The organism is Methylophilus rhizosphaerae (assembly GCF_900100975.1).
Taxonomy (GTDB): Bacteria; Pseudomonadota; Gammaproteobacteria; order Burkholderiales; family Methylophilaceae; genus Methylophilus; species Methylophilus rhizosphaerae.
Map to the genome: position 1 here is coordinate 1 of NZ_FNFX01000001.1, position 57,671 is coordinate 57,671.

Genomic DNA, 57,671 nt, shown 5'->3' on the forward strand with positions numbered 1-57,671 from the left:
GTTGGGCAGGGATTTTGATACGGTCATTTCTACTCCAAAAGTACGTGCGCAGTTTCCTGCAAAATGACCGTTTACACAAAATTATTTATACCCTCTTCATTGATGACTCTTTGAAAAATGTTAAAGCCGCTAATGATCACGGAATCAAAGGAATTCATTTTCAGGGTGCTGATAACTTACGCCTTCAGGTGCAGGCTATTGGCATTCATTTGCAGTAATTTCTAACTTTAACCAACGTACTAATAAACATTGTTTTATCAGTGTCTGCATAGGTTTTCGATTAACAGGTCAAAATATAGTCACCGTACCAATCATCTTGGAAATCATGAAGTTATATATACTACCAAGGTTGAATCCACCGATTTATCCACAGAATATGTGGGAAATACGTGCTTTTTTAGACTATATGGTTTTGAAATATCACAAATGAGCAGTAAAAGATTTCGGGGCAAGCCGTGTGCATACTGCTTTAAAAATCCTGCGACTACTGGTGATCATATCTTTGCGCGTGAATTCTTTCTGCCTAGTGTGCGCGCCAATCTACCGCAAGTTCCCGCTTGCGAGGCCTGTAACAACCTGAAAAGTCAGCTTGAGCATTACTTAACTGCCTTGCTGCCTTTCGGTGGCAGGCATGCAGATGCCAGCGTAAATCTGAACGATCACGTACCACGCAGGCTTCAGCGGAATCAAAAGTTATATAAAGAGCTGGATGCAGGCAGAGGAAATGCGTGGACGTTTGAGAAAGATACCTGGCAGAAAACCATGTCTTTACCCTTCGATGCTAAACGTGCAGCTCAATTCTTTGCCATGGTCGGTCGTGGTCTCGCATTACATCATTTTGACCTTTATCTGAATGAGGGCCAGGCTAGTGGGACTATTTTTCCATCCGCTAAGCTATCAGCAATGTACGACCATCTTTTCCAGCATCCTGAAAGCAATCCTATCCACCATGCCCTGGGAAACGACACAGTAACCTATACCGGCTTGATGAGGGAGCACCCAAGGTTGGAAACTATATGGCGACTTCGTGTTTATGGTGGGTTGATGCTCGCAGATAGCACTGATAAAGACTCAGCCAGCTCATCTGAAATTATTGTTGTCACTGGAAACCAAGATTTGGTGAAGATGCTGGTTGAGATGTAGTATGGATTCTTAAATATTCATTAAACATTGCAAGGGATTGAATAATGGAATCTGCAATTTTTGGCTTTCTAGGTGTCATCATCGGGGCATTAATTGCTGTATTCAAAGATTATTATTTCCAAAAGAAAAAAGACGAAAAAAATGCTAAATATTTAGCCACTGTTGTTTTGTTTGAACTTGAGCGATATGCTTCAGCGTGTGCAGATGTAGTCGGAGATAATGGACTATGTGAGGGGCAGCCTGATCCAAATGGATACTACACAGTCCAAGTCCCTATCCCGAAAGATGCAATCTATAAGATGAGTTGGACAAAAGCCGTCGATGAGAAATTAAAGAACGATCTCGAACTTACTGCGCATGCAGCCTATGATCATGGCTGCGAGCTGATTAAAGATGCCCGTATGCTTTTTGAATCTCACCGTTACTCCACTGCATTGGCGTTAGCCATACTCGCTGAAGAAGAATTCTCTAAAGCCTTTACATTAAAACAGAGCGCTGAGAATCTGCGTTGGGACTCAACTGTATACAACTCGCTACGTGATCACGCATCCAAACAGGGTCTTGCACAAGCCGTAGTTAACTATATTGCATGGGAGAAAGCCAGAGCACGGGCATCGGGAGGCTTTAAGTCAGCATATCCAGATGCGAATAAAGTGAGAGAGATAGTGGCTGCGGAAAAGGCGCAGCTAAACCAGAAATTAAAAGATCGTCGTAAACAAGATGCCTTGTACGTTTCCATTACGAAAGATGGAAAAATTCAAAGTCTTCCTAAAAAGTTTATACGGGAGGATGCTGAAAAGGGTCTGCTGGATACTGAGAATTTTCAGGACAATGTTGCTCTATTGCTCGGTGACCAGGATGCACTAGAGCGATTTTTCAAACTTTAAAGCGGATTACTCATTTTTCGAATTGCACTCTTAATTGAAACTTGCTGTCAACTTCGAGTTTTACCATTGTCTTACAAGCAAGAAATTGTGTTGAAAAAAGCACTTATATGAGGCATGCTGATGCTTCAGTTTTTGCGTGAGTTTGGATTTTTAACTCATGAACTAATGGTCTAACAGAACGTAATTCACGAAGTGAAATTTACTTCGTGCGATTCAACTAATTGTTTTAAAATGAAATATATTCACGAACTTACTCAGAGTCCAGAGAAGTTAACTATAGGAAAACAAAAAGAAAGCTGCATTTCGGGAATCGCTAGCACCTCTCGCAATGTATCAGAGTTTTTGAAGTTCGACAGGTAGCGGCAGACAGCCGCTATTTTCTTTTGGCCTATCCCCATTTCAGCCAGGCGCAATTTTTCTTTTTGAACCTTCCTGTAATACCGCATACGTTTTGCTTTATTTCGCCCTCAACACGAATCACCCAATAAAGATGACGCAGATCCTCAGACCAGTCAGGTAACTCTACAGAATCAGCATACGACCACATACGAGCTCGTGCGGCAACGTTAATGCTTCGATAGTTTAAAGACCATAATACTGTCGCCCTGTTTGAAACCGAACAAGGAGTTACCGCCGCTGACCACGGCGATGTATTGCTCACCATTCACCTGGTAAGTGATCGGTGGCGCATTGACACCATATTCAGACTGGTAATGCCATAATGCCTGGCCAGTCTGGCTGTCATAGGCATTAAATTGGCCATTACCCTCTCCGCAAAACAACAATCCACCCGCAGTGGATAACACACCGCCAACTAATGGCTGGGCTGTTTTTTGCTGCCAGGCAATTTTTCCTGAATGCAGGTCGATAGCACTTAACAATCCCCAGCGGGCATCCTCAGTGGGTTCACTGGCGGTATAACGCATGGGCTGCTGCCCATTGCCTGTTTCCGTTTCATGTACTGTATATTTAATCGGACTATGCATGGCAGCCACAAATACTTTTTGCCGGGTTTCATCTACACTCGTAGGAGACCAGTTTGCGCCTCCCAGAATGCCGGGATAAACGATTACGCCATCCATATTGGGCTTTTTGAACAGATTATGCTGTGGTACAAAGGCTTCAGATTTCGCCAAAAACGCACCCGTGGCGCGGTCATGGATATAAAACCAGCCTGTTTTGCCAGCCTGGCCAACCACAGGAATATTCCTGCCGTGCTGCTGATACTGGAACAGGACCGGCGGGCTGGCCAAGTCATATCCCCACAGATCGTGAGGCACTTGCTGATAATGCCATTTGTACTGACCAGTTTCAGTATCCAGCGCTACCAGTGAAACGGTATATAAGTTGTCTCCCGGCCTGCTGACATCATTCATTTGCGGAGAGGGGTTGCCTGTGCCGAAATACAAGGTATCGGTCTCAGTGTCGATCGCTGGCGTGCTCCATGCCGAACCGCCACCGAATATGGCGGCATCCGGGTAATCTTTCAGGGCTGCTTTTTCAGTGGCAATATCCCGCTCGAAATGGCTGCCATCTGCCGTTGCCGTGGCAAAATGCCCCTCCCAGCCTTTCACCGGGATGGTATCAAACTGCCAAACCTGGTGACCGGTATCCACATCAAATGCCGCCAGAAAGCCGGGACGACCGTAGCGTCCTGTCACCCCAATCACTGCCCCTAATGGCGCATCGCTGCGCGGATTATCAATATGCAGGCCATACCCTACCCCGGTGATGCCAATGATCACTTTGTGCTTATACACCACAGGTGCCATGGCAATCCCCACACCGGTTCCACCGGTCACTTTGCGTGTTTTATTGGGATCGCTGCCATTCAAGGTATCCTGCTGCTCCCTGTCCACCGGCTGGCCGGCAACATCGATATCCCACAGTTTCCGGCCATTTCTGGCATCCAGCGCGATTAACCTGGCATCAACGGTTCCAATAAACACTTTACCGTCCGACACAGCCACGCCACGATTAGCCGGCCCACAGCACATGGACCAGCCAGCTTTGCGCTCATGGGTGTATTTCCATAACTGTTTCCCGGTAGCCGCATCCAGTGCCAACACATGATTAAACGGCAGACTGACATACATAACGCCATTCCCCACAATGGGTGTGGCCTGGAATGTCGCTTTGACGCCAGTACTGACTGTCCATGCAGAAGCTAGTTGCTTGACATTACCCGTATTGATTTGCGTAAGCTCCGAGTGGCGCTGGCCGTTCAGGTTTAGGCCATAACTGCCCCAGTCAACGTTACCGGCATTGGCTGTAGATGATTTGGAAGCATGCATGCAGCCGGCTAACAGTAGCGAAAATCCGGCTATGCCGATGCAAAATGATTGAGTCAATGTGCGCGTCATAACGTTTGTGCCTTATAGGGTATACAGATTAGTATACACTTAAAACTTCCCGCACGGCAATTAGCCAGCCTCTCCACTCCATTCACCCATATAAACTATTAAATTAGTACATTCAATTTATTAAATAACTGATTGTTATATATGTTAATTAGTTTATAAAAACTAGCATTTTCTTCCCCATCGTCGCTTGCCGATTCCAGTCACCCGGCTGAGCGGATACCCAGGCATGATAAACTTGCCGACATGATGAATACCCATGCCGTGCTGGAGTGGCGTGAGGGCCTCCCCTACTCCACCCAGTTTGATGATGTTTACTTTTCCATGAGTCCGGACCATCCCCAGCATGGCCTGGCGGAAACGCGCCATGTATTTTTGCAACATAACCAGCTGCAGCAGCGCTGGCAGTCGCTCCCGGTAGATAATCCCAGCCACTTCGTGATTGTGGAAACTGGATTTGGCAGTGGCCTGAACTTCCTGGCTGCATTGCAATTGTGGCGTGAACAGGCGCCCCCTCAAGCTCATTTACATTTTGTCAGTGTGGAAATCGCGCCATTCAGCTTGCAAGATCTGCAACAGGCACATGCCCACTTTCCTGAGCTAGCCACGGTGAGCCAGGCTTTATGCCAGCAATACCGCTTATTGCAACCAGGGATTAATCAATTGGAGCTTCCCGGGTTTTCCACCAGCTTGACTTTGCATATTGGTGACAGCGCCCAAGTATTGCCGGCGTTAAACCTGAAGGCAGACGCCTGGTTTCTGGACGGGTTCGCGCCAGCCAAGAATCCTGGCATGTGGCAGCCATTCTTGTTTGAATGTATGGCCAGATGCTCACGCGCAGGAACGACGTTTGCCACGTTCACCAGCGCCGGCTTTGTTCGCCGTGGCCTGTTAGCCGCTGGTTTCCAGGTACAGAAAACAGCCGGCTTCGGTACAAAACGTGAAATGTTGTGTGGTGCATGGCCATCCCTTGAGCAACCGTTACCAGCCGCCATGCCAAAAGTCGCTGTGATTGGCGCAGGCATTGCCGGTTGCAGCAGCGCCTGGTTCCTAGCTTCACTGGGCTGCGAGGTGCATGTCTTTGAACGTTCCACGGTTGCCAGCGGTGCGTCCGGCAATCCACGTGGCATGCTTTACCCGCGACTGAATGCAGAGAAGCCCTTGAATGACCAACTGGCATTGCGCAGCTACAGCTTCAGCTTACGCCATTACGCGAATCTTGGTTTGGCAGAAGAGGCTTTTAAGCAATGTGGCTTATTACAGCTAGGTGCCAGCCCACGTGAATATAAACGTGTCCATAAAGTGGCTGCCCGCTATGCGCATCTTGGTCTGATGCGGCAAGTGGATGCAACACAAGCCAGCGCACTGGCAGGTGTGACATTGGTATCAGACTGCTTGTATTTTGCCGAAGGAGCCTGGGTCGATCCGGTGGCAGCCTGTACCGCCATGCTGAGGCATGCGAATATTCATCTGCATATACAGCAGGAAATCAGGACATTATCCAGGCAGGATCAACGCTGGCAATTGCAATCTACGACCACACAGATAGAGGAAACATTCGATGCGGTGATTGTTGCCAATGCTGCCGATGCAGCCAGCCTACTGCCTGACAGTGGCATGTGGTTAAATCCAGTGCGTGGCCAGATGAGCATGCTGGAGACACAGCCTGTATTGCAAAACCTGAAAACAATTCTGTGCGGAGATGGCTATCTCACGCCCCTGTATCAGGGCATGCATGCGATGGGTGCCACCTTTGCACCAGGCGACCCAGATACCAGAGTGCGAGAAGAAGACAATCACAGTAATCTTAATATGATCAGCCGCTTAAGCCCTGAATTTAAACAATTACATTCAGTAAAAATTCCCTATGCTCGTGCATCCAGCCGTTGTGGTTCGCCGGATTATTTACCCTATGTAGGGCCGCTACTTTCAATATCGTTGCAATCCAGCACACAGGAAGTTACCCAGTTCAGCGACCTGCCGGCCCCGCAAGGTATCTATGTCCATGTCGCACATGGCAGCAAAGGCCTGCTGACTGCACCCTACTGTGCCGCCATGCTGGCCAGGCGGGTATTAAGTGATGCCGGGATACCTTTACCGCAACTGACCGAAGATAACTTCTGGACGGGCTTGCATCCACAACGGCTGGTTTTCAAGCAACGGGGCTGGAAAAAACTGCTGAACCCGTTTGATGACGAGGGTGCAGCATGAATCCGGCCATACAACAACTGCAACAGCAATTGGCACGCGAGCCGTATGACCCGGCCTTGCATTACGAACTGGGGCGCTGTTACCTGGCACTTAACCAGGCAACATTTGCCGAGGCTGCATTCAGCACAGCGTTGGCACTGGCACCAGATCACCCCCAGATACTGATGCAGTTGGGAAATGTCGCCAGCAAACTTGGCAACGAGGTGCTGGCGGCAGATTATTTCAAGCAGTCACTGCAACAGGATGCACAACAGGCAGATGTCCATTTCAACCTGGCCAATAGCTTGCGCAAACTTGGCCAGCAGGTCACAGCGATTCATCACTACCAGCAGGCGCTCCGGTTTAACCCGCAAGATGCCGACGTACACAACAACCTGGGAAATGCCTATCGTGAGGCTGGTCAACTGGATCTCGCTGTTGCCGCCTATGAGCAAGCGTTAAAGCTAAATCCACAATTGATACATGCCAAAGTGCACTGGATACACCAGAAGCAGCATATGGCAGACTGGTCAGGGCTGAAGCAGGCCATTCAGGAAGTACGTCAAGCTTTAACACAGCAGCCGCATGCACAAATCCCGCCATTTGCTTTTTTAGCGATGCCAGACACGATGCATGTGGAACAGCAACAATGTGCCAGCCTGTGGGCGCAGCAGCATTACGGCCACATTCAACCATTACCAGCACCACTGGCACGTGCAAAAGATCGCAAGATTAAACTGGCTTACCTTTCGTCTGATTTCCGTAAGCATCCACTGGCCTATCTGGTCACCGATGTGATTGCCGCGCATGACCGTCAACAGTTTGAAGTCAGCTTATATAGCCAGGCGAAAGACGATGATTCCATAGAACGCAAGCGGTTTGTCGCGGCAGCGGACCAGTGGATAGATATTGATACGCTTACGGATGCCGAAGTCGCGACGCACATGCGAGCCGCCGATATTGATTACCTTATTGATTTGAGCGGTTTTACGCAAAACAGCCGCAGTGGTATTGCGGCCTATAGGCCGACACGCTGCCATATCAACTGGCTGGGTTACCCTGGCAGCATGGGCCAATTGCATGACCGGCCTTTATTTGATGTGATACTGGTCGATGGCACCTTGAATCAAGGACAGCTTGCAGAAAAACCTGTTTCCCTCCCCTGCTACCAGCCGAATAATAGTCAGCGACCGATGGCCGAAGCTGGCAACAGGTCGCAACATGGTTTACCCGAACATGGATTTGTATTTTGCAGCTTCAATCAGAGCTTCAAGATCACGGAACAAGTCTTTGCCAGCTGGATGCGTATCCTGCAACAAGTGCCTGATAGCGTACTGTGGTTGCTGGCATGTAACCCCTGGGCCACAAAGAATCTGCAACAGGCAGCACAACAGTCAGGGATAGATCCTGACCGGTTGGTTTTTGCGCCGCGTACCGACATTGCCAGCCATATCGCCAGGCAAGCCCATGCCGACCTGATGCTGGATACGACACCTTATAACGCACATACCACCGCCAGTGATGCCTTATGGCAAGGCGTTCCGTTGCTCACGGTAAAAGGCGATACTTTTCCTGCCCGTGTCAGCGCCAGCCTGCTGAAATATATAGATGTGCCAGAAGGTATTTGCCCGGACTGGGCCAGCCTGGAAAAACAGGCGGTATTGCTGGCAACGCAACCCGATATGTTGCAGGCGCTTAAGGCAAAAGTGCAACAACAGGCAATGCGGCTATTTGATGCACAGGCATTTTGCCGACAGCTAGAGCAAGTGTATCAAACACTGATTTAATACTACCCAACTTAGCCTTTACCATCATAGACAGATAGCAATCCTGCGGCGACGATGCACACACCACCTATCATCTCTATTGCCGAGATACTTTCGTGCGCCAGGAAATAAGCAGCGACAGCGGCTACAATCAGCTCGAACATAAACAAAACCGATGCCTGGATAGCGGGGATTTTCGTCACGCCATACTGCACCAGCAAGGTGGCAGAAGTCAGCATGAATGCAATCACCAGCAACAGCCCATATGAGGACAACGTCACATGGGTAATCCATGCGAAACCGGAAAAACTGTGCTGCCAGACTAACAAGCCTAACGACAGGCCAAAGACACCGAACCAGACCAGCATGCCCTTGGCGGCAATGCTGAGATGTGTGGAAAAACGGGTCATGACATTCATGATTGAAAAGCCGATACCGGCAGACAAAGCCAGCCAGTCGGAAGTTGATTGTGGCAGCGGCCAATCCCACTGACCATGGGTCAGCATTAAATGAGCGCCGAATAATGACAGCACAATGGCGAGTAGCTGCGCACGCTTCCAGGGCTCATGCAACCAGACCCTGGCCAGCAGCAAGGTCCATAGCGGCGACAAATAGAACAACAGCATGACGCGCATTACCTCGCCATCAATCACGGCCAGTATGTAGGCCAGGTTGGTCCAGCCGGCAACCAGGCTCAGCCAGTAAGCGGATGCGGGGATCTGTACAATACGTGCATAGCGGCGCCAGAATAATATCCCGCCGATCAGTAAGGCCAGGCAATAGCCGAGAAAACTGGACTGCATGCCGGAAAGACCGCTTTCATTCAGCAGGCGGTAGGGATACCAGATCAGACCCCATGAAATGGCACCATAAATTAATGCAGCCGTGGCAAAATAATTTTGCCGGACGTGTTTTTGTTTATGCGCAAGGCTCACTTATAATACAACCCTATGAATCCACATCTGAATTTACTCCAGCCCTATCCTTTTCAACGTTTACGCGATTTGTTTCAGGGGCTTACGCCTAATCCGGACTTTCGCCATGTCAACCTGTCCATCGGTGAACCCAAGCATGAAACGCCATCCATCATCAGTGAAGCGCTGGCAAACAACCTGGGCGGGCTGGCCAGCTATCCTACCACAGTTGGCATTCCGGCCTTGCGTGAAGCCATCAACCAGTGGTTGCAACGTCGCTACAGCATTCCGGCACTGGACATCGACAAAGCGATTCTGCCCGTCAATGGCAGCCGTGAAGCGCTGTTCGCATTTGCCCAGGCGGTGGTGGATACCAGTGGTTCACAGCAGCCAGTAGTGATTTCACCCAATCCGTTTTACCAGATTTATGAAGGGGCGGCCTTCCTGGCGGGTGCCATGCCCTACTTTATCAACACCACACCGGAAAATGATTTTGTCATGGACCTGGCACAAGTCCCGCCAGAGATCCTGCGCCGTACGCAACTGGTATATGTCTGCAGCCCGGGCAATCCCTCCGGCAAAGTCATGGATATACAGGCATGGAAAACCCTGTTTGAACTGTCGGATCAGTACGGGTTTGTGATTGCATCAGATGAATGCTACTCAGAAATCTATTTTGATGAAGCAAATCCACCAGTGGGCGCTCTGCAAGCCGCGCACCAGCTAGGCCGTGATTTCAGCCGCGTGGTCATGTTCAGCTCATTGTCCAAGCGCTCCAATGTGCCTGGCATGCGTTCGGGCTTTGTTACCGGTGATGCAGCGCTGATCGAGAAATTTGCCTTGTACCGCACCTATCACGGCTGCGCCATGAATCCTGCAGTACAGGCTGCCAGTATCGTCGCCTGGAATGATGAGGCGCATGTCATCCACAATCGCACCTTATACAGCGAAAAATTCCATGCCGTCACGCCGGTTCTGCAACAGATCTGGCCACAGACGCAATTACCCGATGCCGCATTTTATCTCTGGATCAATACGCAACAGGACGATACTTTGGTCGCCAGACAGCTTTACCAGGACCTGCATATCACTGTACTACCCGGTTCATTCCTGGCACGTGAGGCACATGGATTCAATCCGGGGAAAAACTTTATCCGCATGGCGCTGGTAGCCTCCCCAGTAGAAACCATAGAGGCCGCACACAGGATTAGGGATTATTTAAAATAATCAGCCAGTACCAGCAAAAAGCCGGTCTGCATAGCTTGCATGGCTCAAACACGGGAGTTTAATTGCTTAAGCTCCCATTGCCAGGCATGCAAAACGATGGTTTCCAGCTCTGTAAACAACGGAGTCCAGTTCAAGATGCTTCGCGCACGTGTGGCGTCAGCCACCAGTCTTGCCGGATCTCCCTCCCGCTTTGGTGCATTCACGACCGTCACTGGCTGGCCGGACACTTGTTGTACCGCATCAATAACTTGCTGCACGGAAAATCCGGCACCGTTGCCCAGGTTGAACCGGTCACTTATACCGCCAGCATTCAAATACTGCAATGCAGCCAAATGTGCAGTACATAAATCCGTGATATGGATATAGTCGCGGATACAAGTACCATCAGGCGTATCATAATCCCGGCCATACACCTGGATGTCTTTACGTCTTCCCGAGGCAGCTTGCAGCACCAAAGGAATCAAATGGGTTTCAGGATCATGGCGTTCTCCCAGCTTGCCGTCTGGATCTGCACCCGCTGCATTAAAATAGCGCAAGCATACCGAACGCAAGCCGAAAGCCTGCTCATAATCAGAAAGTATTTGCTCTATCATCCATTTTGAGCGTCCGTAAGGATTCACTGGAACACATGGATGCGCCTCATCTATGGGCACATAAAGCGGCTCCCCAAATACCGCGGCAGTCGATGAAAAAATCAGTTTCTTTACATCGAACTTCAGCATGGCATTAAGCAGATTCAGCGTATTGCCGACGTTATTCTGGTAATAAATATCCGGTTTGCGTACAGACTCGCCTACCTGGATAAAAGAGGCAAAATGCATGGCAGCTTCTGGCTGATATTTGTCAAATACCTGGTCCAGGCACGCGATGTCAGCCAGGTCACCTTCAACAAAAACGCCGCCTAGCACTGCATCAGCATGACCGCTGGATAAATTATCCAGCGTGATGACTTCATGCTCGGACTCCAGCAACATTTTCACCATGTGGGAGCCGATATAGCCTGCGCCACCCACGACTAAAATTTTCATTTCTTATCCATCTATATTAAAGGCTTGGTTACTGCAATCTCGCATGCTTAGAACATGGCAACAAACAATTGCAGATAATATCAGCTGTATTTGTCAGCTTCCAAAAAGCTTAACCCCTGCGTATCTTTGGCAGACAAAGAGGGCTGCTCCTCAATAGGCCACTGAATGTTAAGTGTGCTGTCATTCCAGCGGATGCAACGCTCATGTTGGGGGGCATAAAAATCCGTTGTTTTATACAAAAACTCGGCAGTGTCACTCAATACCAGGAAGCCATGCGCAAAGCCGGCTGGCACCCATAACATGCGTTTGTTTTCGGCGCTCAACCTTTCGCCTACCCACTGGCCAAAAGTGGGAGAACTCTCACGCAAATCCACCGCGACATCAAACACTTCGCCTTGCGTGACACGAACCAGTTTCCCCTGTGGCTGCTGGATCTGGTAATGCAGGCCACGCAATACGTTCTTGGCAGATTTGGAATGGTTATCCTGTACAAAGCTGGGACGGAGCCCAGTGGCCTCAGCAAATACATTTTCGTTAAAGCTTTCATAAAAAAAGCCCCGGTCATCGCCAAATACTTTCGGTTCAAAGACCAACACATCCGGAATACTTGTCGCGTGTGCAATCACTAAAATACCTGCTCATTCACAATCTGCATTAAATATTGGCCATAGCCATTCTTCTTGTAAATCTCGGCCTGCTGCAGCAATGCTTCTGCCGAGATATAACCCATGCGGTAGGCAATTTCTTCCGGGCAGGCGATTTTCAGGCCCTGGCGGTTTTCAATGGTCTGGATAAACAGCGAAGCTTCGAGCAAAGATTCATGCGTGCCGGTATCCAGCCAGGCATGCCCCCGCCCCATAACTTCGACATTGAGTTGTTGCTGGGCCAGGTAGTATTTGTTGACATCGGTGATTTCCAGTTCGCCTCTGGGAGACGGTTTCAGGTTTTTCGCAATATCACACACCTGCTGATCATAGAAATACAGACCGGTCACCGCATAACGCGATTTCGGCTGAGCCGGTTTTTCTTCCAGGCTGACGGCCCGCCCCTGCTGGTCGAACTCCACCACGCCATAACGCTCGGGATCATTGACCGGATAGGCGAACACAGTGGCCCCTGTTGTCGCCTGATCTGCCTGTTGTAACGCGGTGGCCAGATCATGGCCATAGAAAATATTGTCACCCAGTACCAATGCGCTGGGGGCGTTGCCAATAAAGGATTCGCCAATGATAAATGCCTGTGCCAATCCGTCGGGGGATGGCTGCACCGCATATTGAATATTGATGCCCCACTGCGAACCGTCACCTAATAATTGCTCAAAACGTGGCGTGTCCTGTGGCGTGGAAATGAGCAGAATATCCTGGATACCCGATAACATCAGCGTTGTCAGCGGGTAGTACACCATCGGCTTGTCATATACCGGGATCAACTGCTTGGACACGGCTTGCGTCGCCGGGTACAGGCGCGTGCCAGAACCACCGGCTAAAATAATGCCTTTTCTATTTTTTGCCATGATGCCCCCTATAGAATCTGTTGTAATACATGCGCCACCCCCTGTTGCCAGTCCGGCAGGCGCAAATTAAAGGTATGCTGGAAAAGTGTGGTATCCAGCCTGGAGTTTGCAGGTCTTTTGGCGGGCAGCGGATATTCTGCGGTGGAAATCGGCTGCACTTTTTCCGGTAATGTTTTCATAGACTTGCCAGCGCGCATGGCTTGCGCAATCACAAACCGGGCATACGCATGCCAATTGGTCACGCCAGACGCAGCGACATGATACAAGCCGTACGGAAATGCCTGGTCACCCTGTTGCAGGATGCGCCCCACCAGTTGTGCCGTGATATCCGCCAGTAAGGCAGCGGAGGTCGGTGCGCCATACTGGTCAGCCACCACATTGAGCGACTCACGCTCACTGGCGAGCTTGAGCATGGTTTTGGCGAAATTGCCACCATGCGCGCCGACCACCCAGCTCGTCCGCATCACCAGGCTGCGTGTACATGCGGCGCGCAATGCCTGTTCACCGTCATATTTGGATTGGCCGTACACATTTTGCGGATGCGGGATATCGGTTTCCCTGTAGAAACTTGTCCCTGTGCCTTCAAATACGTAATCCGTTGAATAATGAAATACGAATGCACCGCACCGGGCGGCTTCCTCCCCCATCACACGCGGCGCATCTGTATTGATTTTGCGCGCCAGTTTAATTTCCGATTCCGCCTTATCCACAGCAGTATAAGCTGCCGGGTTAATAATGCCATCCGGCCGGATGGTTTGAATCAAGGCACGCAGTGCCGGTGCATCGGATAAATCGCACTCTTCCCGTCCAATGGCAATCACTTCTGCCAATGGTGCCAGGCTACGCTGTAGTTCAAAGCCGAGCTGGCCGTGACAACCTGTCAGCAATAGCTTCATTGATACTGCTTCTCCACCCACTGGCGGTACTGGCCGCTGGTGATGTTTTCGACCCAGGGCTGGTTATCCAGGTACCACTGGACGGTTTTGTGGATACCGGTTTCAAATGTTTCCGCCGGTTTCCAGCCCAGCTCTTTTTCCAGCCTGGTGGCATCAATGGCATAACGGCGGTCATGACCAGGCCGGTCTTTTACAAATGTGATTTGCGAGTTATAGGATTGGCCATCTGCACGGGGCTTTAATTCATCCAGGATTGCGCAAATCGTGTGCACTACTTCCAGGTTAGGTTTTTCATTCCAGCCGCCCACATTGTAGGTTTCGCCGACCTTTCCGGCTGACAGCACGCGACGAATGGCAGTGCAATGATCTTTGACAAATAGCCAGTCACGGATCTGCTGACCATCTCCATAAATTGGTAACGGCTTGCCATTCAGGGCGTTATGAATCACCAATGGAATCAGTTTTTCCGGGAAGTGGTAAGGGCCATAATTATTGGAGCAGTTCGTGGTCAATACCGGCAGGCCATAAGTATGGTGGTACGCGCGCACCAGATGATCTGAAGCCGCCTTGGAAGCAGAATACGGGCTGTTGGGCTCATAACGGTTCTGTTCGTTAAACGGCGGATCGCTGTTCTCCAGGGTGCCATATACCTCATCAGTGGAGACATGCAATAACCTGAATGCCGACTTGTCACTTCCCTGCAAGCCATTCCAATATGCACGTACAGCTTCCAGCAAATGAAATGTCCCGACCACATTGGTCTGGATAAAGTCTTCCGGGCCATGGATGGAGCGGTCCACGTGCGATTCTGCGGCGAAATTCAACACCGCCCTGGGTTTGTACTCAGTCAGCAGGCGATTGACCAGCGCCACATCCCCGATATCCCCCTGCACGAAAATATGACGCGGATCGCTGGACAGCGATGCCAGGTTATCCAGATTGCCGGCATACGTCAGCTTATCCAGATTCACCACCGGTTCGTCTGACTGCGCCAGCCAGTCCAGGACAAAATTACTGCCGATAAAACCGGCGCCCCCCGTCACTAAAATCATGTGAAAACTACCTTTTTAATTATTTAACTTCCAAAGCCGCATATTAAAGTTTTTTTGCCAGCCTCACAATTTTGAACAGGCAAAAACAGGAAGAAACTATGCAAACCTGCCTTTCCTGCTAAAAAACAGCATAGCAAAAAACACATATCTGCCTAGCCGTAAACAGAAGAGATTTTAGTGCTTAATTGTGTGGCAAAAAGAAAAACAACATTATGCGAAAGCTTTGAGTTGTTGCATGACGTGCGATAACAAGGATTGTGCCGCTGCCTGGCTCACATCCTCCACATAGCACCTGAACTCGGGCGCATTGCCAGACGGGCGCAGATGTACGACCTGGGCCGAGGCCAGCTCTGCTCTCAGGCCATCGGTGGTATCCATCTGCACAATATGTGCTGGCAATTGTAAGGCCTGCTGCAAACCGGCAGGGTCAGCCGTCCAGCGGGTAAGCAATGCCTGGCTGCTTTCAGTCGGGAAACTCTGCAGGCGGTCACTGGCAGTAAAACGTTGCGGCAACGCTGCGACAAGTTGCGAGAGCGGCTTATCCTGCGTCTTGACCTGTGATAGCAAGATCACTATCGGTAACACGGCATCCCGGGTAGGCAGCGGTGCGAGGCCAGCCGTTTGTGGTACATGGCTGCCCAACAAGAATCCGCCATTGGCTTCGAATCCGGCCACACTGGAGGCGCCGCTTTGTTGCAATGCCTGCATGCCAGCAATCACAAAAGGCGAGCCGATGCGTGTGCGCATCACTTGCCGGAAAAAGCCGCTGGCCTCGATGGCAGTATTACAACTTACCGGTACCGCTAAATGCGTAACCTGTAATGCCTTTGCCGTGAGCAGGCCTACAATATCCCCACGTAACCACTGGCCCTTTTCATCACTGATAAGCGGGCGGTCGCCATCTCCATCGGTGGAAATAATGGCATCCACTTGATACTTTGCCGCCCAATCCAGCCCGCGCTGCCGGTCTTCCATTGATACGGCCTCGGTATCAATCGGCACAAAAGTATCAGAACGCGCCAGGCACACGACTTCCGCGCCTAATTCGGTGAGCAAACGATGCATCAGATCGCGCCCTACACTAGAGTGCTGGTAAATCGCCAGCTTCAGGCCGGCCAGTGCCTGCTCACCCAGTAATGAGGTATAGCGTTGTATATAGGCCTCCCTGGCTTGCATATCTTCCGCAGGCAGGCTGATAGCCGTTTCCGCGAGCGGCTGTAACGCGCAGGCCAGCATGTCAGTTTCATCAGATTTAGTGATTTCACCATCCGGACGGTAAAATTTAAGCCCATTGCGGTCAAACGGAATGTGGCTACCGGTGACCATAATGCCGGGTATCCGGCGTGTTTGTGCGAATAGCGCCAGTGCCGGGGTGGGGATCGCGCCGCAAAAAATGACTTCCAAGCCCAACTGGCACAGCATTTTTGCACAGGCTTCCGCAATGGCAGGGCTGCTGGGGCGCAAATCCATGGCAATCGCTACCTGGCTGAATGTAAATGCGGTTTTCACCGTACATACAAATGCCTGGATATAGGCTGCGCAGACTTCGTCGCTCATGGCTGAAACCAGGCCACGCGCACCACTGGTGCCGAAAGCCACCCCGCTCTGCTGCATTACCGTTCGTAATACCCTCATGCCTGCCAGCCTTTAATGACGGCCATAAGTGTCTTCGAAGCGCACGATATCGTCTTCGCCGAGATAACTGCCTGATTGCACTTCAATCAGGTGTAATGGCACTTTACCTGGGTTTTCCAGCCTATGTGTAGAGCCGATCGGGATATAGGTCGATTCATTTTCGGTATACAACTTGGTCACATCATCAATGGTAATCATGGCGGAGCCGCTGACCACTACCCAGTGCTCGGCGCGATGGTGGTGCATTTGCAGGGATAATCGCTCACCAGGCTTGACCATGATGCGCTTGACCTGGAAGCGCTCGCCGATATCTATGCCTTCATACCAGCCCCAGGGGCGATATACGCGCGGGTGCATCTTGTGCTCGGAGCGGCCATTGGCTTTCAGGTGGTCCACGATATTTTTCACATCCTGCGCACAATCGCGATGTGCTACCAGCACGGCATCGCTGGTTTCTACAATCAGCAGGTCTTCCACCCCTACCGCAGAGACAAAACGGCTCTCGGCCCGTATCAGCGTATTTTGCACATCTTTCAGGTACACATCCCCACGGACGGCATTACCGGCAGCATCATTAGGCTGCACTTCTTTCAAGGCCGTCCAGGAGCCCACATCATTCCAGCCCATGCTGGCGGGCACGACGGCTGCCAGTGTTGTTTTTTCCATGACTGCATAATCAATCGAGTCCGCCGGGGATTCGGCAAATGAAGCTTCATGCAAGCGCACAAAATCCAGGTCTTTATAGCTTTGTGCAACTGCGTTTGAAACAGCCGTCACCATCTCTGGGGCATATCGCTGCAACTCGGTGAGGAATACGGATGGTTTAAACAGGAACATGCCGCTGTTCCAGTAAAAGTTGCCGGCATCCAGGTACTGCTGCGCCGTGACCGCATCCGGTTTTTCCACGAAACGTGCCACATTAAAGCATCCCTCGGCTGTTACTAGCGCATCGCCGGACTGGATGTAGCCATAGCCTGTTTCAGGCTGGGTAGGCTCAATGCCAAACGTAACCAGCCTGCCCTGCTCTGCCGCCACACTGGCATGCCTGACTGCCGCTTCGAACGCAGCCACATCGGTAATCACATGGTCAGCTGGCAACACCAGCATCAGGATATCTTTGTCTTTCAAGGCAATCGCCGCCGCCGCAATAGCGGGTGCAGTATTACGCGCCACCGGCTCCAGCACAATAGCTTCAGGCGTTAAATTGACCTGGCGTAATTGCTCGGCCACCAGGAAGCGATGGTCATTGCCACAAACCACCAGCGGATCACCCACGTCAGCCCAGTTGGATAGACGTGTTAATGTTTCCTGCAGCATGGTCTGGTCAGTGACCAGGGGCAACAACTGTTTGGGCAATACGGCCCGGGAAAGCGGCCATAAACGTGTGCCGGAACCACCTGACAGAACAACCGGGATGATTTTCATTTAAATTCACCTACTTATAAACAATAAAATTTTTTAATACCCAGTGTTTAACGCATTATCATTACCCACATAGGCCTAGAACTCATCTTGTTAATTAATGCTTATGCCTGCCAAAGATCCCACGGAAAGGCTGATAGCAGGTTTTTTTTCACTGCTGTGAAATCAGGCACTTCCGGCTCGTACTTCCGGGCTGCAGCTATATCATCAAATACTTTGAAAGTATGCCTGCCTGTCCCGTGGTAATAATCTTCGTACTTGAAAGCAGTTTCATTTGTACTCTGGAATAGACAGGCCGGGATGCCGTAAGATTCAGCAATAATAACCCCATGCAGTGAGCTCGAGATGACTTTTTCCGCAGTTTGAATTTCTGCAATAAACTTCTCGAAGGAAGCTAACGGCGACAAGGTTTGCAGGCCTTTGCGATGAAATTCCCTTTCACGCATATGAGGAATATACAATACCTTGCCTGTTTCCGTGGCTTGTGAACGAGGCCAGAAATCAGCAACCAGCACGCCAGGGTCACCGTAAACGTCTGGCACATGGATAGATTTGCGCTTCAAGTATTCTGCCGTTAACGGCCCTCTCACAGCCCTGACATCCAGGTTCTCATAATGGTGTTCTGCATCGGCCACTTTCCCGTTCACGCCAGTGCCCCACAGCGTATCGCCGGTATCGGCAAAGTGGATGACCGAGCCTATGGTCAGGAGTTTCCTTTTTTTGATAGCGTGAATATGCAAGCTTTTGGTATCCAGGATTTCCTGCACCAGCAAGGGCCCGAGCAAGTCACCGACATTTTCCTTCTGGAAAATTTTCAGCCCCAGAAAAGGAATGGGGCTCCACCAGAACACCTGCGTTTTATCTACCTTCATTTAATTTCTCTTTGATAGTTTGATGCGATTAATCAAATTAAGCCGTAATACGCACAGCCATGTTTCCCTGAAAGTGGAAGACATTAAAAATACCAACCCGGCAAGCAGGCAAAAAACGGCGTTCCTGATGAGCAGATTGATGAATCCTGCACTCAGCACAGATGACAGGAAAATCACCAGGAATGTAATGGCCAGGTATGAAAAACAGACCACCAGTGAGTTCTTTAACAGCAGCGAAATATCAATCTGGTGCTTTTTCAGGAAATACATGCAGTACAGCCATAAAAATGCCAGGCCGGCCACATAGCCTATCGCTACCGTATAAATATTGTAAAAAGAGCCCAGGAAAATCATGGCAATCATCACCGGGCGGCTGAACAAGGTAAATGCCAGCTGTTGCCGCGTCAGCCCCTTGGAAACGAATATCCAGTAACTGGAATAATTGGCCACCTGGAAAATAGCACCCGCCGATAATATCTGTACCAGCGGTACCGTTGCCCGCCATTGATCGCCCAGCACAATGGCGATCACCATATCGGCATTAATCGCCAGTAGCGAAAAAAACAGCCCCACGGCATGCAGTAAAACCGACTGGCCAAAATTCAAAAAACGGTAATACTCAGCAGTATCGTGCTTCAATTTGGAAAGCACGGGAATAGCCAATGTCGACGAAGGCGCATTAATCTGGTTAAGTGCCATAAACACAATCTGCTGCGCACGGTTATAAAACCCCAGCAACTCCGCACTGAACTTATTCCCAATAATCAGGGTATCCACCGAGCGGCTTAACTGACCAATGATCTGCGACCCCATGAGATGCAAACCAAAGCTGACAAATCGCCGCATATCGGTTCTGAAATTGGGCAGTTCAGGCAGCCAGGGATGTGCGCACATATAAAACAGCAGGATAAACGCATTTAATAACACCTGCTGCACCACAATCGCCCAGTAACCCAGGCCATGTATGGCACAAGCTACGCCAATCGCAGTACTTAGCAGCGCAGCGGCCGACTCACTGACCGCGAGCGCCTTGAATTGCATATGTCTGCTGAGGCCGGCTTTATATTGTGTTGCCAGTCCGTTAATCAGGAAAATAGCACTCATGATCTGGGCAATATCCTCGATGCGGGCATCGTGGTAAAACACGGCCAGCGGCCCGGCCAGCAAAAACAATCCTGCCGCCAGCAATGCTCCGATCAGGGTATTTATCCAGAACAAATTGGACTTTTCGCTCGCAGACAGTGCGTCAGCCTGGATCGCCGAACTGGACAAGCCAAAATCCCTGACCACTTCCCCGACACTGACAATCGCAATGACCACTGCCGTCAATCCATAGTCCTGCGGCGACAGGAACCTGGCCATCACCACCAGGCTGATCACTTGTGCAGCCAGTCTCGCCACCTGGCCGGACAACAATGACAGCACACCGGCCCTGGATTGTTTTTTTAACTCGGAACTCATAAAGACGGGAATGCTACATCGGCTAAAATTAACGCGGTTTGGAAGCCGTTATTTTTCGGGCGTACCGGATCATGGGCTGCTCAACCGTACGGTTCAACAATGCAGATAAAACAAGGGAGAACACCAGGCTCAGGCTAATCAGCAACACGGCATATAACACCCTGGAATCGAGTTTCAACACCACAATCAGCACATAACCCGTCAGGAAAATTGAAATCATGTGCACGCAATAAAAGCCATAGGAAATTTTACCGAGAAACAGGGAAACCCTGTTCTCAAAGAAATGTTTCAACCGCCCGTCATGAAATGAAGAATAGACAATCAGGCCAAACAGCAGAATGGCAAGTGCTTTTGGCCCCATGGCCAGGGAAATGACAAAATAAACCGGATACCGCCACAACTCATGCTGGTCAAAGTGTTTCCAGAATAAATGCCCGATATAAAACAGCCATAAGTACGAAGCGATAAAAGAAGGTTGCGTGAATACCTTCGCCATCATCAATAACACGATGAGTACCGCCAGTTCAAAACCAAGATGCTTACTTTTGAACGACAGTTTCATTAACAGGCCGGCAATCAGATAATATTGCCACTCCAGCGTCAGGCTCCACGCCTGGCCCATAAAGGCATAAGAAGTGGAGCTTAAAACCGAATCCGGCACCAGGCCATGCAAAAGCAGGACATGCAAGCCTAAATGTGGCCAGAAATGTTCCAGGCTGTCATGCAGGTATTTCAGCCGGTCATCGATACGCATCATGGGCCAGGGTGTGGCTTCGATTAATTCTATCGACAACCCGACAATGGCCACACTGATCGCCAAGCAGATCAGGTAGGCCGGAAACAGCCTGAACGCCCGCCGGATAATAAAATCGCCCCAGGAATGCGTAGTCGCCGAATTACTGATGACAAAACCACTGAGCAGGATAAAGACGCAGACGGCATACTGGCCATTGGCCAGGACCATGCCGATGCCATGTGTTTTAACCAGCGGCAAGGTGGCCATGGTCACCACATGCGTCACCCACACCCAGAGCGCCATCCACCCTCTCAGCCCATCCAGTGCCAGTAGTTTTTCCTTATTGACCACAGCAATACCTGGCTGTTTCATGTTGTAAATCAATGCGCTCATCGAAATACTAATCGCTTCCGAACAAATCCCGGGTATAGACCTTTTCTGCAACATCCCCAAGCTCGCTGGTCTGGCGGTTGGCAATAATCACATCCGAGATTTTTTTGAATTCGTTCAGGTCCGTCATGACTTTAGACTTGAAAAACTCTTTTTCCTGCAGCACCGGTTCATACACCACCACTTCGATCCCGCGGGCTTTAATCCGTTTCATAATGCCCTGGATGGAAGAAGCCCTGAAATTATCCGACCCCGCTTTCATAATCAGGCGGTAAATACCGACCACTTTGGGGTTTTTCCTGATCACGCTCATGGCAACAAAATCCTTGCGCGTGGTATTCGCCTCCACAATGGCATTAATCAGGTTTTGTGGCACTTTGGAATAGTTGGCCAGCAATTGCTTGGTATCTTTAGGCAGGCAATAGCCACCATAGCCGAACGAAGGGTTGTTGTAGTGATTGCCGATACGCGGGTCCATGCAGACACCGTTGATAATCTGCCGCGTATCCAGGCCATGGGTTTCAGCATACGTGTCCAGTTCATTAAAATAAGCCACGCGCATGGCCAGGAAAGTGTTGGCGAACAGCTTGATCGCTTCCGCCTCCGAGCTGTTGGTCAGCAACACCGGCACATCCGGTTTCAGGCAACACTCCTTGAGCAGGCTGGCAAACTTTTCTCCGCGTTCAGAGACTTCGCCCACCACAATGCGTGAAGGATACAAATTATCGTAAAGCGCTTTGCCTTCACGTAAGAACTCGGGAGAGAAAATCAGGTTGGGACAATGCAGTTCTGCGCGGATTTTCTCGGTATAGCCGACCGGGATGGTAGATTTGATCACCATCACTGCATCCGGGTTGACGGCCATCACATCTTTAATCACCGCTTCTACCGATCGGGTATTAAAGTAGTTGGTATCCGGGTCATAATCGGTGGGCGTGGCGATGATTACAAACTCGGCATGCTGGTAGGCCTCCTGTTTGTCTGTAGTCGCCTTGAAGTTCAGTTGCTTGTGCGCAAAAAAATCCTCGATTTCATGATCAACGATAGGCGATCTCCGTTGATTGAGCATGGCAACTTTCTCCGGCACGATATCCAGTGCCACCACTTCATTTTTTTGTGCCAATAAAACGGCCAGCGAGAGGCCGACATAACCGGTTCCAGCGATTGCGATCTTCATATTTATTTTCAACTCAGTTTTATTAAAAAGTTACGCCAGGCTGCGCTCACAACATCTTGCCCGAACAGCGAGCGGGCGGCTGTTTTTAACGCAGCCCTGTCAATTTCCTGATGGGTGTTCAAGCCGGTGATTAACGCCGGAATATCATCATAAATAAACAAGCCCGGATAATTGTAAGTGTTTTCCAGCCATTCAAAGAATGGTGTTGTTACGGCGTATACCGGCACGCCCAGGCTGACGGCAAAAAAGAAACTGCCACTCACGATCATGTCTTCATCACTGTGCGTGAGAATCAGGCCGTGGGAGGCGGAGACTGCCATGGCTGCTTCCTGGTCACTGATGAACCTGGCTTCCAGGGAAACCTGCCCACCCAGCTTTCTGCGCTCAATGATCTCTTGCAAGCGATCCAGATAAGCTGCCGAGTCCACTTTCCCTGCAATCAGCAAACGCTCGCCTTCCCAGCTCTCAAGCAAGCGGTCAATGGCTTTGTATTCCACAATGCGGCCAAAAACAATGTACGGTCCGGTAGCTTGAGCCAGCGTCACTTCACGCTCGCTATCAAACTGATAGAGCGGGTGCGGAATATAACTGGTATTGCCGCCCGCCAGATGGCCGGAATGCACCACACACCGGTCACTGACGCGACAGGCCATATCGATTAAGCGGCGTGCGATCTTGGCGGCTGCGCCATGCAGCGCATGCGGATACAGATTATGGCGAACATAAATAATCCTTCTTGCCACCCATTTAAGTATGCATAATTTAATGAAGAATTTGGTCACCGAAATGACGGAAATTGTTTTTGCTTTGGTAACCAGTGTGTTATCCAGCCAGTGCACAACAGCCACATCATAATGATGAAAACCGCTTTTTAACACGCTGAAATTAATGGGTTCTACCGCCTGGATGTCAGTAGAAAATGTTTGCAGGCATTCATAGGTATTTTCAGTATATTGGTTCTCACCGAAGCGAGGATAGAATAATATTTTTTTATCAGGCACTTGTATTGTCGTCGCTATCAATTGAGAAAGATGCCGGCATCATAAAAGCACCGTAATAGAATCAAAGACTCAGGTTCGCGGCATCATTTGGTTCATCCTGTTTAAAGTTGACCACAACTTCCGCCAACAATTCCTCATATTTTGCAGCAATGGCACTTTTTTCGAAATAACCGGATGACTGGATCGCGCGACAGGAAAGCTCAGTGTAATGCGCACTACCCTGCAAGGCCTTGGTACAAGCCTCTTTTAAACTATGTGGTAGCGATGGTTCAAACAGGTAACCATTTTCACCCTCCTGGATAAGCTCCGGGATGCCGCCACGCATGGCACCAATGACAGGCACGCCATAAGAAAAAGCTTCCACTACCACCCGGCCAAACGGTTCATGCCATTGCGCAGGCAGGATCAGGTAATGAATGTTTTCATACACCTCTTTGGCATTGACCCAGCCCAGGAAACGGATATTCGGTTGAGGATATTTGTCCTTTAAATAAGCCACATAATCATCATTGCCTGTTCCCCCGATATGCAGGATGCAGCTTTCCGGCAACTGGATAAAGGTTTCCAGCAATGGCTCAATGCCTTTTTCAGGCTCCAGGCGGCCCAGATAACCAAAATGAAGGCCAGTATCATGCATGATTTTGGGTGTGGCAGGCCGGGTCTGCACCGGGTTGTAAATCACCCGCGCATGCGCGTTGGGAAAGGCAGGGATGTGTTTATCCAGGATATATTCGCTAATACCGATCAGGCCATTTACCTCTTTGGCGGCATGCCTGCGCCCTAGCGTCAATACCTGGCATTCGGTGCATGGTACTGTGCAGTTCTGCCCGTTCTTGAAGCAGGTTCCCCGGTAGCACAGCACGTAATAACTGCGCAAGACATGCACAACCGGTACGTTAAAAGCACGGCAGGCACGCCATGCCTCAGCGCCAAAATTTTCAATGGTACTGGTCAACACTACATCCGGATCAAATTGCTGCAGGTATTTTTTTACCAGCCAATAAGCCCTGGGATTCACATTATCCAGCAAATGCCAGGCGATTTTTTTGGCGGACGATGGCTGAGGATTGAAGTTCCAGTACAAGTTGGGAGAAAGTACCCGGTGCACGTTCACCCCATTGATGATTTCACTGACCGCATGACTGGAAAGCGTGAGCACATTCACTTCATGCCCTCTGGCAGCAAGCTCTTCCGAAATGATTTTTGTAGAGTGCTCCCCTCCTCCTTTGACATCGGGAGGATAACCGGACGAGATAACAAGAATCTTCATGTATATACAATTTCCAGAGAATTAAACTTTAAAGCGGCTTCAGCTGACCGTAAATCAAATCCGGTCGTTTTTAATGCCGAACCTGAAAGAGGTCTCGCTAAACGCTGCAGGATTTTCTGGCACAGGCTGGCTTTTCTTTCACCAGTTGTGTGCCCAGAATAAACCACATGATGGCAACCCATTTGAAGGCAAACACAGAGTCACCGCTGATGGCCAGATTGGCGCTGATAATGACTGCAATCAGGTATTTGAAAATCACGGCAGACTCGCGGACTTTTAATTTGCAGAAGCCGACCCACATCACTACCAGGATAATCAGCCCATGGAAATGCAGAATGCGGGCATAGCCTTGATCCATAAATAAACGGGTATGCACGCCATACATGCCAAAAAACTCGGAAGGATGAAACTCTAACAAGTCGTGGCCGGTAGAGCCTATCCTGGTTTCAAAGTCATCGCGGAAACCGTGGTAATCCCAGCCGACAATCACGCATGCCAGTATCACGATCAAGGGCATAAAGTAGGCAATGTATTTGAACAGGTATGGGTTTAGCCCATAGCGCATCAGCATCATTAACAAGATCAGCGTCGTACCAAAGCGGGAATCCGCCAGCACGGCAATCACCACGCCGATCAGGATAAACAGCCAGCCATCCAGTTTTTTCTTGGATAAGCCCCAGGCCACCAGCAAGGTGGAAAAATTGGAAACGTTCACGGTTTCCAGAAAGACAGACGACACCCGGTGATCGCCCAGGAAACTCAGAAAATTACGCCCGCCATACCGGGTGCCATTCAGCGAAAAGCTGGACGCTGCATACTCCAGTGCTTTCTCGGTGGAGCGGCCCAGGCTGATTTGAAAATTAATGATATTGAAAAGCTGCTGGAAAATATCCGGCAGGAATAACTCGAACAAACCGACAGCCAGCACAATCCAGGCCATGATCTTGACCAGCTTATCTACCGCGATATGGTGATCGTACTGGCTGCCCAGCCAGATCATTAACACCGGGATGACCAGGTTACGTACGAATTTCGGGTCAAAACCATGCTGGAACAGAGCCAGGACAAACGAACTGGCCAGGATCGCCAGCAGCATTACGACATAGCCGGAGGATGCATTGGTCACAAAAAACAAGGCTGTCAATGCCAGTAGCACCAGTTCGGTGAGCATCAATACGCTTGAACTGATATGCGCAAAATGGCTATCCACAAAGCAGAAAAACATATGGTGCAGCAATGCAATAAAAATGAGGGCCACACCAAACCTGGAGACAAGATTGGGTTTTATGATAGGGCCTGGGCAGGAAAGTTTGGACATAAAACGACTCTAAACGCTTGGGAGGATGTGCTATTTTTCCAGGCTATCTTGCAGGATCTTCAGCCGCGCATCATCGGGATCATCTGTGAATGGGTTAAACATATAGGCCTTCATCCAGTCGCTGGTGGCCCAGTATGTCCAGCCTATCCACAGATCCTTGTTTTTATTCAAAATATCCATGGTCGTTTTCAAGTCTTCCAGGCATGCTGGCGAAAGCGATGCCCCAAATTCGCCCAGAAACGCCTGTTTACCATGACTGCGCAACCAGGCGTTTACTTTTTCAAATTGGCCGGCAAAGCGCTGGCTATCTACGCATTCAGCATGTGTACCACTGTAATCGCTATCAAAATACTGATGCATTTCATAAGCATAATGGTTAGCAGGGTCATTAATCGGTAACAGCACATCCGCATTCGATCCGGCACTCCCTGCCGCCAGCCATTTATGCATGCCGGTCCAGGCGGTACCAGGAACCAGGATTAGCTGGTTGGCGCCATTGTCCCGAATGGCGGTAACAGCAGCCTGCGCCAGGTCAAACCATACATTGGCCGGTTGCCGGTTAGGTTCGTTCATCAGGCCGAAGACCACATTCGGATAGTCTTTGTATCTTGCTGACAACCTGCTCCAGAGATCACGGAACGTAGCGATATCTTCAGCAGAGTTAGTCAGGTAATGGCTGTCATAAGCCGCGTAGTTATGAATATCCAGCACAATATTTAGCTGCAGTTGTGCGGTCTGCTGCACTACCCTGTCCAGCTGCCTGATTTCCGTTGCCGAAAACTCGCCCAATGGGGCCGGCTGCAACCTGCCCCACAAAAACGGCACCCTGACCGTATTGAATCCGGCCGCTTTCATCTGCTGGAAATTTTTAAGCGTCGGCCAGTGGTAATCCTTCTCAGGCGTACCGGGTAATCGTTTATTATTGAACTCCGCCCCGGGAAGATTGATGCCCTGGTAAACTTTCTGCGGCTGGGCTGCATAAGCATGCAGTGAGCAAAAAATCACACAAATCATCAATAATTTAGCCATCATTCAATATCCGCCTATATTCATTTAAATATTGCGTCCCGACGGCATGCCAGGAATACCTTTTTACTGACTCCTGCAAAGCGAATTGATTCCAATTTTTTTCCTGGTGCAAGCGCATGACGCTATCCGCCGCCGCCACTGAATCTTCGCTGAGCAATGCGCCATGTCCTGTGGTTGTGGCCAGTTTCTTAAAGGGAGGAATCTGGCTCAGTAAGGGAAACAGGCCTGCGCTCATGGCTTCAATAGGCGCAATACCAAAACCTTCATGCTTGGAAAGGCATAAAAAATAACTGGCCGCATGAGCCAGCTGTTTCAACTGGCTATCTGACGGGCTGGCATACACCTGCACACGGTCATTGATTCCATACTCTGTGGCAGTTTTGCGGATTTCATCTTCATCAATATCATACGGGCGCCCTGCGATCACAAATTGCCAGTGATTACCGCGATCGCTTTTCACAAGTGTGCTGAACAGGCGCAATGCCTCGACGAGGCCTTTATTAATCGACCAGCGGCCGAAGTAAATAATATTCGGCTTTGGCGGTAACTCTGAGGCGGGCGCAGATAACTTGTCTATATCGACGCCATTTTCAATCACCACCAGTTTTTCCGGCGGAATAATCTGGCTGAAGATTTCCCCGTCATTGTCACTGCACCCGATAACTTTGTCATAAAAGAGTGAACAAAAACGGGTCACCGTCTTGAAGTAGATTTTTTTCAAGCGGCTGGCATAGGTGGTATGAAAAAAGCCGCCATGCGTGGAGACCACCAGTTTCTTTCCATGAATGATTTTTGTCAGCGCCAGAAAGTCGTAGAAAAAATCAATGGCATGCACATGTACCAGATCGGCTTCCTTCAAATGGCGCAATACCGAAAAAGCCAGCGGATAGCGGCTGGATCCGCCATACGGAATACGGATAACTTTGACGCCATCCATCCATTCAATCGCAGCTAATTTTTCCTCTGGATTTTTAAACACGCGGTCCAGGGTAATGATGTAAGGCGTTAGCCCGGCCTCCAGCTGGCACTTGGCCAGGTTTTTGACCACTTCTTCCAGTCCACCCACAGAAGGTGCATATTGTCTTACCACATGCGCAACAATCATTGTGTATTCTCTAAAGCATCCAATTATTAAAGCGTTATTTCCTGATTAGCCGCCGTTTCAGGGCCGCTTGCGTGGGGATTTCGATCAGTGCATACATCAGCCAGCTTAAGGTGAGTGCCAGCATCACCGTGCCAACCGCCATCAATGGCCTGGGCAAACCATGCACATAATGCGTCATGCAATACATCACCGCTTCGTGCGACAGGTAGAGGGAAAATGACCATTGGCCAATCGCCATCAGTAATCTATTGGCCAGCACGCATTGGGTGAACCCTGTCTGGTAACTCAGGATGAATACCGTGATGGCGGTCAGTAACGCATAATGAAAAATGGCATACGGGTATCGGTAATCATGCACGCTGACCAGGTAAGTACCGTAAATGATCAGCCCCAGGAAAGCGGCGGCTTGTACAACATTCAGCCACCAGCTGGGGTTGATTGAAACTCGTTTCCTCAACACTCCAGCAGCGCACCCCAGGGCAAAGAAATGGATTTTGGATGGCAAGGTCGTGCCTGGCACGTGGTTCCTGACCAGCAGCATGAAAAATATAGCAACGGCCACCAGCATGACCATGTTGAAGCTGCCTTGTTTGTATTGAAAAAAGGCCAGCCAGATAAAGATGAAGAACATATAGAACTGTACTTCTGGCGGAATACTCCAGAACACCGATACATTGCCGCTGAATAACAGGTGCCGCACGATATTATGCTGGTCTATGTTGTAAATAAACTGGTGATCAACATAGTTATAAATTATGAACGCTATGATAATCGTGAACAGGTAAGCAGGCGCGATACGCGAAAAGCGGCTGATCAGGTAATTTTTGACAGCCTGGGCATCCGGTTTTTTCTCCAGGTATAAATACCCCATCAAAAAACCGCTCAGACTGAAAAAGACGGCCACGCCGATGCTGCTGACGTTATAGCCTGTCCATAAATGGGCGGAAAGGCCATGTGTGAACAACACCAGCAAGGCGGCAATGGCCCGTAATCCATCCAGTGAATTCAGGTGAGTCACAGGCGAATTGACGGCCGGTTTCATGGACGATAACTTCAATGGATTCGAGGCGCTTGATTGCATTTTCTTAATCAATAGAATTGTTTTTCAGGATGTGTGACATAACCGTGCCGGTTATTATTTCCGTTTATATTGAAAACAGATCAGCAGGAATTTCACGAAATCAATGGTATAGCGCCTGAATAACCTTCTTGGCTCCAGCAATAACCTGAACAACCATTCCACGCGCAGCTTCCTCATCCATTCGGGTGCCCGCGCTTTATTCTTAGCCAGGAAGACATATAGTGCACCCACTCCTGCGATCAGCTTCACATTAGGCAGTTCAGGACTATGGTCGAGTATCCATCGCTCCTGAAGGGGATTTCCCATGCCAACCAGCACAATGTCGGGGTCGAGATGATTCAACTGCTGGATAAAAGATGGCTGTTTGATATCATCAAATCCGTCAAATACCCCGACCACGTGGTGGCCCAGCTTTTCCAACACTGTTTTTGCCGGTTGCAGGTCGCGATGCGTACTGCCGATTAAGACAATTTTTTGCGCAGGCAGGGAGGATAAAAGCCTGGGAGTAAAATCGGTGCCATTCAGGTTTTCCTTAAACCTGGCTTTATTGATCAGCTGATTTGCAATATCCAAGCCAATGCCGTCATTCACCAGCAATACCTCTTCACTGGCATTAATGGCAGGAATCAGCGGCTGGCATTGCACAACAAAATTGGTGTTCACAAAAAACAGCAGTGTTTTTTGCCCGGCAGCCAGCCTGGCAGATAAATGCCGGATAAGCTGGGCGCTGGTGTAACTGTTAATTTTCAGGTTGGAAATCAAGAACATATCAGGAGTGGTGTCATTAATGTGTTTAATTCAGCTGGTCTTTACCCAGAATCTGCTTGTATTGTTCAGGTGTTAAACTGGCCGCCAGCGCCTGGATAAATGATTCCTGGATCTCATACTGTCGCTGGAGATCACTGCCAATAGACGACACGCGGAACAGCAAGCCGTCCGGAATCGAGCCGCTCAACCCGTATTTGATTCTCTCAATGCGCCAGGCGACGCCATTCACCGCAATGGCATCACCGATCTTGATCCAGTAGGTAATCGGTTCTATGCGCTCTGCCTGCTTGGCAAGTAATAGCTTTGCTTTCACCTTGCCATGCACCGTGGAGATTTCTCTGGTGCCCAGGTCCTGCATGGAAAACCCTTGCGCGACATAACAAACTTCCGGCCTGTGCACCTGCATCATGTCCTCCTGATCCCCACCATAGGCCACCGAAAGCATGACTTCATGCCCGCTGGCGTCCCGGTAAGTCCTGCTGATTGTCTGGCTGTATGCACTTTCTACCTTGCTTCTCAACTCTGGGTCCACCACGCCGTTATTCGCACCCGCCATTAAAGACCATGACCCGAACTGCTGCGGCACAATCCGGTTGATATCAAACTGGTGCCGCTGTGTGGACATTCTCGCGACAGGGGTCAGTATTTCCGCGATGATCATGGCGCACAGAAATGCAATGGCGATAGCGACCACACGTTTATCAAATGCCAGTTTCCTGGAAACCTGTAACTCAGCCATTGGCTACCTCCCTGCCCTTTTCACCGCCCATTGGATCAGGCTGTCGCACGTAATGATGAGAAATAGCGCTATCGTAAATAATACGAAACCGGCAAACTCGTGCAGGTAACTTTGTGCCACCTCGTCACCCAGGTAATAAGTGATAAAAATCAGGATCACCACGCGGATGACATTGGCGCTGAACGAGATAGGCACAATCAAAATAGCCAGCAGACTATTCCTTATGAGGGATTTGCTGTGCACAAGGTTCAAATATAACAAGCCCAGCGCCTCCAGCGAGATCAGCGTGTGCATGCCGGCGCAGGCATCGGCCACGAATAACCGGTACTGCCCCACAAACAGCAGGACGCCTTCCCTGGCGACAGGAATTTGCGAGGTGTAATATGTGATCCATTCAGCGGCGGTGGAAACGGCTATTTTCATCGGCAAGGTTACAGTCGAAAGCACCACTTGTGGAATAGGCAGCATGAACAGGATAAAAAAGGCAGGAAACAGGAAAGGCCGGCTTTGTTTAAAGCCGAACAATATCCACAAAGCCCCCAGCAATACCGGCACCTGGGAGCCCAGCTCAATTAACAGGATATGTTGCGAGCGCCCGATAATATAGGCGAGCAATCCGGCGAGCAGGAAAAAGCCGCCCACCCCTTTTTCGGCCAGTGAAAGCCTGGGTTTAATGGTTTGCAAGGCGGGCAGTTTTGTGGCGATCAGGTAACAGACAATGATAAATACGATCATTGCATGCCCCTGGCCTTCCTGCTGCCAGCTTACCCGGTAGGAATAGATATAACTGGGTAAATACAGGGCGAAAAATGATAAGAAAAAGAGAAGTGAGTTACGATGAACCTTCACTCCATACCTTTCTTAATATTCATTCACGACCACGCCCAGGATTTTGGCACCGGTATTGGCAATGAGTTTTTTTGCTTCCGCCAGTTTTTCATGTTGTGAATGGTTGATACGCGTCACCATTAAGGCGGCCCCGGTGCGTGCACATACGGTTTGGGCATCCAGGCAAGTTTCTGTCGCTGCGGTATCAACCAGCACCACATCATATTCGGTAGAAAAAATATTCATCAGCTTGCTGAACAGGGGGCGGGAAAGCATTTCCTGCGGGTTGGGGGGAATGGTACCGGCCGGCAAGACAGATAAATCAATGAAATTGGGAATGGGCTGGATCACATCCAGGTTGGCCCTTTGCGCCAGGATATCTGACAGCCCCTGTTTATTTTTCAGATTAAACAGGTCGGCTTGCGCAGGTGCGCGCAAATTGGCATCGATCAGCAGTGTTTTGGCACCCAGTTGGGAAAACACGATCGCCAGATTGGCGCAGACAAAACTGCATCCATCTCCTTTGGTGGAGCCGACCACTGTCAATGTTTTCTTGTTTTGCGCAAACCATTGCACAATTAACTGGCTGCGCAAATTCCTTAATTTTTCCGTGGCATCCGTGAATGGCTCGAACGCAGCAATCAGGTCCCGACTGAAACCGGAAAAATCAGTATTGAACGTCGGGAAGTCGAATTGCTGTGACAGCGCTTCATTGATATCCTCGGCAGTCACAAACCCGAGCTTGATCGCAGCCTCACCAAACCTGAGATGATGCTCTGCCTGGTATTGAATAATCCTGTCCAGTTCGCTGCGGGTAATTTTCCCGAACTCAACCAGCAAAGTGCCGATTTGACTGAAAGGTTGCAGCGGGAACTTTAAATCATCATCCGTTAAATTGTGGTTAGCCATATCTCTTTTGTCTGAATATCTTATTTGTCTAGGTACGAGATGGGTGACGGCATACCGTCACCCCTGTTTTGGGACTAATGCTTGAAGGCCAGCAACCCAGCGTTTTTCTTCTTGTCTGCCAGCCCTGGTTTGCCGGATGGTAGCGTGACCAGTACCGGGATATCCAGTAACGCTTCCAAGTCATCAACACAACGTACTCTTCTGTCCAGGAACTCTTTTGTATAAGCAGCCAGCAACCCCAGGAATCCACCAGCGAGCACACCAAAAAACAGGTTGAACAAGATGTTGGGTTTGGAGGGGCTGGTGGGCGCCACGGCCGCCGACAGCAGCAAGACATCACCTTCGGTAGACGTGCCTTGCAGGCTGGATTCAGAGACCCGCAGATTAATGTTGTTATAGGCCAGTTGCGCGTTCTCGACTTCACGTTGCAGCACAGATAACTTATCCCGGCTGCGGTTAAGCGTTAGCAGTTTTTTCTTCTGCGCATCCACCGCCGCCCTCAATTCGCTTTCCCGCTTGGTATAAATATCCGCCGAGCTGCCCAGGCTGGCTTGCACCTGGTTGACCTGGCGGTTGTAATCCGCATTCAACTGGTCAAGTTCGGCTTTGGCCGACTGCATCAACGGATGGTTATTGGCATATTTCCTGGATAAATCAGCCAGTTTTGCCTGGGCATTGGTAATTTGTATTTTCAAGTTCTGAATCAGGGGGTTGGAAAGGATATCCGGGGAGACCTCCTTGTTCACGGCCGCTTTATTTCTATTGCTAGCCTCCAGGGATTGCGACTCGGCCACGGAGAGTTGCGCAGTCAGGTCATTGAGTTTTGCATTTTCAATATCCGCATTTTCCACAGAGCTGGTAATACCCTGGTCCTGTAAATACGCAGCGACAGCGGATTGCGCTTTCAGTAATTCCTCACGCAATTCTTGTTTCTTTTTACCCAGGAAAGTCATGGCCTTACGGGAAGGCTCACTGGACATTTCCACGTTGGTTTCCAGATAAGACTCGGCAAACGCATTGGCCACCAGTTTGGAAAACTCGGGGTCTGACGAGGTATAACTGAGCGTCAGCACTCCGCTGTCGCGAGATGGCGTAATACTTAAATTTCCCACCAGTAAATCAGCAATCCAGTAACGGATATCACCCACGCCACCGGTTTTCTCCTGGAATTTCTCCTGCATGCTGGCATTCTGGTCAATATGCAACTTATCGACGACCTTGAGCGAGACCCGGTAGCTATTGATAACATCAATCTGGGTGCTGATATAGTTGCCCAGCATGGATAATGGCTGAGACACCCCAGTGACCGGATCCGGGCCTTTCATTTTGAAAATCAGGGAAGCATTGGCCGTATACGCCTTGCTCATGGCAAACGTGATGATGACCACCAGCAGGAAAGTGCCCAGAAACGTGTAAATAAACAGGCGAAACCTGGACTTGAAGATCAGGTAAAGTTGCTTGATATTCATTAGAATAAACTCTCTTCGACATACAACACATCATTGGGGCGCACCATTTCGGTCAACGCTGGCGTGATTTTACTGACCGAACCCTTGTCATCTGTCCTGTAGACTTTGATACCGCGCTGCGTGCCCCTCACTGAAGGGCCGCCACCTTGCGCCAGGGCCTGCATCAGGGTCATGTTCTTCTCGATGCGGTAGGAGCCCGGACGCTGTACTTCACCGTAGATATAGACCATGGGGGCTTTTGGCACGTAAATCTTGTCGCCGGGTTTGACGATCATGGCATTTTGACCGGCTTGCGGGTTATTGGACATTAACGCCGCAATATCGATGCTTTTAGTCACTTCAGCCCCGCCGGAAGAAGTGGTATACAGGATAGTGTCCGCCGCATTGGCATTCGTCCCACCTGCCGATACGATAAAGTCGGCAATAGAGCGGATATTGTCTGAAATACTGTATTTGCCTGGCTGGTTGACCTCGCCGCCAACTACCACTTCATTGGTAGGCACATACACGGTTTCCCCGCCATTGAGCAACGGAATCTGCTGGTTGGAGTTTTCATTGACCAACCTGGATAAATCAAAGGTTTTCTTGTCGCTACCGCTAATGACAGTCACCAGTGAGGAGCCTCCGGCTGCCACGCCACCGGCCTCTGCAATCATGTCCAGCAAGGTGGTTTTATGCGTGACGGGATAGCGGCCTGGCTTGTTCACTTTACCGATAATCGACGTTAGCTTGCTGCGGGATTCCAGCAGGAATACATTGACATTCGGCTGCTTGATAAATCCGCCCTGACGTAAAGCGGTTGTTATTTTTGACTCTGCGTCCTTGGCTGTATGGCCGCCAATTTCCACCTGGCCAATCAAGGGATAACTGATGTAACCACTGGCATCAATGCGCGTTTCCAACGTCAGGTCCGGATTGCCATACACCAGGATGCGAACCAGATCGCCAGCACCTAAATTTTCATCTGCCAAGGCAATCGCGCTGCTCAATAATAGTCCGGTAAAAAAAGTCAGCCATTTAAAATATTTATTCACAAGAAAACCTCTCACCAGGATGCAAACCCTATCCTGAAAACACCCGCGCTCTTACAGCTGATGCTTTCACTGGAAAAGGGTTCCATGCTATGAATTGCCATAGCGCACAAAAAATTAAATGTATTGATGGCAGGTCGAATGCCATTGCAGTGAACGGCATGCAACCCAAGACAAGCGCGATTCAACCACCGCGCCTTAGAGAAACCGGCTTAGAATAACAAGCCGACAGTCATAAACGCTGAAGTATCATCGTAGTCAAAAAAGTTATCCGTAGAATTTCTTCTTGACTTGCTTACAGACAAACTGGCATTCACAAAGTTTCTTGGTGACCAGTAAACGCCTGCCAGTGCAGAGGCTTCATGGTCATCCCGGTGGCCATTACCCGCAGGGCCTCTGCCAAGATAATTGCGTGTCAGATAGGAGGTGTTGGCCATGAAGGCCAGTTTGGGAGAGAACTCATAACGCAACCCAAGTTTGAAGGAATCAATCTCGGCATACGAGCTATCTTCACGGATAAAAGATCGCAGCGTTCTTCCTGCATAGCCATTTAACGAGATTTTAGAGGTCAGTGCGTAGGTGGCTGAAACATCGCCCACCCAGCCGGAATAATTGCGCATGGTAAACACCGGGGTTTCCTTGTTCACATAGCCCAGGTGCGCTTTGTAGTTGAGCCGCTTGTCGGATGTCGTCTCGTAAACCAGTTCATAGCTGTCAGAATTGGATTCTTTATCAATCCAGCGGGCAAAGCGGGAAGGATCAGCAATATTGTTGGCCTGCTCACTGTGCCCTTTGTGGTACATGGCTTTCAGATACGAGCTCGCAAAGTCGTAGCGCCCGCCCAGGTTCAGGCGCCTGGTCCGGTTGGAGATTTCTTCCTGCTGGTCAAAATTAAAGGCGTTATCATTTTCCGTTTCAATGACAGTGACCCCTGCCAGGAAGTGAAAAATCTTGTGCGGTGAAAAATCTGCTTCAAAGTTATGCGTTTTAATGGTGACCACGTTTTTGACCGGCGCCGTCACAAACCTGAAATCGTTTAAGCGTTCATCACGGCTGGTTTCCAGCGTCCCGGTCAGATTAGGCGTCACCGCCCAGTCCCATCCCAGCGAATATTGTTTGGCGGTAAAGTCCAGGAAGTCCGATTTGTTGTATTTGTTATCGGTGACATTCAGGTTGGCGTGAAACTTCTGCAGACTGTATGCCTTGTCAACATTAATGCCTAGCCGGTTCACCGTCACCTGGTCGGAGACTTCCCCGTCGGGGCGTCGGAATAAATTATCGTCAAATAACTTTGTGGTTGAAGCAGAAAAATTTAATGTATCTGCCTGATCAGCCAGCGCCTGATGGGAAACCATGTCTAACAAACAGCATCCCCAGAGGAATTGATGCGCGAGGAATCGTAATTTCTGATAGTTATGTTTTAACGGCATGCACCCACCCTGAATTAATAAAATCTTTACCTTAGTCCTGTTTATTAAAAAATAAATCGCACCTTACAGAAAAATACCTGTCTGACGTAAAGATTTAGCCTGATAAAAAGAGCTCCAATGGCGTACATCCGCCAGTCACTTTTACAGGTTATCACGTAAATAATACTCCTGCACCTGTCTGCTACCTTACCTGTCCAATCAGGCAGGATGGTAATGATGGCAGGTGCTTGATTCAGTTATCAGCCACTTAACTACCATCATGACTACAACAAAACCTCCAATCAGAACACTTGCAGGCCTTTCCTTCAGCGCCAACAACTCACTGTACCTCCTGGAATCCCTCATCGAACCGCTGGTGATGGTATTCGTGCTGTGGGGCTTATCCATCTATGCGGAAAACCGCATTTCCATGTCGATCTTCATTACGTCAATTGTGCTGTTCTTAATTACTTTCCCCAGCGGGGCCAAAATCCGCAAAGGTTTTTTCAGGATGTGCCGTGACGTTATCGCACAGTGGATTTTAATTGCTGCGTCAGTATTGTTTTTTGCCTATACCACACATTACATCTCCCTCTATAGTGAGCAGATGATCCTTATGTGGCTGATTGCCACGCCAGTGGCGCAAATTATGGCATTGCAGTTATTGAAATGGACCAGCCCGGGCCTGGTCCAGTGGCAGGCACCCATACAAAACGCGCTGATTATTGGCCTGAATGAGCAAGGGATGATGCTGGCTGACAACCTGAAAGAGGATTACTACCAGCGTACGCATGTGCTGGGTTTCTTTGAAAACCGCTCTACCGAGCGTTTAAACCTTACGCCAGATTATCCGATACTGGGTGACCTGAATCAGCTAAGCAGCTATCTGCACTCACATACCGTACACAAGCTATATATCGCCTTGCCCATGTCCAGTCACCCGCGTATTTTGAAAATACTGGACGACCTGAAAGATTCCACCGCTTCCATTTATTTTGTGCCGGATATGTTTGTGACAGACCTGATCCAGGGTTGCGTTTCAAACGTGAACGGGATTCCGGTTGTTTCTGTCTGCGATACGCCTTTTACCGGCATGGATGGTTTTATCAAGCGCACGGCCGATATCCTGTTCTCGCTCGCGGTCCTGATATTGATTTCCCCCCTTCTGCTGGCCATTGCCATTGGCATCAAGCTCAGCTCCCCTGGCCCCATCATTTTCAAACAGCGGCGTTATGGCCTGGATGGGCAGGAAATCATGGTGTATAAATTCCGCTCCATGACGGTATGCGAAGATGGTGGCAAGGTCACGCAGGCCACGAAAAATGATCAGAGGATTACCCCACTGGGCGCATTTCTGCGCAAAACCTCGCTGGATGAATTGCCCCAGTTTATCAATGTGTTACAGGGCCGCATGAGTGTGGTCGGGCCACGCCCGCATGCGGTGGCACACAACGAGGAATATCGCAAACTGATTAAAGGTTATATGGTGCGCCATAAGGTCAAGCCTGGCATTACGGGCTGGGCGCAAGTCAACGGTTTTCGCGGGGAAACCGATACACTGGATAAAATGGAGCAGCGCGTGCGTTACGACCTGGAATACCTGCGTAACTGGAGTCCGCGCCTGGATATGCTGATTGTGGCCAAGACCGTCTGGTTAACAGCCGTTGGCCAGGACAGCGCTTATTAGTTCTGTCGAAAGATGCGGAGCCGGAACAGGCCTGCTTTTGCTATTGCCGGGTATGCTGGCTGATGAGTCTCAACGCAGTATTAATCCAGTCGTGGCTCAGGCAATCCAGCACGTGCACATCCTGCATGCCGCGCAGCCAGGTCAGTTGCCGCTTGGCGAGTTGCCGGGTGGCGTACACGCCATGCTCACCCAATGTCGGCAAGTCAATTTCACCATTCAGATACTGCATGGTCTGCCGGTAACCGACACAACGCATACTGGGATCATTCGCTGTCAGTTGGGGATAAGCGCTTAACAGGGCTTGTACTTCCTCAACCAGGCCTTGTTTCAGCATGAGTTGAAAGCGCTCGGCGATACGCTGGTGCAGAACACTGCGATCACTGGGCACCAGGGCGATTTTCAGGATATCAAAAGGCAGTACATTTTTTGCCGACTGCGCCCGCAACGCACTCATGGACTGACCGCTAATTCTGTATACCTCCAGCGCGCGTTCGATGCGTTGCGTATCGGTCGCATGTATTTTTGCTGCGACTTCAGGGTCAATACCGGCCAGTTGTGCATGCAACGCAGCCCAGCCCAGCTGGCTGGCTTCAGCCTCAATTTCAGCGCGCACAGCCACATCGGCAGGTGGCAAATCGCTTAACCCATGCTGTAAGGCGTTGAAATACAGCATCGTTCCGCCCACCAGTACGGGCATACGCCCTTTTGCCGCAGCCGCATGCATCAGCGCCAGTGCATCTGCAGAAAACTGTGCTGCGGAATATTGCTCCAGCGGGGAAAGCAAATCAATCAAGTGGTGCGGCGCCTGGCGCAAAACATCTGCATCCGGTTTCGCCGTCCCAATATCCATGCCCCGGTAAACCAGGGCGGAATCCACACTGATGATTTCTATCGGTAACTGCTGGTATAAGGCAATGGTGGCTGCCGTTTTACCGCTGGCAGTCGGCCCCATCAGAAAAATGGCCGGGGGCAGACCGGGATTAACGGGTGAAGACATACAACATCAAGTAGCAATCAATCAGTAACAAAAAAACAGCGAGGTAATTGTGGTTTATTTGTCGTACTTCACGTAACTGAATCGCAGGTCATCCTGTGGCGTGCCTTCCAGTGCGGAACCTGCCTGTAATTGTGGCTGCCATTGAATCACTTCTTCAATTTTCCGTGCCAGTTCAATATCTTTCATGGTGATGCCCTTGGCGGTATGTGTGCACAGTTTCACAATGACAAAAGCATAAGAAACGGTTAAATCGGGATGGTGCCAGGCCGCTTCCGCCAAATGCCCTACCGTATTGACCACCATCAGCGTCCCTTTCCAGCTATTGGTTTTATATTTGCGGCGTATCCAGCCATCCTCATAAATCCAGTGCGGCAGGGATTCGGCAAAATGTTGTTGAATTTCCTGTTCGGTCAAGACTTGTTCAGTCATTGCACTCTCCTTATAAACAATTTAATGGGCATCACTTTAAAGAAACAGTATACCAGCCCTGTTCACGGGCTGGCTCAAGATGGACAACATCGCTGTGATCACGGTCAGATCAGCACTGGTGCCGGGATTGATGCCCGCCTGCTTGAGTGACTGATCCCATTGCAAAAGTACCGGCATATAGTTCTTCGGATTATCCAGTGCCATCAATGCCTGGGCATGATGAGCGGCGGTTTGCTGCACATTCAGCGCGATAGCTTCACCGTATTTGCGCGCAATATGACTGTCTGGCACCGAAGACAACCAGTACAGGTAAACCGCGGTCAAGGCCCAGGCCGGGCGTTGCCAGCGCTCAATGCAACTGGCATAGAGTGGTAAGGCCTGCTTCCATACCTGCGCATATCCTTCCACATACTGGCATGCCACCATGTCATGTCTGGCGGCCAGTTGCATCGCAGCCAGCAGCGTGATCTGCGGTGACTGAGACACATCGTGCTCCTCCCGTTGCCCCATGCCCGCAGGCTTGACCAGGCGGATACCAGCATACACGTGGGCGGCATCAGCGACCGTAGTTTCCTGTAACACTTGCTGCAATGCCGTTTGCAGCGACAACTGCGGGTATTGCAAAGCTGCCTGCACGACGGGAGCCACTAGCAAAATAATCCCCAGATTGGTATTACAGCCGACTTGGGCATAAGTCGCTTCCAGTGCAGCCAGTATGCGCTGCCCCAAGGTACGGGAACCAAATTGGTCATCGTCGCACAATACGGGTGCCGAGGCTTCTGCGCTCTTGATAAAGTCCTGCACCTGCATGCCATGACCATCAGCGAATATATGTACATTGCCAGGCTTTAGAGCTTCCAGCTCAGCCAGGCAGGCGGTTAAATAAGCTTTTTCCAAAGTGTTGGGTGACATGCGGTTAATTATCTGCGGTTTTGCCAGCAAAACGTAATAAATCCGCTACCAGGATATCGGCGATATTGAGGTCGGTGATAGTCTGCAAGCCGCGCCAGGCAGGAATACTATTAACTTCTATCACCCATAACTGGCTATGCTGATCGCGCATGATGTCGACACCGGCGTAATAGATTCCGATTGCTGCAGCTGCACGTACACCCAATTCAGCCACATCCAGCTCATCACAGGCACTGCACCGTGCACCACGCGCAACATTATGCAACCAGCCATCCCCCTGGCGGCGCATGACCGCAATCGGTTCGCCATTCACCACGAATACGCGGTAATCATGCTGGTAAGACCCACACTCGATTTTTTCCTGCAGGTAGTAAACGCCATCTACAAACATATCCTGCGGTAACGCAAATTGTTGCGGGTGTTCGATTAAGCGTACGCCTTTACCTTGCGACCCGAACAAGGGCTTGATCACCAGCGTTCTGCCGCTATCCAGCACCTGCTGCATAATGCGGTGCGCGGTATGCCGGTATTCGCATACCCAGGTTTCAGGCGTTGCCACGCCATGCTCAACCAGCAACTGGCTGGTCAGGCTTTTATCCACCGTGGTTTCAATCGCCCGTGCATGGTTATAGATGGCCATGCCCTGGCGCTGCAAGGTATGCAGAATATTCATGCGGGTAATGATTTGCTGCGTAGTCCCGGCGGCGACACCGCGTACAAACGCGATAGGTGAAGCCTGTTGCAGACCGGGAATATGCACTGTGACCACTTGATTGGCGACACTGACATGGCAGCTATCCAGGCATACCATCAGCGCCTGCCAGCCCCGGCGGGCAAACGCCTGTGCCAGCGCCTGCCCGTGCCAGCCGCCTTGCTGGGCGACTTCGTCAGTGAAGATTGGAACGACTTTCATGATTAAAAATGGTCGAGCCTGCGCGTTTTTTTATTGATGGCCTAGAAAGCTAGGATTTGTGTTGGAACTGCTTTTCCAGCCTGCTATGCTGCTTTAATTCGCCTTGCACATCATACTGCCTGATAATTTAATATATCACTTAAAATTTAACTGCCAAATGACTGATTTAATAATGTTTCATTGAATTGTCCGGCAAAGAAAGTACGGCCAGACTTCAGGTTGGTGACACTGACCTTGGCTGGTGAGAATAACATCGGGTCAATCTGGTAAAAATCCATGTTCACGGCTTTAAACACTTCGGCGAATGGACGTCCGTAATCTTTGGAAGCCGAAGAAGGTAATTGTTGTGCCAGTTGCTCTGCGGCGGCATCTTCGGTGTTCACAAACAACTGCACAAAGCCGCCAAATAAAATGGCATCATTGGTGCGGCCCATGCCGGTAATAAAATCCGGTGATGGTGCAGGTACAGGTGCCACGCCATAGCCATCAACAATGGCATTCAAATCAAAATGCAAGGCATGACATTTATGCAGAGCGACTTCCAGCACGCGTGCCGTGACTTGTAACGAACCCGCGATACTGCGTGTGGGTGTCAGAATAAAAGTCAGTTTATTGGCCGGCAGGCCGGTATCCCTGGCTACTTTTTCGATAACTTGTACCGGTGGTATTTTATCCGTTTCCAGCACCAGCACCGATTGCTCACCTTTATCGCTGTAGTGGATATCTTTAAATACCTCTTCACGCTGTGCGATAGCACGGGCCGGACCGCTACCAAGTGAGAAAAATTTTTCATGAGACAAGGCCCAGCCAGCGTATTGACTGCCCAGGCAGGCAATCACCGGTTGCTTAGCCGTCACGACGACACTTAATGGCCAGTGGGCAAACTGCGGTACTTGCTGTAACGCGACACTCCCCAGCCCTCCCATGCAGATTTCGGCAATGATGCGCCCGGCTTCGAGGCCGCCAGGTGTTTGAATCCCGGCGTCGACAATGGTGGCGCCGCTTTCATGAGTGCTCACAAGGCAGCCTAATGCGGGTGCATTGGCGACCAGGTGAGCCACCAGAGGCGCACTGTATTGTTGCACGCTAATGGATGTTGAATTCGATGTGTTCACAGACATACGTTCCCCATAGTTTCTCTAATTGTGTTTTTTTGTGCTGCAATGCCTGCCGCACCTCACTGTCCGAGTGCCCTTCAGCATACAGACTGCATACCGGTTGTCCGGCGGCAATGGCGGCATGACCGTTTGGCCTGTCCTCTACCCAATCGGGAAAGTCCAGTTGCGCATCTTTTATAGCCTGGCGCGCATAGGCAATGCAGTGGCTGGCATGCTTACTGTTGAGCTGAAATGCGGGCATCGTATTATGCTGACAGCTGGCAATATGCGCCTGGATCAATGGCAAATCTGCATATAGTCGCATGCTGGCACTCAACCTCGGATTGATTTCCAGCACATGCAACTGCCCGTTGTGCCAAATCGCATCCAGGCTATTAATTCCCACCAATCCCGAATCTGGCACCAATGTTTGCAACAGGTTTTGCATGGCCTGAATCAACGCCATCTCATGCAATCTCGCCGCACCGGCATAAGTATATTTTCCCGGCCTTTGCTTAAGCGCATGCACGCCAATCAATATGATGGTTTGCTGATCTGCAATAAACAAAGCGCCTACTGGCTGCCCGGTTTGAGATACCTGCCAATAACCATCGCTGCTGCTAGCGTCATCAGCCTCAGGCCAATCACGGACATGCGATCCGCCGCATTGCCCTGTTTGTTTGTACAACCACTTACCTTGCAGTGGTGCCTGTAATCGTATTTCTGGTGATAACACGCCGTGCGCTTCGCAGTAAGCCTGCAACCATACCGGCTGTTTTACCTGTTGCATGACCGCAGGCGCGTTTCCCAACACGTGATAGCGCTGGTGCAGTTGCCCATAGCATTCAATATTGGCCTCAAAGCCGGAGCCAATCAATAGGCCGTCCGGCTGCCATTTATCCAATGCCTTAAGTAACGCATCAACCTCTGCCTGCATCAACTGTCCGCCCAAAGCCGGTAACTGCCATACTGCATGTGCACTCTGCCTGGTATCCGCATCGGCGAAAGCATCTATCGCCAGGACTTCAAACCCTTCATGCCGCGCTATTTCCGCATACAGGCGGGCGCTGTGTGACAGGATAGCCAACCGCAAGAATACAACTACCCTACATGGGCACAGGCATATTCGTATGCCTGATGGTAATCAATATGCATGGGGGATTCGCTTTGCAGCATCTGCTCCAGCAATTTGTTTTGTGTGACATATTTAAGCTGTCCGATTGCCAGGGCACCAAAACCGGCCACCTGTGTCCCTTCAATCAGGCCACCATTGGAGAAGGTATCCACACCTTCGATGCCTGAAGGCGGGACGGCATTGACATCAGCCACCACTTTCAAGCTTCCGGAATTGGCAAACTGGCTGGTTTCCAGCACACGGATACCGGCAGGTGTTGCACACAGAGCCACGGTAGCTTCACTCAGGACGGTGACTTTGGCTGCTTCCGAGCTACCATCTACCACCTTCAGTTTTACATCATAACTGGCAGCTAATTTGTCCACATAGGCCTGCATGCTTTCCACGCCAGAATGCCCGACCATCAGCACTTCAGAACCCTGGCGCGCCGCAATCAGGGCCGCAGTTGAGCCGACTGTGCCGCTGGCGCCAAAAATGGCGATTTTTTCCTTGCCCAGGCCGCTGCCGGATTTTTTCAGGTGAAAATCAACTTTGGCCAGCATGGCTGCCGCGGTGGTAAATGCGCCAGAAGGATCAGAGAAGGTATGGCATTCGAAAGGTTTAAACATGGCACTACGGGCCTGTTTTTGCATTTCCAGCGCTACCTGGATATCCCGGCCACCAAAAAACAAGGCCTGCTGCTTGAGCCCGCTGGGGCTGCGCGAAAAAATCGCATCCTGGGTCAGGGCCACAATTTCATTCAGGGTGACATCAGTATAGGAAATGATTTTCTCATAGCCGGCATCAAACGCCATATTGACATCAAACGGGCTGGCATTTTTGGCCGCTGTGAATAAATGCATAATACTGGTTTTTTTCATTACTCCCCCTGTGGAACTCATTCGCTAAATAGTATCACGTGCAATATACACAATCCTGTGCTGGTTCAAAATCAAAAGCAGACTGTAAAAAGAGCAACTTTTCCTCAATATGTCTTGGTACAGTTATCCATGCACTGCGATATGTGCCGGCTGGTTGATCGCAGCAGCCACAACAAAGGAGAGCGATGGGTGGTTCATTTGGGATAACTCCATCTGTTTTTGCAATGCCGCGGCTTTTGAAGGTAACAATACAAACCCGGTAGGACCCCATGAAGTTTGCCCCAGCCCACAATACCCCTGGTGCTGAAGGATTTCCAGCACGCGGGCAACCGCTTGGCTGGCATATATCCCGCCCTGTGCCGGGGAAAAATACTCGGCATTATACGTTTGCAGCGCGCCAATAAATGCGCTGAACCCGTTGAAATCCTGCTCTACCAAGGCAGGTAATCCCTGCATCAGGAGTTGATGCTGGATTTTATGCGTTGCCGCGGCGGATTGCGGCGTCAGTTGTTTAAATGCCTGTTTTTCACCTGAGCCATGCAGCCCATCGAGGCTGCGATCCTCAATCAGCAAAAAATGCCATTCTTCTGGAAATGCATGCCTTGCCAACAAGGGCGGCACCACAGTTTCCGGCCCACGCCCACCATCCATCACCAGGCCACCATGGTCAAATGTCGCAATGCCAATCCCGGAACGCGCACCGCGCCGGTGTATGGCGGCGATCTGAGCAGCATTCACTGGTTTATCCAGCAATGCATTGACAGCCGTCCCGATCGCCAATGCCATTTGCGTGCCTGAACCCAAACCGCCATGCCGCGGAATGGCGGTTTGGATATTTAACGCCAATTGATTATCCACGCCAAGGGACTGCAAGTGGCGCTGCATAATGGCGGCGGCCCAGGGATCAACCTCAGATGGCTGCAGCTTTGCTGAAACGGTTAATGCAGTCTGATAGGCATCAATGGCAACGCCCAGGCTGCCAAATTGGCGCTGCGCCTGGCCACTTAAATCAAAGAAACCGAGATGCAATCGGCCATAGGTCTTGACGCTGACCGAGCGTTCCGGAGAAATTACTGCATTCATGGCGGTTGATAATCAAAAGGGTGTGGAGAATTTCAGTTGTAGGATTGCTGCTGACGTGACATTAAAACACGATTTTGGCATAATGCCCGTTTAAATGTAATTCCATAAACAGGTTGCGCCCAACAGTAAACCTCTATTATCGAATTCAATCCATTGCTTTCCGCGATAGATTATCATCTGATTTAAAACAATTAAGGGTTTTATATGGCAAGTCATGTTATTCCATTTGAGAATCTCAGAAACAGCGATGTACCGTCCGTAGGTGGCAAAAATGCGTCCCTGGGTGAAATGATTTCTCAACTCACAGCCAAAGGCGTACGCGTACCAACCGGTTTTGCGACCACTGCCGATGCTTATCGTGAGTTTTTATCTCAAAATGGTTTGAACAATAAAATCAATGACTTGCTGGATAAACTTAATGCGGATGATACGCAGGAGCTGGCCAAATGTGGTGCCCAGATCCGCCAATGGATCATGGAAGCCGAATTTCCAGCCGCATTGCAAACAGCGATTGCCGAAAACTATGCCAAACTGATTGAAAAATCAGCACCCGGCACCACTTTCGCTGTACGCTCCTCTGCAACAGCAGAAGACTTGCCCGATGCTTCTTTTGCGGGCCAGCAAGAAAGTTTCCTGAATATTCATGGTCTGGAAAATATCAACCATGCCATCAAGGAAGTATTTGCTTCCCTCTATAATGACCGTGCGATTTCTTATCGCGTACACAAAGGCTTTGTACATGCGGATGTAGCCCTCTCTGCCGGTGTGCAGCAAATGGTGCGCTCCGATATTGGCTGTGCCGGTGTGATGTTTACCATTGATACCGAATCCGGTCACCGTGACGTTGCCTTTATTACAGCGTCTTATGGGTTGGGCGAAACCGTGGTGCAAGGTGCTGTCAACCCGGACGAGTTCTATGTGCATAAACCCTTGCTGGCACAAGGCAAACCAGCCATCGTGCGCCGCACCATGGGCTCCAAGCTGATCAAGATGGTATTTTCTGACGCGACACAGGCCGGTAAGTCTACGCATACCGTGCCGGTAGACGCGGCTGAATCCAACCGGTACTCGCTGACCGATGCCGATATCCTGGAGCTGGCCGGGTATGCCATGATTATTGAGCAGCATTACGGCTGCCCCATGGATATCGAATGGGGTAAAAACGGTTTGGACAACAAACTGTATATCCTGCAAGCACGTCCTGAGACTGTGAAATCCCAGGAAGCCGCGAACAATGTCACCGAAACCTTCAAATTGCAGAAGCACTCTTCCGTGCCAGTGGTCGCTGGCCGTGCCGTGACGCAGAAAGTCGGCGTTGGCCCGGTACGTATCGTGCTGGATCCGGCGGAAATGCATGAAGTTCAGCCAGGTGATGTGCTGGTGGCCGACATGACTGACCCTAACTGGGAGCCGGTGATGAAGCGTGCCAGTGCATTGGTGACTAACCGTGGTGGCCGTACCTGTCACGCAGCGATTATTGCGCGTGAACTGGGCATTCCTGCCATCGTAGGCTCAGTCAATGCAACCGATTTGCTGCGTGATGGTGAAATCGTCACCGTGTCTTGTGCCGAAGGCGAGACCGGTTTTGTTTACCACGGTGAACTGAATTACGAGGTATCCACGCAATCCAACAGCGAGCTGGCAAAACCGCCCTGTAAAATCATGATGAACGTGGGCAACCCGGATATGGCGTTTACGTTCGCCCAGACACCGAATGATGGCGTTGGCCTGGCGCGCCTGGAATTCGTGATCAACAATATGGTTGGTATTCACCCCAAGGCTATTTTGAACGTGGATGCCATGCCTAAGGGGATACAGGCCACCATTCATAACCGTGCGCGCGGTTATGCCAGCCCGAAACAGTTCTATATCGATAAAGTGGCGGAAGGCGTAGCGACGATTGCTGCCGCCTTTTACCCCAAACCAGTGATTGTGCGTACTTCTGACTTCAAGTCCAACGAGTACAAAAAACTGGTGGGTGGTGACATTTATGAGCCAGATGAAGAAAACCCGATGATCGGCTTCCGCGGCGCTGCGCGCTACATGGCAGAAGACTTTAAAGAGTGTTTCGCCATGGAATGCCAGGCCATGAAAAAGGTGCGGGATGAACTGGGCCTGACCAATGTCGAATTGATGATTCCTTTTGTACGCACCCTGGATGAAGCCCGCGCCGTGACTGAAATCATGGCAGAGAATGGTCTGAAGAGGGGCGAAAATGGCCTGCGCCTGATCATGATGTGCGAGATCCCTGCCAATGCCCTGCTGGCGGAACAGTTCCTGCAATACTTCGATGGTTTTTCCATCGGCTCCAATGACCTGACCCAGCTGACTTTGGGCATGGATCGCGATTCCGGCATCCTGGCGGACGGGTTTGACGAGCGTAACGACGCCGTCAAGGAATTGCTGAAAATGGCAATCAATACCTGCAACCGCTTAGGCAAATATGTAGGTATTTGCGGCCAGGGCCCTTCCGACCATGAAGACTTTGCCGAATGGCTGGTCAAAGAAGGTATCCAGTCCGTGTCCCTGAACCCGGATACCGTGGTTGCGACCTGGCAGCGCCTGACTAAAAAATAACTCCAATCCGCTGTAATTTACCTGAGGCATCTGTATGAATCACCGTTCTGTGTTTATTATTTCTGACGGGACAGGGATCACGGCGGGTGCCTTAAGTAAGCTGCTGGAGCACTTTCCAAACACCCAGTTCACCACCACCCGCCTGCCTTTTACCGATAATGATGAAAAGGTGCAGGCAGCGGTGGAACATATCCAGAAAGTCGGCGATCAGGATGGCATTCGCCCGATTGTGATCATGTCGATTGGCAATGGCGAACACCGCGATCGCTTAAAACAGGCCAATGCCTATTTCATCGATTTATTCCATCGCTTTATCTATCCCTTGGGCGCAGAACTGCATCAGGAACCATTAACCGGCGCCAGTATTGCCTATAGTGTCAAAGGCCATAGTTATCTTGAGCGCATGGAAGCGATTAATTTCACGCTGAACCACGATGATGGCATGACCAACTCTGGGCTGGATGAGGCAGATGTCATCCTGATCGGGGTCTCCCGCTGCGGGAAAACCCCTACCAGTATTTACCTGGCCATGCAGTTTGGCATCAAGGCGGCCAATTACCCATTGATTCCAGAGGATTTTGAGCGCGGCTCATTACCGGCAGCAGTGGAAAAGAATATCGAGAAGATTTTCGGGCTGACCATTAAACCTGAACGGCTGCATTCCGTACGCAGCGAACGCCGCCCTGACAGTTTTTATGCTTCACTAGACAATTGCCGCAACGAAATCGCCACGGCAGAACAAATGATGCGGCACTACAATATTCCATGGGCAGACTCAACCAGCCGTTCGATTGAAGAACTATCGGCCATTATCCTGCAAAGAATACGCCAGCGCTAAGGCTGGCGTTTGTTGACTCGTTAAATTAACTTGGTGCTGTAACCCATCAGGCAGCCATTGCTATCTCGCCCGTGTGGGAACCGGTTTGCGCTTGTGGCTGCAATGCATCACCACGCCAGCAGTAATAAAACTCACGCGACATACTCAAAAATGCATGCTGGTTACCCAGCGCGATAAATAAGGGCAGGTTTCTATCCACCATCTGGCGATAGCTGTGAGACTGTTTGTGCGGCACACTACGCAAAGACAGCAGTAAACATTTAGCCATACGCATACGTTCCTTGAACCTGGCCGGATCAAGCTCTTTCACCAGCGACACATGCCGGAAAGCCTCCAGGGCCTGTGTTTCCGCCGTGGTCATGGCCGTTTTATCCAGGTCATACCAATGCTTGAACAACTCATCCTGCGTGGCCATGGCGGCCGGGGCAGCGCCGTTGAATAACCTAGCCTGGCTCATGGCAGCAATCGCCTTGATATCCCGCACCCAGAAGGAGAAAAACTCGCGCACCACTGGCAGCACCATGGGGATTTCAGCCGTATCAATACTGGCAATAAACCGGTCCACTGCCTGACGGTAATGGCTACCGTCACAGGGAATCTCTTTCAAGAATGCGCTGAGCCGGAGAATGATAAATTCGCGTTGCACCAGTGTGCGCTGGCTCACACCTTGACCGGTCAGCAATTTGACATAAGCTTTATGTGCTTCTTCTTCTCTGCTCAATTCCATTTCAGGTTCCCTCTGCTTGCCCTTCCAATATGCCATGCGCAAAATGCACTACACTGCCATATTAAAGTAGCCTGTCGCATTTTAAATGCGCAATCAAGCTGTGAAACGCCTCATAGTTTAGCGCTTTTACCCGATCTCCATTCGTGCGGGCATTGGCTGTCGGCGTGCAAAAAACAACAGTACAGCACTCATCAATGTCATTACCAGCATGGTCAGTGCCAGTTTCAGGGGGGAATCCCACATCAATGGCACAATCACGGCTGAACTGAGCGTGGAACAAAGCATTTGCATAAATGCCTGCGCCGAGGCCGCTGCACCGCGCACCGCGGGAAAGCAATCCAGCGCAGCAATGGAAAGTACGGGCATGGCTGCCGCCATACCAATATTAAACAGGGCAATGGGAAGAATGGCCAGCCACCAGGCAGACTGCATCGTGTGCATGGCCCAATACTGTATGCCAACGTTGCTACAGGCAACCAGCACCATCCATACAAACGCCCAGCGTAGCAATCTGGACGGCGATAATTTTCCTGCACTATGTCGGGAAATCCACGAGCCCAACATCATGCCGGTCACCGTTGGGATAAACAAAAAACCGAATTGCTGGCTACTCAAGTGCAAATGCTCGACCAAGAACACCGGGCTGGCGAGTACATAAATAAAAAACGCTGCAAAATTAAGGCCGAGGCAGGTAATCAGCACCACGAATGTGCGATGTTGCAACATAATGCCATAACTGCGGGCAATGCCTGCGAAAGACAGGGGCACGCGTTTGTCTGGCGTCATGGTTTCGGGCAGGTACCTTACGGCTGCGCCCAGAGCGATAGCAGCATAAAGGGCCAGAAATACAAAAATGGCTTGCCAGTGGATGCCCAGTAACAGCCCGCCCAATATCGGCGCGACCGCTGGTGCAATCCCGAACAGGAGTTGTACTGTCGCCATGACGCGCTGTGCTTGTGGTCCGGAGAACAGATCCCGCACCATGGCACGGGCCACGGTATTCCCTGCCCCGCCACTGACGCCTTGTAATGCGCGGAACAGCCATAAGGTCTGTACATTGGGGGCGAAAGCGCAGCCCACGCTGGCCACTACGAAAATACCCAGCCCCCATTTAATGGTTTTAATACGGCCGATGGCATCGGAAATGGCGCCATGGCACAACGTCATGATGGCATAAGGGAGCAAATAAAAGGTCAGGCTTTGCTGGATAGCCACGCCATCGGTACCAAATTCGGCAGCCATGACATGAAACGCAGGCAGGTAAGTATCAATCGCAAACGGGGCCAATGCAGCCAGTGTGGCGAGTACCAGCACCAGCACGGAGGAACGAGATTTCAAAATGAAGCGCTTTCTTTAAAAACAAGACAGGTGCCTGGGCACCTGTAAATAATAAAGCATATTGCAGCAAGCGGCTAACGCTGCTCGTTAAGGCAGGGCATGAAACTGCTCAATCCGCTCTTTATCCCCTTCCACATATTTCTTGGAATTCTTGTCTGTCCTGAAAATGATAGGCTGCTCACGCAAAAATGGTTTCTGCGAGTTCAACAGCGCTTCATCAATCAAATGGCGATTAGGTGACTTGGTGCAAACAGGATCGGCCATTTCCGCATCACCACTCAGCAAGTAGGATTGGCAGCGGCAACCACCCAGATCGTTTTCCTTCTCGCTACAGCTGCGGCAAGGCTCTTTCATCCATTCCATGCCACGATATTTGTTAAATGCCGGCGACTCTTTCCAGGCCCATTCCAGGCCGTTCTCACGCACATTGGGGAAAGTCAGGCCCGGCAAAACGCGCGCAGAGTGACAAGGCAGCACATCGCCATTCGCTGTCACGATCATGAATACCTCACCCCAACCATTCATGCATTTTTTCGGGCGGTCGGAAAAGTAATCCGGCACCACAAAAAACACCTTCATTTTATTACCAACACGTTCCCTGAACGCATTAGTCGCTGCTTCTGCACGGTTTAACTGTTCACGCGTAGGCATGAGTTGATCGCGATTGACCAGGCTCCAGCCGTAGTACTGGGTATTGGCCAGTTCGACATAGTCAGCGCCCAATGCTTCTGCCATTTCCAGAATCTTGTCGACCTGGTCAATGTTGTAACGGTGGATCACCACATTCAACACCATGGGATAACCATGCGCTTTAATCATGGCCGCCACTTTTTTCTTCAACTCGAAAGTACGCGTATTGGTAATAAAGTTGCTGATGTCTTCCGTCACATCGTGCATGGAAAGCTGGATGTGATCCAGGCCCCCTTCTTTAAAGGCCTGGATGCGTTTTTCAGTTAACCCCACCCCGGAAGTAATCAGGTTACTGTAATAACCTAACTTGTGTGCTTCAGCGACAATGTCTTCGATATCATCGCGCAATAAAGGCTCGCCACCGGAAATGCCCAGTTGAATGGCCCCCATTTTACGGGCATCACGCAGGGCGCTGATCCATTGCTCGGTACTTAACTCATTTTTGGTGTGCTTGTCATAATCGGTCGGGTTATAACAAAAAGCACAATGCAGCGGGCAGCGATAAGTCACTTCTGCCAGCAGCCATAACGGCTGCTTCTGGGTCACGCTTGCTGCAACGCCATTATTTAATTGTGCCATCATGCTCTCCTTTCGGATTAATTCACCTTGCGCAACCAGGCTTTGCCTACGGCAAGGTCAAACATGCCCAGGATATCGTTTTCAATGTCTTCGGCATCAGGAAAAGCCGCTTTCAGGTCAGCCACAATATCGCCTACAGTGGCTTTACCATCCACGCGTTTCAGAATCTCGCCTGCACCGCCATGCAGCTTGATCATGCCTTCCGGAAACAGGATGACATAGCTTTGCTGCGCCTCTTCCCACTGAAAGCGGTGATGCAAGGCAATCGCATAAATATCTGTATGCTGAATATTGTTTTCCATGTTCTTACTTTCAATAACTTCTCTGACCGGGCTTAGCTTTCGATCTGTATGACGGGCTGGCGTAAGTAATCACGGCCTTCCGTTTTAATGTCGGTACAGGCCAGCATGATCGAGTCTGCAATCACCCAAAGCACATTCAGTTTGAATTGCAAAATTTCCAATGCCTTCATCTGCATTTCGCGCGAAGGACTGAAGTAATCCAAAGTCACACTTAAACCCTGCTCTACGTCGCGACGTGCTTCTGTCAGGCGCTTTTTAAAGTACATCAGGCCTTCTTCCTTGACCCATGGGTACATACCAGGCCAGGAGCTGATGCGTTGCTGGTGGATATGCGGCGCAAACAGTTCGGTCAGGCTGGAACAGACGCTTTCCTGCCAGGGGCGCTGTTTGGCAAAGTTAATATAGGCATCGACCGCAAAACGCACACCAGGAGAAACCAGTTCCAGGCTGGTCACTTGTTCGCGAGTCAGGCCAACGGCTTCTCCCAGCTTGATCCAGGCTTCAATGCCCCCGATCTGGTCATCCACGCCATCATGATCGGTAATACGCACTATCCATTGCTTGCGTACTTCCTTGTCCGGGCAATTAGACAGAATTGCCGCATCCTTCATTGGAATCGCGATCTGGTAGTAAAAACGGTTGGCGACCCAGCACTGCAATTGCTCTTTGGTCAATTTGCCTTCATACATCATCACGTGAAACGGATGGTAGATATGGTAACCTTGCCCTTTTTCGCGAAGTTTGGCTTCGAATTCCTCACGGGTCCAGGGCAATGGTGCCTGAGTCACTGCGTTCATGTTGCTCTCCTATAGAATGATGTCCATGCCGTCGTAGGCGACTTCGATTTTGTGATCATCGAGAATCGCACGTTCGGCGGAATCTTCCCTTAAAATCGGATTGGTATTGTTGATATGAATCAGCACTTTACGTACCGGTTTGTTCGTACCAAACTTATCCAACTCTTCTATCATGCCGCCAGGGCCGGATTGCGGGTTATGACCAATGCTGCGCGCAGTTTTGCTCATCAATCCCATATCCAGCATTTCAGTGTTGGTCCAGAAAGTGCCATCGACCATAATGCAATCCGCCTGACTCATCAATGGTGGCAGATGAGGTTCTATTTCTGCCAGCCCTGGTGAATACCAGCATTTCTTGCCGGTTGAGATTTCTTCTATCAATACGCCTATCGTGTCGCCAGGATGCGGGTCATTACGGTGTGGTGAATATGGTGGTGCAGCACTCTTGAGTGCCACTGCAGTAAAACGCAGGTTAGGGACACCCGGAATCTCGAAGCTGCGAGCATTGCTGACATCATCGGCATCAATGGCAATTTCATGGTGGTTGATGCCACAGTAATGGCCCAGGATATTCAGGATCTGGTTACCGCTGGTCAAATCTTCATATACCATCCTGGTACAATAAATCTCGCGCTTGACCTGGCCTTCACGCAACATAAACAAACCGGTGGTATGGTCAATCTGGGCATCAATCAGCATAATCGCCTGAATGCCACTATCGCGAATCGCCCGGCCAGGCTGCAAGGGAGGGAATTCCTGTATTTGCTGCAATATGTCTGGCGAGGTATTAAACAGCACCCAATCAACGCCGTTGCTGGAAACACAGATGGAAGACTGTGTACGCCGTTTGGCTTTAATCGTTCCCTTGCGCAAACCGTCACAATTCTGACAGTTACAGTTCCACTGCGGAAATCCACCGCCAGCACCAGCACCCAACACGTGTATATACATAATCGCTTCTTGTTTTAATGGTTACTCAAAAATATTCAAGGTCATCATACAATAATTCAACATACTCGTTGATGACGCTTCAAATGGCTATTCCATCATGCTTAAAGGTTAAAAGCCATTTCCTATCTGGTAAGACTGGCATCATACGCATGCGTTGCACGATCAGCCTGCTATTGACAATGATTCGCTGCTCATGATTTTCATGAGCACAGGCTACGCCCTGCAATAAAATGAAAAAAGCCGCAAGGAAATGCGGCTCTTTTATCCGGTACAGCCAGGCAGTTACTCTTCTGCTGCCTGTTTTTCGCGGCGCGCCTTGACGGCGGCGGCCAGGGTTTCCAGCACGGTCACGGAGTCTTCCCATCCCAGGCAGGCATCGGTAATAGACTGCCCATACTTCAGAGGACAGCCTGGGGAGTGATCCTGGCGACCTTCATTCAGATGCGATTCCAGCATGACGCCAATAATGCGGCTATCGCCACTGGCGATCTGGCCGGCAATATTGTCAACTACCGAAATTTGATTTTTAAACTGCTTCTGGCTGTTTCCATGGCTGCAATCCACCATTAATACAGGTGCCAGACCAGCATCTGCCAGTTCGTCGCATACCTCGGCGATACTGTGTGCATCGTAATTGGGTAGTTTGCCACCCCGCAAAATGACGTGGCAGTCTTCATTGCCTTTGGTCGCAAAAATGGCCGACTCGCCTTCCTTGGTCACAGACAGGAAATGATGCGGGCTGGCGGCTGTTTTAATGGCATCAATGGCCACTTTGGCACCGCCATCCGTCCCATTCTTGAATCCCACCGGGCAGGACAAGCCAGATGCCAGTTCACGGTGGATTTGTGATTCAGTCGTGCGGGCGCCAATCGCGCCCCAGCTCACCAGGTCGGCAGTATATTGTGGCGAAACCACATCCAGGAATTCTGTCGCAGCCGGCACGCCAATTTCATTCACATCCATCAAAAACCGGCGTGCTTTTTCCAGGCCGAAATTGACATCGTAGGTGCCATCCAGATGCGGGTCGTTAATCAGGCCTTTCCAACCGACTGTAGTACGCGGTTTCTCGAAATACACGCGCATGACAATCAGTAACTCATTAACCAGGCGGTTGCGTATGTCAAGCAGGCGTCTGGCATATTCCATCCCGGCTTCGGTATCATGAATCGAGCAAGGCCCTACGATCACCAGCAGTCTATCATCGCCCTGGTGCAGGATGTGATGGATAGCCGTGCGCGTTTTCACGATATTCTGCGTACTGGCAGTACTCTCCTGCAGGCGCGATAAAAGTTCCGCCGGCTTGATTAGCGGCTTGATTTCCAGCACCCGAACATCGTCGGTCGCCAATTTTTCGTAAACAGTCATGACCCTAAAATCTTTTCCAGCACTTCCAGGAAGCGTGCATTTTCACTAAACAAACCGATACTGACGCGCAAATAATCCGGCATTTCATAATTGGCCACCGGCCTTACAATCACGCCCTGTTTCAGTAACGCCTGGTTGACGGCGCCTGCATTGGTCACTTTAAAACTGACAAAGTTGCCAAACGAGGAGATAAAGCTCAGCCCCAGCCTGGTCAAACCTTGCGTGATCTGTGCCATGCCCGCCTGGTTGGCGGCATAACTGCGTGCCACAAAATCCTCATCCTGCAATGAAACCGTCGCCGCCACTTGCGCCAGGCTATTCACGTTAAATGGCTGGCGGACTCGGTTCATTAAATCGGCCAATGCCGCATGCATTAGGCCAAATCCGACACGCAACCCTGCCAGGCCATACGCCTTGGAAAAAGTGCGGGAAATAATTAGGTTTTCAAACTCGGCCAACCAGCTGATCGCTTCAGATTTATCAGCCTCAGATAAATATTCGTCATAGGCCTCATCAAGTACCACGACGATATGCCTGGGCACCTGCTGCAAAAAGTGGCTTAACACGGGTTTGGCAATTAATGTACCCGTCGGGTTATTCGGGTTGGCCACAAAAATCAGCTTGGTTTTTGGCGTAATCGCCTGCAGGAAGCCCGGCAAGTCATGGCCGAACTCAATCGCAGGCACGACGACACCAGTTGCGCCTGCGGCTTGCGTGACCAAGGGGTACACGGCAAATGCATGCTGCGAATAAATCACTTCGTCCCCTGCTGTCAGGAAAGCCCGTGCCGCCAGTTCCAGGATATCGTTAGACCCATTGCCAAACACAATCTGGGCAGCCTGAACGGCGTATTTCTTGCTGACGGCATCGCGCAAGGTAAAACTGTTGCCATCCGGGTAGCGCGAGATTTCAGCCAGCGCCTCTTCCAGCGCCATTTGCGCTTTCGGGCTCATGCCCAAAGGGTTCTCGTTAGAAGCCAGTTTGACGATATCTGCTTCATTCAACCCCATTTCGCGTGCCAGTTCGCTAATGGGTTTACCACCCTGATAAGGCGCAATCGCACGAATATTCGCCGGCGCTAAATTGGATAAATCGGACATAAGGTTGACAATTAAATAATGGCGGCCGGGTAAGAACCCAGCACTTTTAGAAAAGTAGCACGCTCAGCCAGTTCCGCCAGTGCGGCTTGTACAGAGGGCATGTGCTGATGGCCTTCAATATCCACAAAAAACACATAATTCCACAAGTTTTGGCGGGAAGGCCTGGATTCCAGTTTGGTCATGCTCACGCCATGGCGCGACAGCGGCTCCAGCAACTGCAATACTGCACCGGGTTTGTTATGTGCGCTCATCACCAGGGAGGTCTTGTCCTGGCCTGACGGTGCCACCCCATGATTGCCTAGTACCAAGAAACGCGTCGTATTTTTCGGATCGTCTTCAATATTCTCGGCCAGGATATTCAAATCAAACAGCTCGGCCGCCCGCTTGCTGGCAATGGCTGCCGCAAACGTCCCTTGGCTTGCCACCAGGTCGTGCGTCATCTGCGCTGCACGCGCATTGCTGGTCACGGCTTCTCGCTGTGCGTTCGGCAAAAACTTATTCAGCCATTCGTGGCATTGCGACAATGACTGCGCATGCGAGAATATATGCGTGATCTGGCTAATATCCTGTTGGGCGGACAATAAACAGTGATGCACCGGCAGCGTGACTTCCCCCACCACATGCAATGTGCTGGCCAGCAATAAATCCAGCGTAATGCCAACAGCGCC

Annotated in this window: 52 protein-coding genes (1 of these 52 running past the window's edge); 9 read left to right on the forward strand and 43 right to left on the reverse strand. The window is 50.4% G+C overall.

The window, feature by feature from the left end:
* From BLP53_RS13715 to BLP53_RS00015, 3 genes are all read left to right on the forward strand, one after another.
* On the forward strand, positions 1–218 hold a 218-nt coding region (locus BLP53_RS13715), incomplete at its 5' end, for a hypothetical protein (RefSeq protein ID WP_218119012.1).
* 208 nt (positions 219–426) lie between these two features.
* On the forward strand, positions 427–1,143 hold the full coding sequence (locus BLP53_RS00010; RefSeq protein ID WP_091467875.1) for an HNH endonuclease: 717 nt from the start codon (positions 427–429) through the stop codon (positions 1,141–1,143).
* 44 nt (positions 1,144–1,187) lie between these two features.
* A complete protein-coding gene (locus BLP53_RS00015) occupies positions 1,188–2,030 on the forward strand; it encodes an AbiV family abortive infection protein (protein WP_091467880.1) in 843 nt (280 codons plus the stop codon).
* Positions 2,031–2,596: 566 nt separating this feature from the next.
* Here the strand turns inward: BLP53_RS00015 and BLP53_RS00025 are convergent.
* Entirely contained in the window at positions 2,597–4,324 is a 1,728-nt protein-coding gene (locus BLP53_RS00025; protein ID WP_091470245.1) for a pyrroloquinoline quinone-dependent dehydrogenase, read from the reverse strand.
* Positions 4,325–4,636: 312 nt separating this feature from the next.
* On the opposite strand from BLP53_RS00025, the gene mnmC reads away from it, so the two are divergent.
* Together mnmC and BLP53_RS00035 are read left to right on the forward strand one after the other, a co-directional pair.
* Complete coding sequence (gene mnmC / locus BLP53_RS00030) at positions 4,637–6,601, forward strand: bifunctional tRNA (5-methylaminomethyl-2-thiouridine)(34)-methyltransferase MnmC2/FAD-dependent 5-carboxymethylaminomethyl-2-thiouridine(34) oxidoreductase MnmC1 (RefSeq protein ID WP_245652544.1); 1,965 nt, start codon at positions 4,637–4,639, stop codon at positions 6,599–6,601.
* The gene (locus BLP53_RS00035; RefSeq protein WP_091467884.1) at positions 6,598–8,367 is read left to right on the forward strand and encodes an O-linked N-acetylglucosamine transferase, SPINDLY family protein; all 1,770 of its coding nucleotides are present in this window, start codon (positions 6,598–6,600) and stop codon (positions 8,365–8,367) included. The genes mnmC and BLP53_RS00035 overlap by 4 nt, the downstream gene beginning before the upstream one ends.
* Positions 8,368–8,378: 11 nt before the next feature.
* Here the strand turns inward: BLP53_RS00035 and BLP53_RS00040 are convergent, their stop codons facing one another.
* Entirely contained in the window at positions 8,379–9,281 is a 903-nt protein-coding gene (locus BLP53_RS00040) for a DMT family transporter (protein ID WP_091467887.1), read from the reverse strand.
* A gap of 15 nt (positions 9,282–9,296) precedes the next feature.
* On the opposite strand from BLP53_RS00040, the gene dapC reads away from it, so the two are divergent.
* A complete protein-coding gene (gene dapC / locus BLP53_RS00045; RefSeq protein WP_091467890.1) occupies positions 9,297–10,487 on the forward strand; it encodes a succinyldiaminopimelate transaminase in 1,191 nt (396 codons plus the stop codon).
* Between the two features lie 44 nt (positions 10,488–10,531).
* Here the strand turns inward: dapC and galE are convergent, their stop codons facing one another.
* The 24 genes from galE to BLP53_RS00165 all read right to left on the reverse strand — a co-directional run bounded on the left by galE (position 10,532) and on the right by BLP53_RS00165 (position 36,572).
* Positions 10,532–11,515 (reverse strand): UDP-glucose 4-epimerase GalE, encoded by a 984-nt coding sequence (gene galE / locus BLP53_RS00050; RefSeq protein WP_091467893.1) that lies wholly within the window; start codon positions 11,513–11,515, stop codon positions 10,532–10,534.
* Positions 11,516–11,595: 80 nt separating this feature from the next.
* The gene (rfbC, locus tag BLP53_RS00055) at positions 11,596–12,141 is read right to left on the reverse strand and encodes a dTDP-4-dehydrorhamnose 3,5-epimerase (RefSeq protein WP_091467897.1); all 546 of its coding nucleotides are present in this window, start codon (positions 12,139–12,141) and stop codon (positions 11,596–11,598) included.
* Positions 12,141–13,028, reverse strand: a complete 888-nt coding sequence (gene rfbA, locus BLP53_RS00060) for a glucose-1-phosphate thymidylyltransferase RfbA (protein WP_091467901.1) — start codon at positions 13,026–13,028, stop codon at positions 12,141–12,143. The genes rfbC and rfbA overlap by 1 nt, the downstream gene beginning before the upstream one ends.
* Before the next feature lie 8 nt (positions 13,029–13,036).
* Complete coding sequence (rfbD, locus tag BLP53_RS00065; RefSeq protein WP_091467905.1) at positions 13,037–13,924, reverse strand: dTDP-4-dehydrorhamnose reductase; 888 nt, start codon at positions 13,922–13,924, stop codon at positions 13,037–13,039.
* Positions 13,921–14,976 (reverse strand): dTDP-glucose 4,6-dehydratase, encoded by a 1,056-nt coding sequence (gene rfbB / locus BLP53_RS00070; RefSeq protein WP_091467908.1) that lies wholly within the window; start codon positions 14,974–14,976, stop codon positions 13,921–13,923. The genes rfbD and rfbB overlap by 4 nt, the downstream gene beginning before the upstream one ends.
* Positions 14,977–15,186: 210 nt before the next feature.
* Positions 15,187–16,611 (reverse strand): phosphomannomutase, encoded by a 1,425-nt coding sequence (locus tag BLP53_RS00075; RefSeq protein WP_176755168.1) that lies wholly within the window; start codon positions 16,609–16,611, stop codon positions 15,187–15,189.
* Between the two features lie 12 nt (positions 16,612–16,623).
* Complete coding sequence (locus BLP53_RS00080) at positions 16,624–18,036, reverse strand: mannose-1-phosphate guanylyltransferase/mannose-6-phosphate isomerase (protein WP_091467914.1); 1,413 nt, start codon at positions 18,034–18,036, stop codon at positions 16,624–16,626.
* A gap of 101 nt (positions 18,037–18,137) precedes the next feature.
* Positions 18,138–18,905, reverse strand: a complete 768-nt coding sequence (locus BLP53_RS00085) for a polysaccharide pyruvyl transferase family protein (protein WP_091467918.1) — start codon at positions 18,903–18,905, stop codon at positions 18,138–18,140.
* Complete coding sequence (locus BLP53_RS00090; RefSeq protein WP_091467921.1) at positions 18,906–20,366, reverse strand: lipopolysaccharide biosynthesis protein; 1,461 nt, start codon at positions 20,364–20,366, stop codon at positions 18,906–18,908. It lies immediately after the preceding gene.
* Between the two features lie 28 nt (positions 20,367–20,394).
* On the reverse strand, positions 20,395–21,495 hold the full coding sequence (locus tag BLP53_RS00095) for an acyltransferase family protein (protein WP_176755169.1): 1,101 nt from the start codon (positions 21,493–21,495) through the stop codon (positions 20,395–20,397).
* A 7-nt stretch (positions 21,496–21,502) separates the two neighbouring features.
* Positions 21,503–22,669: a nucleotide sugar dehydrogenase gene (locus BLP53_RS00100; RefSeq protein ID WP_091467927.1), complete on the reverse strand. Its 1,167-nt coding sequence runs from the start codon at positions 22,667–22,669 to the stop codon at positions 21,503–21,505.
* Between the two features lie 8 nt (positions 22,670–22,677).
* The gene (locus tag BLP53_RS00105; RefSeq protein ID WP_091467930.1) at positions 22,678–23,670 is read right to left on the reverse strand and encodes a glycosyltransferase family protein; all 993 of its coding nucleotides are present in this window, start codon (positions 23,668–23,670) and stop codon (positions 22,678–22,680) included.
* 61 nt (positions 23,671–23,731) lie between these two features.
* Entirely contained in the window at positions 23,732–24,940 is a 1,209-nt protein-coding gene (locus BLP53_RS00110; protein ID WP_091467933.1) for a glycosyltransferase family 4 protein, read from the reverse strand.
* A gap of 97 nt (positions 24,941–25,037) precedes the next feature.
* Positions 25,038–26,258, reverse strand: coding sequence for a hypothetical protein (locus tag BLP53_RS00115; protein ID WP_091467937.1), 1,221 nt, complete (start codon positions 26,256–26,258; stop codon positions 25,038–25,040).
* A gap of 30 nt (positions 26,259–26,288) precedes the next feature.
* Entirely contained in the window at positions 26,289–27,290 is a 1,002-nt protein-coding gene (locus BLP53_RS00120) for a glycoside hydrolase family 5 protein (protein ID WP_091467940.1), read from the reverse strand.
* Positions 27,280–28,392: a glycosyltransferase family 4 protein gene (locus BLP53_RS00125; protein WP_091467943.1), complete on the reverse strand. Its 1,113-nt coding sequence runs from the start codon at positions 28,390–28,392 to the stop codon at positions 27,280–27,282. Before BLP53_RS00125 ends, BLP53_RS00120 begins: the two co-directional genes overlap by 11 nt.
* Before the next feature lie 34 nt (positions 28,393–28,426).
* Complete coding sequence (locus BLP53_RS00130; protein WP_176755170.1) at positions 28,427–29,434, reverse strand: acyltransferase family protein; 1,008 nt, start codon at positions 29,432–29,434, stop codon at positions 28,427–28,429.
* 93 nt (positions 29,435–29,527) lie between these two features.
* Positions 29,528–30,241 carry a WecB/TagA/CpsF family glycosyltransferase gene (locus BLP53_RS00135; RefSeq protein WP_091467950.1) on the reverse strand — a complete coding sequence of 238 codons (714 nt, stop codon included), beginning with the start codon at positions 30,239–30,241 and terminating at the stop codon, positions 29,528–29,530.
* A 25-nt stretch (positions 30,242–30,266) separates the two neighbouring features.
* The gene (gene epsI / locus BLP53_RS00140) at positions 30,267–30,980 is read right to left on the reverse strand and encodes an exosortase-associated protein EpsI, B-type (protein ID WP_091467953.1); all 714 of its coding nucleotides are present in this window, start codon (positions 30,978–30,980) and stop codon (positions 30,267–30,269) included.
* Between the two features lie 3 nt (positions 30,981–30,983).
* Complete coding sequence (xrtB, locus tag BLP53_RS00145; protein WP_091467956.1) at positions 30,984–31,829, reverse strand: exosortase B; 846 nt, start codon at positions 31,827–31,829, stop codon at positions 30,984–30,986.
* A gap of 12 nt (positions 31,830–31,841) precedes the next feature.
* A complete protein-coding gene (gene epsG / locus BLP53_RS00150; RefSeq protein WP_091467959.1) occupies positions 31,842–32,717 on the reverse strand; it encodes a chain length determinant protein tyrosine kinase EpsG in 876 nt (291 codons plus the stop codon).
* Between the two features lie 74 nt (positions 32,718–32,791).
* The gene (gene epsF, locus BLP53_RS00155; protein WP_091467962.1) at positions 32,792–34,186 is read right to left on the reverse strand and encodes a chain length determinant protein EpsF; all 1,395 of its coding nucleotides are present in this window, start codon (positions 34,184–34,186) and stop codon (positions 32,792–32,794) included.
* On the reverse strand, positions 34,186–35,220 hold the full coding sequence (locus tag BLP53_RS00160; protein ID WP_143001334.1) for an SLBB domain-containing protein: 1,035 nt from the start codon (positions 35,218–35,220) through the stop codon (positions 34,186–34,188). Before BLP53_RS00160 ends, epsF begins: the two co-directional genes overlap by 1 nt.
* A 209-nt stretch (positions 35,221–35,429) precedes the next feature.
* Positions 35,430–36,572, reverse strand: a complete 1,143-nt coding sequence (locus BLP53_RS00165) for an outer membrane beta-barrel protein (RefSeq protein ID WP_091467968.1) — start codon at positions 36,570–36,572, stop codon at positions 35,430–35,432.
* A gap of 334 nt (positions 36,573–36,906) precedes the next feature.
* Here BLP53_RS00165 and BLP53_RS00170 point away from each other — a divergent pair, with 334 nt between their 5' ends.
* Positions 36,907–38,313 (forward strand): undecaprenyl-phosphate glucose phosphotransferase, encoded by a 1,407-nt coding sequence (locus BLP53_RS00170; protein ID WP_176755172.1) that lies wholly within the window; start codon positions 36,907–36,909, stop codon positions 38,311–38,313.
* A 40-nt stretch (positions 38,314–38,353) separates the two neighbouring features.
* On the opposite strand, the gene miaA is transcribed toward BLP53_RS00170, so the two are convergent.
* The 8 genes from miaA to BLP53_RS00210 all read right to left on the reverse strand — a co-directional run bounded on the left by miaA (position 38,354) and on the right by BLP53_RS00210 (position 45,739).
* The gene (gene miaA, locus BLP53_RS00175) at positions 38,354–39,310 is read right to left on the reverse strand and encodes a tRNA (adenosine(37)-N6)-dimethylallyltransferase MiaA (protein WP_091467972.1); all 957 of its coding nucleotides are present in this window, start codon (positions 39,308–39,310) and stop codon (positions 38,354–38,356) included.
* Between the two features lie 54 nt (positions 39,311–39,364).
* The gene (locus BLP53_RS00180; protein WP_091467976.1) at positions 39,365–39,739 is read right to left on the reverse strand and encodes a 4a-hydroxytetrahydrobiopterin dehydratase; all 375 of its coding nucleotides are present in this window, start codon (positions 39,737–39,739) and stop codon (positions 39,365–39,367) included.
* 36 nt (positions 39,740–39,775) lie between these two features.
* Positions 39,776–40,651: a triphosphoribosyl-dephospho-CoA synthase gene (locus BLP53_RS00185; protein ID WP_091467981.1), complete on the reverse strand. Its 876-nt coding sequence runs from the start codon at positions 40,649–40,651 to the stop codon at positions 39,776–39,778.
* Between the two features lie 4 nt (positions 40,652–40,655).
* Complete coding sequence (locus BLP53_RS00190) at positions 40,656–41,564, reverse strand: ATP-grasp domain-containing protein (protein WP_091467984.1); 909 nt, start codon at positions 41,562–41,564, stop codon at positions 40,656–40,658.
* Positions 41,565–41,710: 146 nt separating this feature from the next.
* Positions 41,711–42,685 (reverse strand): methenyltetrahydromethanopterin cyclohydrolase, encoded by a 975-nt coding sequence (mch, locus tag BLP53_RS00195; RefSeq protein ID WP_091467987.1) that lies wholly within the window; start codon positions 42,683–42,685, stop codon positions 41,711–41,713.
* Complete coding sequence (locus BLP53_RS00200) at positions 42,651–43,754, reverse strand: ATP-grasp domain-containing protein (RefSeq protein ID WP_245652545.1); 1,104 nt, start codon at positions 43,752–43,754, stop codon at positions 42,651–42,653. Before BLP53_RS00200 ends, mch begins: the two co-directional genes overlap by 35 nt.
* 8 nt (positions 43,755–43,762) lie before the next feature.
* Positions 43,763–44,656 (reverse strand): NAD(P)-dependent methylenetetrahydromethanopterin dehydrogenase, encoded by an 894-nt coding sequence (locus BLP53_RS00205; protein ID WP_091467990.1) that lies wholly within the window; start codon positions 44,654–44,656, stop codon positions 43,763–43,765.
* A 123-nt stretch (positions 44,657–44,779) separates the two neighbouring features.
* Positions 44,780–45,739, reverse strand: coding sequence for a beta-ribofuranosylaminobenzene 5'-phosphate synthase family protein (locus BLP53_RS00210; protein ID WP_091467992.1), 960 nt, complete (start codon positions 45,737–45,739; stop codon positions 44,780–44,782).
* A 204-nt stretch (positions 45,740–45,943) separates the two neighbouring features.
* On the opposite strand from BLP53_RS00210, the gene ppsA reads away from it, so the two are divergent.
* Both ppsA and BLP53_RS00220 read left to right on the forward strand, forming a co-directional pair.
* A complete protein-coding gene (ppsA, locus tag BLP53_RS00215) occupies positions 45,944–48,316 on the forward strand; it encodes a phosphoenolpyruvate synthase (RefSeq protein WP_091467996.1) in 2,373 nt (790 codons plus the stop codon).
* Between the two features lie 34 nt (positions 48,317–48,350).
* Positions 48,351–49,154: a pyruvate, water dikinase regulatory protein gene (locus BLP53_RS00220; RefSeq protein ID WP_091467999.1), complete on the forward strand. Its 804-nt coding sequence runs from the start codon at positions 48,351–48,353 to the stop codon at positions 49,152–49,154.
* 46 nt (positions 49,155–49,200) lie between these two features.
* Here BLP53_RS00220 and BLP53_RS00225 read toward each other — a convergent pair whose 3' ends face one another.
* From BLP53_RS00225 to pheA, 9 genes are all read right to left on the reverse strand, one after another.
* The gene (locus BLP53_RS00225; RefSeq protein ID WP_091470261.1) at positions 49,201–49,881 is read right to left on the reverse strand and encodes a hypothetical protein; all 681 of its coding nucleotides are present in this window, start codon (positions 49,879–49,881) and stop codon (positions 49,201–49,203) included.
* Between the two features lie 126 nt (positions 49,882–50,007).
* Positions 50,008–51,222 carry a multidrug effflux MFS transporter gene (locus BLP53_RS00230; protein WP_091468003.1) on the reverse strand — a complete coding sequence of 405 codons (1,215 nt, stop codon included), beginning with the start codon at positions 51,220–51,222 and terminating at the stop codon, positions 50,008–50,010.
* 84 nt (positions 51,223–51,306) lie between these two features.
* Positions 51,307–52,488 (reverse strand): pyrroloquinoline quinone biosynthesis protein PqqE, encoded by a 1,182-nt coding sequence (gene pqqE, locus BLP53_RS00235; RefSeq protein ID WP_091468006.1) that lies wholly within the window; start codon positions 52,486–52,488, stop codon positions 51,307–51,309.
* 17 nt (positions 52,489–52,505) lie between these two features.
* A complete protein-coding gene (gene pqqD, locus BLP53_RS00240) occupies positions 52,506–52,790 on the reverse strand; it encodes a pyrroloquinoline quinone biosynthesis peptide chaperone PqqD (RefSeq protein WP_091468009.1) in 285 nt (94 codons plus the stop codon).
* A gap of 32 nt (positions 52,791–52,822) precedes the next feature.
* Positions 52,823–53,587, reverse strand: a complete 765-nt coding sequence (gene pqqC / locus BLP53_RS00245) for a pyrroloquinoline-quinone synthase PqqC (RefSeq protein ID WP_091468012.1) — start codon at positions 53,585–53,587, stop codon at positions 52,823–52,825.
* 9 nt (positions 53,588–53,596) lie between these two features.
* A complete protein-coding gene (gene pqqB, locus BLP53_RS00250) occupies positions 53,597–54,538 on the reverse strand; it encodes a pyrroloquinoline quinone biosynthesis protein PqqB (RefSeq protein ID WP_091468015.1) in 942 nt (313 codons plus the stop codon).
* A gap of 282 nt (positions 54,539–54,820) precedes the next feature.
* Positions 54,821–55,903 carry a 3-deoxy-7-phosphoheptulonate synthase gene (locus BLP53_RS00255; protein ID WP_091468018.1) on the reverse strand — a complete coding sequence of 361 codons (1,083 nt, stop codon included), beginning with the start codon at positions 55,901–55,903 and terminating at the stop codon, positions 54,821–54,823.
* Positions 55,900–57,003: a histidinol-phosphate transaminase gene (gene hisC / locus BLP53_RS00260; protein WP_091468021.1), complete on the reverse strand. Its 1,104-nt coding sequence runs from the start codon at positions 57,001–57,003 to the stop codon at positions 55,900–55,902. Before hisC ends, BLP53_RS00255 begins: the two co-directional genes overlap by 4 nt.
* Positions 57,004–57,014: 11 nt before the next feature.
* Positions 57,015–57,671, reverse strand: the 3' portion of a protein-coding gene (gene pheA / locus BLP53_RS00265) for a prephenate dehydratase (RefSeq protein ID WP_091468025.1). 426 nt of this gene lie beyond the right edge of the window; the window shows 657 of its 1,083 coding nt (coding positions 427–1,083); its start codon lies beyond the right edge, outside the window; the stop codon is at positions 57,015–57,017.

Coding starts and splice junctions, on each gene's coding strand:
- BLP53_RS00010 (WP_091467875.1), top strand. CDS start 427: ATGAGCAGTAAAAGATTTCGGGGCAAGCCGTGTGCATACTGCTTTAAA.
- BLP53_RS00015 (WP_091467880.1), top strand. CDS start 1,188: ATGGAATCTGCAATTTTTGGCTTTCTAGGTGTCATCATCGGGGCATTA.
- BLP53_RS00025 (WP_091470245.1), bottom strand. CDS start 4,324: ATGCATGCTTCCAAATCATCTACAGCCAATGCCGGTAACGTTGACTGG.
- mnmC (WP_245652544.1), top strand. CDS start 4,637: ATGATGAATACCCATGCCGTGCTGGAGTGGCGTGAGGGCCTCCCCTAC.
- BLP53_RS00035 (WP_091467884.1), top strand. CDS start 6,598: ATGAATCCGGCCATACAACAACTGCAACAGCAATTGGCACGCGAGCCG.
- dapC (WP_091467890.1), top strand. CDS start 9,297: ATGAATCCACATCTGAATTTACTCCAGCCCTATCCTTTTCAACGTTTA.
- galE (WP_091467893.1), bottom strand. CDS start 11,515: ATGAAAATTTTAGTCGTGGGTGGCGCAGGCTATATCGGCTCCCACATG.
- rfbA (WP_091467901.1), bottom strand. CDS start 13,028: ATGGCAAAAAATAGAAAAGGCATTATTTTAGCCGGTGGTTCTGGCACG.
- rfbD (WP_091467905.1), bottom strand. CDS start 13,924: ATGAAGCTATTGCTGACAGGTTGTCACGGCCAGCTCGGCTTTGAACTA.
- rfbB (WP_091467908.1), bottom strand. CDS start 14,976: ATGATTTTAGTGACGGGGGGCGCCGGTTTTATCGGCAGTAATTTTGTC.
- BLP53_RS00075 (WP_176755168.1), bottom strand. CDS start 16,611: ATGAGGGTATTACGAACGGTAATGCAGCAGAGCGGGGTGGCTTTCGGC.
- BLP53_RS00080 (WP_091467914.1), bottom strand. CDS start 18,036: ATGAAAATCATCCCGGTTGTTCTGTCAGGTGGTTCCGGCACACGTTTA.
- BLP53_RS00085 (WP_091467918.1), bottom strand. CDS start 18,905: ATGAAGGTAGATAAAACGCAGGTGTTCTGGTGGAGCCCCATTCCTTTT.
- BLP53_RS00090 (WP_091467921.1), bottom strand. CDS start 20,366: ATGAGTTCCGAGTTAAAAAAACAATCCAGGGCCGGTGTGCTGTCATTG.
- BLP53_RS00095 (WP_176755169.1), bottom strand. CDS start 21,495: ATGAGCGCATTGATTTACAACATGAAACAGCCAGGTATTGCTGTGGTC.
- BLP53_RS00100 (WP_091467927.1), bottom strand. CDS start 22,669: ATGAAGATCGCAATCGCTGGAACCGGTTATGTCGGCCTCTCGCTGGCC.
- BLP53_RS00110 (WP_091467933.1), bottom strand. CDS start 24,940: ATGAAGATTCTTGTTATCTCGTCCGGTTATCCTCCCGATGTCAAAGGA.
- BLP53_RS00115 (WP_091467937.1), bottom strand. CDS start 26,258: ATGTCCAAACTTTCCTGCCCAGGCCCTATCATAAAACCCAATCTTGTC.
- BLP53_RS00120 (WP_091467940.1), bottom strand. CDS start 27,290: ATGATGGCTAAATTATTGATGATTTGTGTGATTTTTTGCTCACTGCAT.
- BLP53_RS00125 (WP_091467943.1), bottom strand. CDS start 28,392: ATGATTGTTGCGCATGTGGTAAGACAATATGCACCTTCTGTGGGTGGA.
- BLP53_RS00130 (WP_176755170.1), bottom strand. CDS start 29,434: ATGAAACCGGCCGTCAATTCGCCTGTGACTCACCTGAATTCACTGGAT.
- BLP53_RS00135 (WP_091467950.1), bottom strand. CDS start 30,241: ATGTTCTTGATTTCCAACCTGAAAATTAACAGTTACACCAGCGCCCAG.
- epsI (WP_091467953.1), bottom strand. CDS start 30,980: ATGGCTGAGTTACAGGTTTCCAGGAAACTGGCATTTGATAAACGTGTG.
- epsG (WP_091467959.1), bottom strand. CDS start 32,717: ATGGCTAACCACAATTTAACGGATGATGATTTAAAGTTCCCGCTGCAA.
- epsF (WP_091467962.1), bottom strand. CDS start 34,186: ATGAATATCAAGCAACTTTACCTGATCTTCAAGTCCAGGTTTCGCCTG.
- BLP53_RS00165 (WP_091467968.1), bottom strand. CDS start 36,572: ATGGTTTCCCATCAGGCGCTGGCTGATCAGGCAGATACATTAAATTTT.
- BLP53_RS00170 (WP_176755172.1), top strand. CDS start 36,907: ATGACTACAACAAAACCTCCAATCAGAACACTTGCAGGCCTTTCCTTC.
- miaA (WP_091467972.1), bottom strand. CDS start 39,310: ATGTCTTCACCCGTTAATCCCGGTCTGCCCCCGGCCATTTTTCTGATG.
- BLP53_RS00180 (WP_091467976.1), bottom strand. CDS start 39,739: ATGACTGAACAAGTCTTGACCGAACAGGAAATTCAACAACATTTTGCC.
- BLP53_RS00185 (WP_091467981.1), bottom strand. CDS start 40,651: ATGTCACCCAACACTTTGGAAAAAGCTTATTTAACCGCCTGCCTGGCT.
- BLP53_RS00190 (WP_091467984.1), bottom strand. CDS start 41,564: ATGAAAGTCGTTCCAATCTTCACTGACGAAGTCGCCCAGCAAGGCGGC.
- mch (WP_091467987.1), bottom strand. CDS start 42,685: ATGTCTGTGAACACATCGAATTCAACATCCATTAGCGTGCAACAATAC.
- BLP53_RS00205 (WP_091467990.1), bottom strand. CDS start 44,656: ATGAAAAAAACCAGTATTATGCATTTATTCACAGCGGCCAAAAATGCC.
- BLP53_RS00210 (WP_091467992.1), bottom strand. CDS start 45,739: ATGAATGCAGTAATTTCTCCGGAACGCTCGGTCAGCGTCAAGACCTAT.
- ppsA (WP_091467996.1), top strand. CDS start 45,944: ATGGCAAGTCATGTTATTCCATTTGAGAATCTCAGAAACAGCGATGTA.
- BLP53_RS00220 (WP_091467999.1), top strand. CDS start 48,351: ATGAATCACCGTTCTGTGTTTATTATTTCTGACGGGACAGGGATCACG.
- BLP53_RS00225 (WP_091470261.1), bottom strand. CDS start 49,881: ATGGAATTGAGCAGAGAAGAAGAAGCACATAAAGCTTATGTCAAATTG.
- pqqE (WP_091468006.1), bottom strand. CDS start 52,488: ATGGCACAATTAAATAATGGCGTTGCAGCAAGCGTGACCCAGAAGCAG.
- pqqD (WP_091468009.1), bottom strand. CDS start 52,790: ATGGAAAACAATATTCAGCATACAGATATTTATGCGATTGCCTTGCAT.
- pqqC (WP_091468012.1), bottom strand. CDS start 53,587: ATGAACGCAGTGACTCAGGCACCATTGCCCTGGACCCGTGAGGAATTC.
- pqqB (WP_091468015.1), bottom strand. CDS start 54,538: ATGTATATACACGTGTTGGGTGCTGGTGCTGGCGGTGGATTTCCGCAG.
- BLP53_RS00255 (WP_091468018.1), bottom strand. CDS start 55,903: ATGACTGTTTACGAAAAATTGGCGACCGACGATGTTCGGGTGCTGGAA.
- hisC (WP_091468021.1), bottom strand. CDS start 57,003: ATGTCCGATTTATCCAATTTAGCGCCGGCGAATATTCGTGCGATTGCG.